This is a genomic window from Bacillus sp. AFS002410, assembly GCF_002556365.1.
GTDB lineage: Bacteria > Bacillota > Bacilli > Bacillales > Bacillaceae_G > Gottfriedia.
This window is the reverse complement of sequence record NZ_NUEU01000007.1, coordinates 173,015-230,685: the sequence shown is the minus strand read 5'-3', so window position 1 is coordinate 230,685 and position 57,671 is coordinate 173,015. Positions and strand designations below refer to the sequence as shown.

At 31.8% G+C, this 57,671-nt stretch carries 63 protein-coding genes, 2 pseudogenes and 1 other annotated feature (2 of these 66 running past the window's edge); of the genes and pseudogenes, 40 read left to right on the top strand and 25 right to left on the bottom strand.

Going from position 1 to position 57,671, the window contains the following annotated elements:
* Window positions 1–439, bottom strand: the 5' portion of a protein-coding gene (locus CN692_RS06845) for a LysE/ArgO family amino acid transporter (RefSeq protein ID WP_098118406.1). It extends 176 nt beyond the left edge of the window; the window shows 439 of its 615 coding nt (coding positions 1–439); the start codon lies at window positions 437–439; its stop codon lies beyond the left edge, outside the window.
* Between the two features lie 113 nt (window positions 440–552).
* Between CN692_RS06845 and CN692_RS06840 the strand changes: the two genes are divergently transcribed.
* Window positions 553–747, top strand: coding sequence for a hypothetical protein (locus tag CN692_RS06840; RefSeq protein ID WP_098118405.1), 195 nt, complete (start codon window positions 553–555; stop codon window positions 745–747).
* Between the two features lie 614 nt (window positions 748–1,361).
* Here CN692_RS06840 and CN692_RS06835 read toward each other — a convergent pair.
* A complete protein-coding gene (locus tag CN692_RS06835) occupies window positions 1,362–1,886 on the bottom strand; it encodes a GNAT family N-acetyltransferase (protein WP_098118404.1) in 525 nt (174 codons plus the stop codon).
* Window positions 1,887–2,356: 470 nt separating this feature from the next.
* Between CN692_RS06835 and CN692_RS06830 the strand changes: the two genes are divergently transcribed.
* Together CN692_RS06830 and CN692_RS06825 are read left to right on the top strand one after the other, a co-directional pair.
* On the top strand, window positions 2,357–3,475 hold the full coding sequence (locus CN692_RS06830) for a tyrosine-protein phosphatase (protein ID WP_098118403.1): 1,119 nt from the start codon (window positions 2,357–2,359) through the stop codon (window positions 3,473–3,475).
* A gap of 237 nt (window positions 3,476–3,712) precedes the next feature.
* The gene (locus CN692_RS06825; protein ID WP_179874384.1) at window positions 3,713–4,171 is read left to right on the top strand and encodes a DUF4279 domain-containing protein; all 459 of its coding nucleotides are present in this window, start codon (window positions 3,713–3,715) and stop codon (window positions 4,169–4,171) included.
* A 489-nt stretch (window positions 4,172–4,660) separates the two neighbouring features.
* Here CN692_RS06825 and CN692_RS06820 read toward each other — a convergent pair whose 3' ends face one another.
* Together CN692_RS06820 and CN692_RS06815 are read right to left on the bottom strand one after the other, a co-directional pair.
* Window positions 4,661–5,182, bottom strand: coding sequence for a GNAT family N-acetyltransferase (locus CN692_RS06820; RefSeq protein WP_098118401.1), 522 nt, complete (start codon window positions 5,180–5,182; stop codon window positions 4,661–4,663).
* Between the two features lie 23 nt (window positions 5,183–5,205).
* Window positions 5,206–6,189, bottom strand: coding sequence for a glutathione S-transferase family protein (locus CN692_RS06815; protein ID WP_098118400.1), 984 nt, complete (start codon window positions 6,187–6,189; stop codon window positions 5,206–5,208).
* A 249-nt stretch (window positions 6,190–6,438) separates the two neighbouring features.
* Between CN692_RS06815 and CN692_RS06810 the strand changes: the two genes are divergently transcribed.
* The 5 genes from CN692_RS06810 (at window position 6,439) to CN692_RS06790 (ending at window position 11,041) form a co-directional block, all read left to right on the top strand.
* A complete protein-coding gene (locus CN692_RS06810) occupies window positions 6,439–7,488 on the top strand; it encodes an LLM class flavin-dependent oxidoreductase (protein WP_098118399.1) in 1,050 nt (349 codons plus the stop codon).
* Between the two features lie 168 nt (window positions 7,489–7,656).
* Window positions 7,657–7,986, top strand: coding sequence for a cupredoxin domain-containing protein (locus CN692_RS06805; RefSeq protein ID WP_373605023.1), 330 nt, complete (start codon window positions 7,657–7,659; stop codon window positions 7,984–7,986).
* 454 nt (window positions 7,987–8,440) lie between these two features.
* Window positions 8,441–8,737 carry a hypothetical protein gene (locus CN692_RS06800; RefSeq protein ID WP_098118397.1) on the top strand — a complete coding sequence of 99 codons (297 nt, stop codon included), beginning with the start codon at window positions 8,441–8,443 and terminating at the stop codon, window positions 8,735–8,737.
* A 200-nt stretch (window positions 8,738–8,937) separates the two neighbouring features.
* Window positions 8,938–10,134 (top strand): MFS transporter, encoded by a 1,197-nt coding sequence (locus tag CN692_RS06795; RefSeq protein ID WP_098118396.1) that lies wholly within the window; start codon window positions 8,938–8,940, stop codon window positions 10,132–10,134.
* A gap of 43 nt (window positions 10,135–10,177) precedes the next feature.
* Window positions 10,178–11,041 (top strand): MerR family transcriptional regulator, encoded by an 864-nt coding sequence (locus CN692_RS06790; RefSeq protein WP_098118395.1) that lies wholly within the window; start codon window positions 10,178–10,180, stop codon window positions 11,039–11,041.
* 112 nt (window positions 11,042–11,153) lie between these two features.
* Here the strand turns inward: CN692_RS06790 and CN692_RS06785 are convergent, their stop codons facing one another.
* Window positions 11,154–12,308 carry a tyrosine-type recombinase/integrase gene (locus tag CN692_RS06785; protein ID WP_179874383.1) on the bottom strand — a complete coding sequence of 385 codons (1,155 nt, stop codon included), beginning with the start codon at window positions 12,306–12,308 and terminating at the stop codon, window positions 11,154–11,156.
* 285 nt (window positions 12,309–12,593) lie between these two features.
* Here CN692_RS06785 and CN692_RS06780 point away from each other — a divergent pair, with 285 nt between their 5' ends.
* Both CN692_RS06780 and ltaE read left to right on the top strand, forming a co-directional pair.
* Entirely contained in the window at window positions 12,594–13,601 is a 1,008-nt protein-coding gene (locus tag CN692_RS06780) for a helix-turn-helix domain-containing protein (protein ID WP_098118393.1), read from the top strand.
* A gap of 113 nt (window positions 13,602–13,714) precedes the next feature.
* Complete coding sequence (gene ltaE / locus CN692_RS06775) at window positions 13,715–14,737, top strand: low-specificity L-threonine aldolase (RefSeq protein WP_098118392.1); 1,023 nt, start codon at window positions 13,715–13,717, stop codon at window positions 14,735–14,737.
* 105 nt (window positions 14,738–14,842) lie between these two features.
* Here ltaE and CN692_RS06770 read toward each other — a convergent pair whose 3' ends face one another.
* Window positions 14,843–15,037: a hypothetical protein gene (locus CN692_RS06770; RefSeq protein ID WP_098118391.1), complete on the bottom strand. Its 195-nt coding sequence runs from the start codon at window positions 15,035–15,037 to the stop codon at window positions 14,843–14,845.
* 235 nt (window positions 15,038–15,272) lie between these two features.
* On the opposite strand from CN692_RS06770, the gene CN692_RS06765 reads away from it, so the two are divergent.
* A complete protein-coding gene (locus tag CN692_RS06765) occupies window positions 15,273–15,659 on the top strand; it encodes a hypothetical protein (RefSeq protein ID WP_098118390.1) in 387 nt (128 codons plus the stop codon).
* Window positions 15,660–15,750: 91 nt separating this feature from the next.
* Here CN692_RS06765 and CN692_RS06760 read toward each other — a convergent pair whose 3' ends face one another.
* Window positions 15,751–16,791, bottom strand: a complete 1,041-nt coding sequence (locus tag CN692_RS06760; RefSeq protein ID WP_098118389.1) for a glycoside hydrolase family 5 protein — start codon at window positions 16,789–16,791, stop codon at window positions 15,751–15,753.
* A 453-nt stretch (window positions 16,792–17,244) separates the two neighbouring features.
* Here CN692_RS06760 and CN692_RS06755 point away from each other — a divergent pair, with 453 nt between their 5' ends.
* The 5 genes from CN692_RS06755 to CN692_RS06735 all read left to right on the top strand — a co-directional run bounded on the left by CN692_RS06755 (window position 17,245) and on the right by CN692_RS06735 (window position 20,649).
* Window positions 17,245–17,808 (top strand): cysteine hydrolase family protein, encoded by a 564-nt coding sequence (locus tag CN692_RS06755; protein WP_098118388.1) that lies wholly within the window; start codon window positions 17,245–17,247, stop codon window positions 17,806–17,808.
* A 166-nt stretch (window positions 17,809–17,974) separates the two neighbouring features.
* A complete protein-coding gene (locus tag CN692_RS06750; RefSeq protein ID WP_179874382.1) occupies window positions 17,975–18,598 on the top strand; it encodes a YrrS family protein in 624 nt (207 codons plus the stop codon).
* A gap of 283 nt (window positions 18,599–18,881) precedes the next feature.
* Window positions 18,882–19,322 carry an NUDIX hydrolase gene (locus CN692_RS06745; protein WP_257143979.1) on the top strand — a complete coding sequence of 147 codons (441 nt, stop codon included), beginning with the start codon at window positions 18,882–18,884 and terminating at the stop codon, window positions 19,320–19,322.
* A gap of 272 nt (window positions 19,323–19,594) precedes the next feature.
* A complete protein-coding gene (locus CN692_RS06740) occupies window positions 19,595–19,969 on the top strand; it encodes a hypothetical protein (RefSeq protein WP_098118386.1) in 375 nt (124 codons plus the stop codon).
* Between the two features lie 86 nt (window positions 19,970–20,055).
* Complete coding sequence (locus tag CN692_RS06735; RefSeq protein WP_098118385.1) at window positions 20,056–20,649, top strand: hypothetical protein; 594 nt, start codon at window positions 20,056–20,058, stop codon at window positions 20,647–20,649.
* A gap of 325 nt (window positions 20,650–20,974) precedes the next feature.
* Here the strand turns inward: CN692_RS06735 and CN692_RS06730 are convergent, their stop codons facing one another.
* Window positions 20,975–21,610 (bottom strand): RNA ligase family protein, encoded by a 636-nt coding sequence (locus CN692_RS06730; protein WP_373605022.1) that lies wholly within the window; start codon window positions 21,608–21,610, stop codon window positions 20,975–20,977.
* An 11-nt stretch (window positions 21,611–21,621) separates the two neighbouring features.
* The gene (locus tag CN692_RS06725) at window positions 21,622–22,581 is read right to left on the bottom strand and encodes an AAA family ATPase (RefSeq protein WP_098118383.1); all 960 of its coding nucleotides are present in this window, start codon (window positions 22,579–22,581) and stop codon (window positions 21,622–21,624) included.
* A 311-nt stretch (window positions 22,582–22,892) separates the two neighbouring features.
* Between CN692_RS06725 and CN692_RS06720 the strand changes: the two genes are divergently transcribed.
* On the top strand, window positions 22,893–23,510 hold the full coding sequence (locus CN692_RS06720; protein WP_098118382.1) for a LysE family translocator: 618 nt from the start codon (window positions 22,893–22,895) through the stop codon (window positions 23,508–23,510).
* 85 nt (window positions 23,511–23,595) lie between these two features.
* A pseudogene (locus CN692_RS06715) lies at window positions 23,596–24,171 on the top strand (GrpB family protein).
* A 69-nt stretch (window positions 24,172–24,240) separates the two neighbouring features.
* On the opposite strand, the gene CN692_RS06710 reads toward CN692_RS06715, so the two are convergent.
* The 4 genes from CN692_RS06710 to CN692_RS06695 are packed head-to-tail and all read right to left on the bottom strand — an operon-like array spanning window position 24,241 to window position 27,781.
* Window positions 24,241–24,549 carry a CHY zinc finger protein gene (locus tag CN692_RS06710; protein ID WP_098118381.1) on the bottom strand — a complete coding sequence of 103 codons (309 nt, stop codon included), beginning with the start codon at window positions 24,547–24,549 and terminating at the stop codon, window positions 24,241–24,243.
* 43 nt (window positions 24,550–24,592) lie between these two features.
* Window positions 24,593–25,693: an acetyl-CoA C-acyltransferase gene (locus CN692_RS06705; protein WP_098118380.1), complete on the bottom strand. Its 1,101-nt coding sequence runs from the start codon at window positions 25,691–25,693 to the stop codon at window positions 24,593–24,595.
* The gene (locus CN692_RS06700) at window positions 25,689–27,152 is read right to left on the bottom strand and encodes an AMP-binding protein (protein ID WP_098118379.1); all 1,464 of its coding nucleotides are present in this window, start codon (window positions 27,150–27,152) and stop codon (window positions 25,689–25,691) included. The genes CN692_RS06705 and CN692_RS06700 overlap by 5 nt, the downstream gene beginning before the upstream one ends.
* A gap of 50 nt (window positions 27,153–27,202) precedes the next feature.
* Window positions 27,203–27,781 (bottom strand): biotin transporter BioY, encoded by a 579-nt coding sequence (locus CN692_RS06695; protein WP_098118378.1) that lies wholly within the window; start codon window positions 27,779–27,781, stop codon window positions 27,203–27,205.
* 219 nt (window positions 27,782–28,000) lie between these two features.
* Here CN692_RS06695 and CN692_RS06690 point away from each other — a divergent pair, with 219 nt between their 5' ends.
* From CN692_RS06690 to CN692_RS06660, 7 genes are all read left to right on the top strand, one after another.
* A complete protein-coding gene (locus tag CN692_RS06690; protein WP_098118377.1) occupies window positions 28,001–28,504 on the top strand; it encodes a DNA topology modulation protein in 504 nt (167 codons plus the stop codon).
* A gap of 66 nt (window positions 28,505–28,570) precedes the next feature.
* On the top strand, window positions 28,571–29,038 hold the full coding sequence (locus tag CN692_RS06685; RefSeq protein ID WP_098118376.1) for an oxidoreductase: 468 nt from the start codon (window positions 28,571–28,573) through the stop codon (window positions 29,036–29,038).
* 470 nt (window positions 29,039–29,508) lie between these two features.
* Window positions 29,509–30,081 carry a VanZ family protein gene (locus CN692_RS06680; protein ID WP_257143982.1) on the top strand — a complete coding sequence of 191 codons (573 nt, stop codon included), beginning with the start codon at window positions 29,509–29,511 and terminating at the stop codon, window positions 30,079–30,081.
* Between the two features lie 315 nt (window positions 30,082–30,396).
* Window positions 30,397–31,842: a DEAD/DEAH box helicase gene (locus CN692_RS06675; RefSeq protein WP_098118375.1), complete on the top strand. Its 1,446-nt coding sequence runs from the start codon at window positions 30,397–30,399 to the stop codon at window positions 31,840–31,842.
* Window positions 31,843–31,969: 127 nt separating this feature from the next.
* A complete protein-coding gene (locus CN692_RS06670) occupies window positions 31,970–32,494 on the top strand; it encodes a CbrC family protein (protein ID WP_098118374.1) in 525 nt (174 codons plus the stop codon).
* Window positions 32,495–32,611: 117 nt separating this feature from the next.
* Entirely contained in the window at window positions 32,612–33,103 is a 492-nt protein-coding gene (locus tag CN692_RS06665; protein ID WP_098118373.1) for a DinB family protein, read from the top strand.
* Window positions 33,104–33,258: 155 nt separating this feature from the next.
* Window positions 33,259–34,533, top strand: a complete 1,275-nt coding sequence (locus CN692_RS06660) for a S41 family peptidase (protein ID WP_098118372.1) — start codon at window positions 33,259–33,261, stop codon at window positions 34,531–34,533.
* Window positions 34,534–34,700: 167 nt separating this feature from the next.
* Here the strand turns inward: CN692_RS06660 and CN692_RS06655 are convergent, their stop codons facing one another.
* Window positions 34,701–35,777, bottom strand: a complete 1,077-nt coding sequence (locus CN692_RS06655) for a DUF3900 domain-containing protein (protein ID WP_098118371.1) — start codon at window positions 35,775–35,777, stop codon at window positions 34,701–34,703.
* 287 nt (window positions 35,778–36,064) lie between these two features.
* On the opposite strand from CN692_RS06655, the gene CN692_RS06650 reads away from it, so the two are divergent.
* The 4 genes from CN692_RS06650 to CN692_RS06635 all read left to right on the top strand — a co-directional run bounded on the left by CN692_RS06650 (window position 36,065) and on the right by CN692_RS06635 (window position 39,665).
* Window positions 36,065–36,976: a DMT family transporter gene (locus CN692_RS06650; protein WP_179865375.1), complete on the top strand. Its 912-nt coding sequence runs from the start codon at window positions 36,065–36,067 to the stop codon at window positions 36,974–36,976.
* Window positions 36,977–37,059: 83 nt separating this feature from the next.
* Window positions 37,060–37,271, top strand: a binding site (T-box leader).
* 144 nt (window positions 37,272–37,415) lie between these two features.
* Complete coding sequence (proS, locus tag CN692_RS06645) at window positions 37,416–38,849, top strand: proline--tRNA ligase (RefSeq protein WP_098118369.1); 1,434 nt, start codon at window positions 37,416–37,418, stop codon at window positions 38,847–38,849.
* A gap of 37 nt (window positions 38,850–38,886) precedes the next feature.
* Window positions 38,887–39,243, top strand: a complete 357-nt coding sequence (locus CN692_RS06640; protein ID WP_098118368.1) for a nuclear transport factor 2 family protein — start codon at window positions 38,887–38,889, stop codon at window positions 39,241–39,243.
* Between the two features lie 191 nt (window positions 39,244–39,434).
* Window positions 39,435–39,665 (top strand): excisionase family DNA-binding protein, encoded by a 231-nt coding sequence (locus CN692_RS06635; protein ID WP_098118367.1) that lies wholly within the window; start codon window positions 39,435–39,437, stop codon window positions 39,663–39,665.
* A 138-nt stretch (window positions 39,666–39,803) separates the two neighbouring features.
* On the opposite strand, the gene CN692_RS26070 is transcribed toward CN692_RS06635, so the two are convergent.
* The 3 genes from CN692_RS26070 to CN692_RS26065 form a co-directional block, all read right to left on the bottom strand.
* Window positions 39,804–39,959 (bottom strand): hypothetical protein, encoded by a 156-nt coding sequence (locus tag CN692_RS26070; RefSeq protein ID WP_179874381.1) that lies wholly within the window; start codon window positions 39,957–39,959, stop codon window positions 39,804–39,806.
* On the bottom strand, window positions 39,931–40,347 hold the full coding sequence (locus CN692_RS06630; protein ID WP_098118366.1) for a hypothetical protein: 417 nt from the start codon (window positions 40,345–40,347) through the stop codon (window positions 39,931–39,933). Before CN692_RS06630 ends, CN692_RS26070 begins: the two co-directional genes overlap by 29 nt.
* A gap of 78 nt (window positions 40,348–40,425) precedes the next feature.
* Entirely contained in the window at window positions 40,426–40,587 is a 162-nt protein-coding gene (locus CN692_RS26065; RefSeq protein WP_179865373.1) for a hypothetical protein, read from the bottom strand.
* Window positions 40,588–40,952: 365 nt separating this feature from the next.
* Here CN692_RS26065 and CN692_RS06625 point away from each other — a divergent pair, with 365 nt between their 5' ends.
* The 5 genes from CN692_RS06625 to CN692_RS06605 are packed head-to-tail and all read left to right on the top strand — an operon-like array spanning window position 40,953 to window position 45,267.
* Window positions 40,953–41,453 (top strand): rhodanese-like domain-containing protein, encoded by a 501-nt coding sequence (locus CN692_RS06625; RefSeq protein ID WP_098118365.1) that lies wholly within the window; start codon window positions 40,953–40,955, stop codon window positions 41,451–41,453.
* A 46-nt stretch (window positions 41,454–41,499) separates the two neighbouring features.
* The gene (locus CN692_RS06620; protein WP_179874380.1) at window positions 41,500–42,888 is read left to right on the top strand and encodes an aminotransferase class V-fold PLP-dependent enzyme; all 1,389 of its coding nucleotides are present in this window, start codon (window positions 41,500–41,502) and stop codon (window positions 42,886–42,888) included.
* Window positions 42,889–42,921: 33 nt separating this feature from the next.
* On the top strand, window positions 42,922–43,593 hold the full coding sequence (locus CN692_RS06615; RefSeq protein WP_098118363.1) for a response regulator transcription factor: 672 nt from the start codon (window positions 42,922–42,924) through the stop codon (window positions 43,591–43,593).
* Window positions 43,590–44,636: a sensor histidine kinase gene (locus CN692_RS06610; RefSeq protein ID WP_098118362.1), complete on the top strand. Its 1,047-nt coding sequence runs from the start codon at window positions 43,590–43,592 to the stop codon at window positions 44,634–44,636. The genes CN692_RS06615 and CN692_RS06610 overlap by 4 nt, the downstream gene beginning before the upstream one ends.
* Before the next feature lie 13 nt (window positions 44,637–44,649).
* Window positions 44,650–45,267 carry a DUF2306 domain-containing protein gene (locus tag CN692_RS06605; protein WP_098118361.1) on the top strand — a complete coding sequence of 206 codons (618 nt, stop codon included), beginning with the start codon at window positions 44,650–44,652 and terminating at the stop codon, window positions 45,265–45,267.
* Between the two features lie 145 nt (window positions 45,268–45,412).
* Here CN692_RS06605 and CN692_RS06600 read toward each other — a convergent pair whose 3' ends face one another.
* Window positions 45,413–46,312 carry an AraC family transcriptional regulator gene (locus CN692_RS06600; protein WP_098118360.1) on the bottom strand — a complete coding sequence of 300 codons (900 nt, stop codon included), beginning with the start codon at window positions 46,310–46,312 and terminating at the stop codon, window positions 45,413–45,415.
* 296 nt (window positions 46,313–46,608) lie between these two features.
* On the opposite strand from CN692_RS06600, the gene CN692_RS06595 reads away from it, so the two are divergent.
* Complete coding sequence (locus CN692_RS06595) at window positions 46,609–47,460, top strand: aldo/keto reductase (RefSeq protein ID WP_098118359.1); 852 nt, start codon at window positions 46,609–46,611, stop codon at window positions 47,458–47,460.
* A gap of 259 nt (window positions 47,461–47,719) precedes the next feature.
* Here CN692_RS06595 and CN692_RS06590 read toward each other — a convergent pair whose 3' ends face one another.
* The gene (locus CN692_RS06590; RefSeq protein ID WP_098118358.1) at window positions 47,720–47,971 is read right to left on the bottom strand and encodes an alpha/beta-type small acid-soluble spore protein; all 252 of its coding nucleotides are present in this window, start codon (window positions 47,969–47,971) and stop codon (window positions 47,720–47,722) included.
* 130 nt (window positions 47,972–48,101) lie between these two features.
* On the opposite strand from CN692_RS06590, the gene CN692_RS06585 reads away from it, so the two are divergent.
* From CN692_RS06585 to CN692_RS06575, 3 genes are all read left to right on the top strand, one after another.
* Window positions 48,102–48,509: a cytosolic protein gene (locus CN692_RS06585; RefSeq protein ID WP_098118357.1), complete on the top strand. Its 408-nt coding sequence runs from the start codon at window positions 48,102–48,104 to the stop codon at window positions 48,507–48,509.
* Window positions 48,510–48,889: 380 nt separating this feature from the next.
* Window positions 48,890–49,756, top strand: coding sequence for a hypothetical protein (locus tag CN692_RS06580; RefSeq protein ID WP_179874379.1), 867 nt, complete (start codon window positions 48,890–48,892; stop codon window positions 49,754–49,756).
* Between the two features lie 88 nt (window positions 49,757–49,844).
* Complete coding sequence (locus CN692_RS06575) at window positions 49,845–50,624, top strand: undecaprenyl-diphosphate phosphatase (RefSeq protein WP_098118355.1); 780 nt, start codon at window positions 49,845–49,847, stop codon at window positions 50,622–50,624.
* 56 nt (window positions 50,625–50,680) lie between these two features.
* On the opposite strand, the gene CN692_RS06570 is transcribed toward CN692_RS06575, so the two are convergent.
* The 3 genes from CN692_RS06570 to sleB form a co-directional block, all read right to left on the bottom strand.
* A complete protein-coding gene (locus tag CN692_RS06570; protein ID WP_098118354.1) occupies window positions 50,681–51,211 on the bottom strand; it encodes a hypothetical protein in 531 nt (176 codons plus the stop codon).
* A gap of 198 nt (window positions 51,212–51,409) precedes the next feature.
* Window positions 51,410–52,729, bottom strand: coding sequence for a germination protein YpeB (ypeB, locus tag CN692_RS06565; RefSeq protein WP_098118353.1), 1,320 nt, complete (start codon window positions 52,727–52,729; stop codon window positions 51,410–51,412).
* 6 nt (window positions 52,730–52,735) lie between these two features.
* Window positions 52,736–53,590, bottom strand: coding sequence for a spore cortex-lytic enzyme (gene sleB / locus CN692_RS06560; RefSeq protein WP_098118352.1), 855 nt, complete (start codon window positions 53,588–53,590; stop codon window positions 52,736–52,738).
* Between the two features lie 161 nt (window positions 53,591–53,751).
* Here sleB and CN692_RS06555 point away from each other — a divergent pair, with 161 nt between their 5' ends.
* Together CN692_RS06555 and CN692_RS06550 are read left to right on the top strand one after the other, a co-directional pair.
* Window positions 53,752–54,093, top strand: coding sequence for a DUF3889 domain-containing protein (locus CN692_RS06555; RefSeq protein WP_098118351.1), 342 nt, complete (start codon window positions 53,752–53,754; stop codon window positions 54,091–54,093).
* Window positions 54,094–55,146: 1,053 nt separating this feature from the next.
* Window positions 55,147–55,803 carry a phosphatase PAP2 family protein gene (locus CN692_RS06550; RefSeq protein ID WP_098118350.1) on the top strand — a complete coding sequence of 219 codons (657 nt, stop codon included), beginning with the start codon at window positions 55,147–55,149 and terminating at the stop codon, window positions 55,801–55,803.
* A gap of 155 nt (window positions 55,804–55,958) precedes the next feature.
* Here the strand turns inward: CN692_RS06550 and CN692_RS26620 are convergent, their stop codons facing one another.
* From CN692_RS26620 to CN692_RS06540, 3 genes and pseudogenes are all read right to left on the bottom strand, one after another.
* Window positions 55,959–56,093: a hypothetical protein gene (locus CN692_RS26620; protein WP_257143978.1), complete on the bottom strand. Its 135-nt coding sequence runs from the start codon at window positions 56,091–56,093 to the stop codon at window positions 55,959–55,961.
* Window positions 56,094–56,141: 48 nt separating this feature from the next.
* Window positions 56,142–56,291 (bottom strand): annotated as a pseudogene (locus tag CN692_RS27120) (ATP-binding cassette domain-containing protein); the annotation flags it as partial.
* A 577-nt stretch (window positions 56,292–56,868) separates the two neighbouring features.
* On the bottom strand, window positions 56,869–57,671 hold the 3' portion of the coding sequence (locus CN692_RS06540) for a PIG-L deacetylase family protein (protein WP_098118348.1). It continues 58 nt past the right edge of the window; the window shows 803 of its 861 coding nt (coding positions 59–861); the start codon falls outside the window, past its right edge — the gene reads right to left on this strand; it ends in the stop codon at window positions 56,869–56,871.

Genomic DNA, 57,671 nt, shown 5'->3' with positions numbered 1-57,671 from the left:
ATGCAATTTTTTCATTACCATCGTATTGAAGCGAGTTCGTTCCAATTACACCGATTGTATCCAAGATTGCATGCGGATTAAGAAGTGAAACAGATGCAGCAAACAATATTTGCTTTTTCACTGAGAAATTGTCTTGATTTGATGTGATCTCAGAAGATTTAGCTTTCCATGTTTGCCAGCCCATATAAGTTAAAAATAAAATTCCGAAACTTAAAAGCGCAGTTTTTAAATATGGTGAAGTTAAAATAAGGACAGACACTCCTGTAACCGATAAAGTAATTAATAACGTATCACAGAGCGATGCAGTTAATACAGCTGGTAAAGCTCTAATAAACTTTTTTTGAGTTGCACCTTGTTGAAAAATAAATACGTTTTGCACCCCTAAAGGTAGAATTAAACCAAATGATAATAAAGTTGCGTGTAAAATAGTTTGAATCATAATACCACCTAACTAATCAATTTTATGTACACATCATTTCTTTTCGACATTCTTGACTAAATTTGTAAATTTTAGGAAAGGATAGTAAGAAACTGCAAAAGGAAGTGATGAGTATGTCTCAACAATTTGAAAATATACCTGATTATGAATTATTAGCAAATAATCCAGCATTATCTTTACATGAACTGTCATATCACTATGATATGAGTTTTAATGATATTGCTGAAATTAGAGGAATTTCAGTAGAAGATTTAATGAACTACTATCAGACAAATACTTCTCACGATTCATTATTTTATTTTGAATAAACTAAAAAATAAAGCTGAGCCAATAATAAATTGAGCTCGGCTTTTTTATGTAACTTTTTAATTATAATGAATAATGATTCAGAATACTAGAATTTTTAAAAACAAAAAGTTAAGCCGATATAAGACTTAACTTTCACCGATTAAGTAAGACTTTTCTATAATTCAATGTAAGGAAAGTTTTATGAGGTTGATTTCCACTACAGGATTCTCGCTTTCCATGGGGCGAGACCTGAGCCTCCTCGGCGCGCCTGCGGGGTCTCAGCCTTCCCGCATTTCCCATAGGAGTCGAGCATCCTTTCGTTCCAATCAACTTCTTCAAAATAAAATAGTGTGCAATAAAGAACCTCACTAATCCCCTTTACTTAGAGAAAAATAGAAATTAATTAGCAAGTTATTTACTAATATCGGTAGAACGTTTAATTATAAATTACTAGTAAAATTTCTTCTTCAAACAAATAATATCTCAATATTTTATATTCTGAAAAAGGTCTTTTACTAATGTTTTTTTGTATTCCAATAACAAATTATCTATTAAATAGGTCGCTTAGCAACATTTTAATTATTGACTAGTTTATTTCAACATAGTGAAAAATTAAGCCCATATAAGACCTAACTTACTTTTTCTTCTTTAATTTTAGTCGCCAGTCATTACATACCATATAATGACCAATCGGGTATTCGAAATTACATTTTTTTATTAATTTGAATTTTAGTTTTTCACATATTTTGTTAGATGGAACATTTTTAATAGAAGGAAATGCGTGAATATAGTTATGTTTTAATTCATCTTGAGCTTTTATAATTGCTTTTTTTACAGCAACTGATGCAATACCTTTTCTTTGGTATTGAGGTAAAATACTCCAGCCTATTTCATAAACCCATTTGTCATTCCATTTCCGATCCCAATAACCAACGCTTCCTATTTTTGTTCGATGGGGAAGTAATATTATCGCATACATTTGACCTGTCCCCATTTTTCTCATTTCTAGATAATGCTTGTGACGATTCATAATTTGGTTATAACTCTCAAGTCCACCAAGATATTGAGTCATTCTATTCGTGTTTAAGGAAATAAGTAAACTAAGATCTGCATCGTTCCATGGTTCGATCAGAATTTTAGATTTGTCTATAGTTGACAATTAATTCACACCAACTTTTTTAAAGAAATTTCTTATTTAAAAGATGCATATTAAGATAGTATTCCAATGCTGTTTTTTATTTCTAATTAATTAACACAAATTAGATTAGTTAGTTATTTATTGAATGATTTTTTATGACAAATGATCATTATATATTGAAGAAAAAGCTTTTTGACTAATAAAATTTAGGTTTAAATCGGTCCATTCAGCCAATACGTACAATCGGGGACGTTTCTTCATTCACTTGGATTTCATATTAAAAAAATGTTTTCTGTTAATTTCGACTTTAAAAAATATTCTTTACACATTCTTTACACCACTTATATAGGAGATTAAAAAAATATTTATATACTTTTTTTGTAAAGCATTATTCATAAGAAAGAAACACAAGTTGCAAAAAAAAGTGAAAGTTTCCGATTTATGAATACAACTTTAAATTTAATAGAATAAAAGAGTGGAGAGAACTGAAAATGAAAAAGTCAAAATTAGCTAGTTACAGTTTAACATTTGCCTTAGCTTCATCAATTTTATCTAATACTGCTCATGCTCAAGTAATGAATACTAATGGAGTAAAATCACAACAAGAACAGACTTCATTACTAAATCAACAAAATCAACTAATTGCTAAAGTGGAACGTACTCAGGAAGGTAAATTAAATTTTTCATGGGACGGATCAAATAAAAAAAACAAAGTAAGTATATTTTGGTCAACATCTCCAGATAAAATTGGGAAATTACTAGTTAAAGTTAATTCTGGTACTTCAATTACGGTGGACGATCCAAGTCCAAAAGCTAGACCATATTTTCATATAATTGGAGAAAATGGATCGAGTACAATTGTTGCAGAGCGTAAAGTTTTTCTGCAAGGAACTTTTAACTTCCGAGATTTAGGTGGATACGAAACTGTTGATGGAAGAACAGTTCAATGGGGAAAATTATATCGTTCAGACGCTTTAGTAGGCTTAACAAAAAATGATATATCTTATTTACAAAATTCTGGATTAAGAACAATTCTCGATTACCGAAGCGCAGATGAGTTAGCAAAAAGTCCAGATCCAGTAATAAAGGGTGTAGCAAATATCAATGATCCAGTTATAAAATCTGGCAGTACAACTTTAGATATCTTTAATTTAGATATGGTAGGACTGGACAAGACTTTCAAACAGATGCAAAGAGAAATGGTTGAAGATCCAGATGTAGAAGCGTACAGAACATTATTTCAGTTGCTTTTAAAATCAAAAAACGATGCTGTTTTACAGCACTGTACAGCGGGTAAAGATCGCACTGGAGTTGGTTCTGCTCTTGTATTACTGTCTCTTGGAGTACCAGAAAATACAGTACTTGATGACTATATGTTAAGTAACAACCCTGTTTATATTCAAAAACAACTAGATGCAATGGCTCCTCTATTAAAAACAGATGAACAAAGACAAGTAGTAACAGCAATTATGGGAGTAAAAAAAGAGTGGCTACAAGCTTCATTGAATCAAATTAAAGAACATTATGGTTCATACGATAATTACTTCAAAAAAGTCATTGGATTAACTGCAAAAGATCGTGAAAAATTAAAAGAAATGTATTTGAATTAGAAACAAAATTAAATCACATAGGTTGTTTAAAGTGTAATAACTTTGGACATACCTTTGTGGTTTTTTACTTATTTGAGGACTAGTTTCGACGTGGATTTTTCAAAATAGTGTCTTAATCTAATCTGGCTATATTCTTACCAGTCCTTTTAATATTTTGCATTAAAAAGACTAATGATTATCTTTTTTATGAACCAATTTAAAAGTATACTAGAGTTAAATAACATAGAGGAGCGAAATATGGATCATACAAGTGTAATGACATATTTTGAAATTAAAGGCGATAACTTTCCAATTGAATATGTAACTAAATTGTTAGAGATTAATCCAACTAATTCTTATATTAAAGGTGAAGAGATTATAACAACAAGAAAACGTAAAATAATCCCAATAAAAAGGCGGTATAGAACATATACAAGTTGGAAATTGAGCACAAATTACATTGAGACACTAGATGCAAATAAACAAGCTAAGGAAATAATTGGGTCTCTTTTAAGCAAAGTAAATGAATTAATTGCGATTAAAAGAATATATGAATGTGAATTTGTTCTGATGCAAGTCCCAATTATTGAAAATGGATGTTGTTCAGGCATTTGGTATGACCAAGATGTCATTAATTTTTGTTCAAAAATCGAAGCATCAATTGAAATAGACTTATTTGCAAATCCATATGAAAGTGATTGGGATTTGGATGATTAAATCCAATTAATAGTTTTATAAGGTAAATATGTAAATGTTTTATACTTTAGTTACATAGAACTATTTCCTTTTATAAATCTTTTATAATAATAAAAAAGTTCTGCAAAACCTACTTAAAATAACACTATGTTTTATTATTACAAAATTACTAAAAAACTCAATATTTCAAGTGTCTGAAATGAAATTGAAATTAAGGATGTAATGGTGCTTTAATTTAATTTTGATAATAGGTTCATGGGTATATATTTGTATATATATTTTAGCACTGTATTTCTATTTCTTTTGAAATAAAACGCTTTGAAAATAACACTAGCCTGGATTTTTGCAGATAAAGCGTTGCAGTGGTGTTATGTTAAAAATAGAAAAAGTACTTCTTAGTATAGATAGAAGTACTTTTTATTACTAATTTGAAATGATTAAATGAACAAAACAATTTGATAGCCAATCTTACCTTAAGGCTAAACGAAAGAAAACCCTATATTATATAATTTAATCCTCTAATCTAAATTTCAACTGGTAAGCTCTAACATTAATACCGTCATCAGCTGGCTGGAAATCAAATTTTGGCAATCTTTTAAAACCAATTCCTTCGTATAAACTAATAGCATTTTTCATAAATTCTCCAGTATGTAAGCCAATCGCTTCGAAACCTTTTTCCTTTGTACGATTTATACATTCAGAAATAAGTGCATTTGCAACTCCTTGACCACGGCAAGTTGAGTCTACAGCAAGCATACGAATTTCAGGATAATCAAGTTCTTCAACATAACCTTCATAGGCATTTGTTTTTGCTGGGAATAAAGCAACACTTCCGACAATTTTTCCTAGAATAGTAGCAACGATTAAATCTACTCCTTCTTGTTCATCAACTTTTGAAGAAATTGAATTTTTTAAAGCGTTCCAATGATCAACCGGAAGAACATTTGCATATTCATTATAAGCGTCAATTCTTTGTTGGCGAATGGATGGGTACATCTCTTTTTTTGCATTTTGAATTTCTATATTTACCATTATTTCATCTCATCTCCTCTGAATTAATGTATAAGGAACTTCTCTTTTTGTCCACTTAAATTTTCTCGATTATGTGGAGTATTCCATAAAGAAGGCTCAGGACCCTTTGGTAAAACTTTTGGTTCTTCCTTATCTGTTGAAATTGTAATAGATAAGTGATAATGTCTTTTAATCGCATCGAAATCAGTCGTGTCACCAAATCCTGGAGTTTGATACAAATCACGTACATATCCCCATAAATTTTTAAATTCCCGAATTAAATTGCGATTTGTATTAAAGGCAGAAAAGTAGGCAGCATCAAATCGGACAAGTGTTGTATAGAGTCTCACATCCGAATCGGTAATTTTATCACCAAATAAGAATCGTTGTTTGGATAATCGTTGCTCTAGCTCATCTAATCTATTGAATAACTTTTCATAAGCTTTTTCATATGATTTTTGTGATTGTGCAAATCCACATTTGTATACACCGTTGTTTACATCAGTAAAAATAATTTCATTAAGTGCGTCGATTTCTTGACGGATCGAAACTGGATATAAGTCTGGTGCGTTTTTCTTATGAAATGGTTTCCAAACCGTTTCAAAATAGTTTGTTAGTTTAAAATAATCGTTATTAACTACTTTACCTGATTTAATATCGACAATTGCTGGGACAGTTGGTCGACCGGAATAGTTTTCATCAGAATTAAAATAAATTTCACTCATATAACGAGTCTTTAAGATTGGATCTACTCCATTTTTATCTAACGAAAATTCCCAATCTACACGATCTAGTCTTGGACGCATAGGGCTTACAGTTCCTAAACTAATAGTAGTTTCTAAACCTAAGACTTTTCGAACAATAACAGAACGATGTGCCCATGGACATGCTGCCGACCAAATGAGTCGATATCGATTAGCTTCTATTGGAAGTTCTTCAGGCATATTCCCAAAAGGTGTTGAAAAACGATTTAGTTGTCTGTTAAATGATCCATCTACTGTTATTTCAGTTAGTTTTGTCTGACTCATCATTTAAACTTCCTTTCTCACTGCTGAAATCGTGATAAATTCTAATACTCTATTATACTCGAAATATTCAGAAAATGTATTTTTTTGGTCCTATAGATTATCAATTCTGTTTTAATTTAGCTATTGGAATCCAATATTAGAATTTATCTCGAATTTGAGGTATATTAAATGTAAAGTAATTTTGGTTGCAAAAGGTAGTAAATAAGACAACTTTTGCATTTATTTTTAAAGCTTTGGAGGAGTAGATTAATGGAAATAGGAATCAGTACATTTGTAGAAACTACACCAGACGTTAAAACTGGTGAAACAATAAGTCATGCAGAACGTTTACGGGAAGTCGTTGAGGAAATCATACTTGCAGATCAAGTGGGATTAGATGTATTTGGTGTTGGAGAACATCATCGTAATGATTATGCTGCATCATCTCCTGCAATTGTTTTAGCTGCGGCTGCATCACAAACAAAACGCATTCGATTAACAAGTGCTGTAACTGTACTTTCTTCGGCAGATCCCGTTCGTGTGTTTCAAGATTTCGCTACACTTGACGGAATATCGAATGGAAGAGCTGAAATAATGGCAGGGCGTGGTTCATTCATCGAATCTTTCCCTTTATTTGGCTATAATTTAAATGATTATGATGAACTTTTTGAAGAAAAGTTAGATCTATTATTAACATTACAAAAGTCCGAATTTGTGACTTGGAGTGGAAAACATCGACCATCGATAAATAATATCGGTGTATATCCCCGTCCAGTACAAGATCCATTGCCTATTTGGATTGGTAGTGGTGGAAATAGCGAATCGGTCGTTCGTGCGGGATTATTGGGACTTCCGCTAGTACTTGCTATTATTGGTGGACGACCTGTTCAATTCGCACCATTAGTGGAATTATACAAAAAGGCTGCAGCTCATGCCGGTCACGATTTAAACAAATTACAGATTGCATCTCATTCGCATGGATTCATCGCTGAGGATAGAATCACTGCAGCTGATAAATTTTTCCCATCAACACAACAAGCAATGAATAAGCTTGGAAAAGAAAGAGGATGGGGGCTTTATGATCGATCAGCCTTCGATGCTGCAAGAAGTTTGGAAGGTGCACTTTATGTTGGAGATCCTGAATTTGTAGCACAAAAGATCATCTACCTTCGAAAAAACGTAGGTATCACACGTTTCATGCTGCATGTACCGGTTGGTTCAATGCCACATGCAGATGTAATGAAAGCAATCGAGCTATTAGGAAATGAAGTTGCACCAATCGTTCGAGAAGAAATAGCGAAGTGGGAAGAAAATCAATAATTTAAGGAACAAACTGTTTTCTAATATGGAGACAGTTTTTTTATTTAATCCTAAATTAATAATAATACAATAATTGGAAAATAATAGTGCATAGGAAAGGAGGGATTGTTTGTGAAAACAAAAAAATGGCTAACTGTATTGCTAATTTCTTTTGCTCCATTTTTATTGATGGCAAAACCAAGTAATATCAAAATTTTTGCAGAATCAGCGGTTACACAAATTGATAATCGAGCACCGGTAATGGTTGTAGAGTTGGACGATAATTACTTTAATCCAAAAAATATCACAATTCCGAATGGAACAAAATCTACTTTATTATTAAGAAATAAAGGAGTTAATCCTCACACATTTACAGTAAAAATGCTTAATATTGATGTAGAAGTTCAACCAGGAAAAGAAACGACTATTTCTGTATTACCAAAACAAGCCACTACATATGACCTAACATGTAAGTACCATTCTAATGTTGGAATGGTAGGAAAAGTAATTGTTAAATAGATTTTTGTCTACAGCTAAGGCAAGGCCATTTGGGCCTTGCCTTAGTGTGTTTAAATCAAACTTATCCAAAATTGAAAAATTAATTTAGGTTCATCATGGAATGTTCACATGATAGTAAAATAACATAGATATAAAAAACAAGCATGAAGCTGTTAATAACATACTCATAAAGGGTTCATGAGTTAAAAACAGAGAGGAATTCTGTAATTTCTTAACTCATAAGGTGCTCATGAGCATGTATATAGACAAATATATGAAATTACCATTTCCATTTCAAGCTGAAGTGGAAACTAACTACATTGATATTGTTGGACATTAATTTTCAAACCCATATATAAGACTTACCATTTATTTTTCTATACTAGATGTTCATCAGAATAATAACATTCTATTTTTCCAACTTCATTTCTTTTTATCAAAATCTCCTCATACACTTAAATGAGGAGGGATATGAATGGAGCATATTGATTTTCATATACTTCAATGGTTTTTCGGAAGTACGCCGATCCTGGGTTTAACATTAATGATGTTTCTTATTTCATCGTTTGGGAAACGAAAGACAATTTCAACAATTATATTAGTCGTAACAACAGTTCTTTGGTTTATATGGAAATCACTACCAAACGATATATGGCATCATATGGGAGCAGCTGATAACGTTGGACTTTACCAGCACTTATCGCTTGCGCTTGTACTTGGTTTTGTTACTTCGAGCATTTTAAATTCGTTTCGAAAAACTCGGAATGCTTGAAAATTTTATTAAAACTAGTTGAATGAAAAATACAATTGTGAGCTTCCCAAAAGGAGCTCTTTTTATATTTCATAAAAAGTTTCTAAAAGAAAACGGATACATAATTAAAACAATAAAATTCGATTAAAATTTGTTTGACTCTCCCCTCAGAGGAGGCTTTACATTATGTTTTGTAGAGTATTTAATAGGAGTTGAACAAAATGAAAAAACAAAACATAATGTTGATTTTAGTTTTAATGAATTTATTCATTATTTTCTTAGGGATAGGATTAGTAGTGCCAGTCACACCTTCGATTATGAATGAGTTAAATATATCCGGTACAATTGTTGGTTATATGGTAGCGGCGTTTGCTGTAACTCAATTGCTTTTTTCACCAATTGCAGGACGCTGGGTAGACCAGTTCGGACGTAAACGAATGATAATCATCGGACTAATAATTTTTAGTTTTTCAGAATTTTTATTTGGTATGGGGAAAACAGTTGAGGTTCTATTTATTTCACGTATGCTAGGAGGCATAAGTGCCGCATTCATTATGCCAGCAGTAACTGCATTTATAGCTGATGTTACAACAGTTGAAACAAGGGCAAAAGCACTAGGCTATATGTCGGCTGCAATTTCTACAGGCTTTATTGTTGGTCCTGGTATTGGAGGATTTTTAGCAGAGTTTGGTACTCGCATACCATTTTTCTTTGCGGCAGGATTAGCAGTATTGGCAGGGGTATTATCTATTACTATACTTCCAGAACCAGAACGTAACCAAGAAAATATCGAGGTGAAAGGACAAAAACCTGGTTTTAAACGAATTTTTGCTCCGATGTATTTTATATCGTTTATGGTTTTATTAATTTCTCAATTCGGCTTATCAGCTTTCGAATCATTATTTTCTTTATTTACTAACCATAAATTTGGATTTACACCTAAGGATATTGCAATCATGATTACAGGCGGAGGCATTATCGGTGCAATTGCACAAATCGCATTATTTGATCGTTTAACAAAATGGATTGGTGAAATTGGCCTAGTACGATATAGTTTAATTCTTTCTACAATACTAGTCTTTTTAATGACAGTTGTGAATTCATACTTTACAATTTTACTTGTTACAATTACCGTATTTTTAGGCTTTGATTTAATGCGTCCTGCTGTAACAACATATTTATCTAAAATAGCAGGAAATGAACAAGGTTTTGTTGGCGGAATGAATTCAATGTTTACTAGTATAGGGAATGTAATAGGACCTATTATAGGTGGAATTCTATTTGATATTGACTTAAACTATCCATTCTATTTTGCAACAGTATTACTAGCAAGCGGTGTTGGGTTAACAATTGCTTGGAAAATGCCGGGTTATCGAACAGCATCAATAAGCAAAGGCGTATTCTTTGAGAACGAATAAAGAATACGCTTCTTTTAAAAAATAATACATAAGGAGTGATCAAGTGAAAGAAACACTTTATACAATAGGTGAAGTCTCAAAATTAGTAAATATTTCAATAAAAGCACTTCGTTATTATGACAAAATAAACTTGTTTAAACCGGCCTATGTCGATCCAGATACTAATTATCGATATTATAAAGACTCACAAATCCATCTACTTGACTTAATCAAATCACTTAAATATATTGGCACTCCTTTAGAAGATATGAAAAAAGTGCAAGGATTAGAGAGAGATGAGTTTTATGCTTTTTTAACGGAGCAAGAAAACATTGTAAAAGATAAAATAGATTCTTTAACAGAAATTGAAAAAATCATAGCAAATGCTAAAAGAGGAATACAGAGGCAGAAGCAATATCCCCAATTTGGAGAAGTATTTTTTTCGTATGAAGAAGAAATACAAATCATTCAAACGAAAGCAGATGGAATCGATCCTAAAAATATCTTAAATGCTTCTTATAGTAAATTGAAAAAATTTGCTGCATCGACAGAAGGATTTAGAAACAATGGTTATGGTGCGATTTACCCTTATAAATCGTATAAACATGTTAATGAAGTATCTTATCAATATTTATTCACACCTGTTTTAACGAAAAAACAAACTACATTACTATTACCAGATACCGAGGTTTCAAAAATTCCAGAAGGTAATTATATATGCATTACGTATAAAAGTTTAACGCCAAATGATTATTTTACTAATTTACAAAAACTAATTACTTACATTGAGTATCATAAAATAACCGTTAGCAGTGACATTTATGAGTCATTAATACATAATAACTATTCTCCGCATCAAAAGGAAGAATTTATAATCGAAATGAGAGTATTAATTAAAGATGACTCACAAAATAATTTAGACCAGTAAACAGACTCGACCAAGGGTCTGTTTTTCTATTTAGCTCAATTTTTGTTTGATATAATTTTATTATGTTAACTAATTATTTAAAAATAACCCCATTAAAAAAATGGGGACATTATTAATACTCTTCATCATCCCAAACATTACTAGCATGCTGAGATCGATTCATCATTTTAGCTAAATAAATTTCCGTAGTTTGAATACTTTCATGACCTAAGCTTCGACTTACTTGGTAGATGCTCGCCCCTTTTTCAATTGAACGACATGCATAATGATGTCGAAAGAAGTGGGGACTAATATTATTCGTTCGATTATGATCTAAAACAAAAGGTAGTTCTGAAGCTTTTATAATATCGATTACATACTTAGATAAATATTTGAAGGAATAATGCTTATTTAGCTTGTTCGGAAAAAATGGGTTTGTATCAGTTTTTGAAATGCTATTTGAAAAACCACGTCGACTCCTTAGTTTACATAAATCGATAAATACATGATTTAGTAGTTTAACTTCACGTTTTTTATTTCCTTTACCGACAATTTCGAGCCAGTATCCATTTGCATCCTTTGAAACATTTCCCCATTTCGCCTCAGCTAACTCACGAATTCGCATACCAGTAGTAGCCAGTAATTTAATTAAAGTAGTGATTAAAATATTTCCTCTATAAAAATTCAGTAATGATTTTACTTCACTTTCTTCTAAATCTCGATTTGGTAAGTCATCTTTTGTTATTTTTGCGTTCAAAATTCTTGTAAATAGAGGAACTTGAACATAATTGGAATCAAATAAAAATTTAAAGAAACTTTTTAATATAACAAGTTTTTTTGAGAGAGTAGTGACTCGATACTGTTGCATCTTTGAACCATATTGATAATTCGATAACCATTGCTGATATGATTCGATATGTCTCTGTTTTAAATTTTTCAATAATGATTCTTCTATATATGAATCAACGTCTTTACGTAAAAATTCTTCACTTTTTAATAAGTAACGATAAAACTGTAATAATTCTCTTATGTACTCTATTTTTGTACTTTCTTTTCGCTGCTTTGATTTTTGAATATCTTTTATTTGATGAACAAAATAGTAAATCATTTCTAAATCAGAGAAAGCGTCATAAATCATACGATGATTTTTTTCATTTTCAAACTTCCTTTGTAGTAGCGCAGGAAAGTATGTTTCATCTATTAAATACTCTATTACTCTAAAATCGGTCTGATTTACATCTAATAAATCAGTTGAGTTTGAAATAAGTAGATTTGATTTTACTAACATAGGAATCACCTCATTATCAATTATACAAAATTTATTGTATATATAGTATAAATTCATTTATTTTTTCTTCTTAAGTAAATAAAATATCTTTGTTATATATTACTAAATGTAAGATAGGTTAATAGTAGAAAAATACACTATTATTCAACTTAAAGAAAACTTTGTATAATTAATTATTTATAAATAAATGGATTTAGTTGTATTGCATTAACTATAATTTAACGTTTTGTTAGAAATAATTATGGTATAATTAAACAAAAACATGATAAAAAGGGACGATTTCAAATGTTAGAACAAGATCAAAAAGCGAAAGAGATTGTTACAACAAATGAGGCTGTACATATTTTAGGAATATCAAAGCAAACGATCTATAATTATGTAAAAGCTGGAAAGCTGAAACTTGTGTATGAAGATTGGCAAATAGACGGAACGATGAGATTTTATTTAGACGATATAAATCAGTTTAAGTCGCAAACAGTTAAACCAGTTGGACTTACAGTACTTGAAACAGCCAATCTCTTAGGAGTATCAAAGGCAACGATTCACCAATATATAAAAACTGGAAAAATTTCAGCAAGTAAGATCAATTTTAAAGGTAGACAAACTGTTTTTATTAAAGAGGAAGAAGTGGAAAAACTAAAATCCACTCAAATTAATGGATCAAAGAGAAAGACGTTTTTTACAAAGGACTTAGATTTCTACTTGTTTGGTTTATACGAAATTCCAAATTCGAATGAAAAGGCGCGTATTATTGAACTTAATGAGAATGGTGAGATTGTAGCAAAGACCAATATGGGGGAATTGTTAAATAAAGAAGAATTACTAAATCGTAGTTTTAAAAAGTCGTATGAGTTTAAGCAAGCAACACATAGTACAAAAAGAGGTAGTATCAAATTTCAATTTCCATTTCCACAATCAATAAGTGCCCCAATTTTTAGTATTATCGATTCTTTTTATAGAAATATTGGTCACCAAAATATGAATCTTTATTTAGAAGGTAATTCTATTAAGGTGGAAATAAAGCCAATTAAACTACCTTATAATCCTGAACAAATTGAACAAGATTTAGAGATTTTACAAAATTGTTTAATTGATGGTAAGCTTTCTACAAGACCAGGTTTTATTTTGTTTACTAGTAAACAAGAACAACTCACAATTTTTGTACAGGATATCGTAAAAGAGAAGATTAAACATATTGCAGTAGATCACCACTCTGGAATTGAGGATATTACAGAGAAACTTTTATTAATGGGATTGAAAGAATTTGAAAAAAGCAACAAATTTAATGCATAATTTCATACGCAATTTCCGACATTGAGTTGTATCATTGTATTAGAATCCAATTCTCGATACGTCTATTAAACTAGTTTTGATAATTCTGAAAACAAGAAAAGAGGCTTATAAAAATGAAATTTATTGATTTAAGAAGTGACACGGTAACTATTCCTACAGAAGAAATGAGACAAGCTATGTTTTCAGCTGAAGTGGGAGATGATGTATACGGAGATGACCCTACTGTTCAGAAACTTGAAAAATTAGCTGCATCAATGATTGGGAAAGAAGCTGCCTTATTCGTTCCAAGTGGAACATTTGGAAACCAACTAGCTTTATTTACTCATTGTGCTCGTGGGACTGAAGTAATCCTTGGTGAAGATTGTCACATTTTTGAGCATGAAGTTGGAGCTGCTTCAATAATTGCTGGTGTTCATACAAGGACATTACAAACGACTAACGGTAAGATGGAAATTAAGCGAATTCAACAATCTATTAGACCTGATGACTTACATTTTCCTGAAACTTCATTAATATGCTTAGAAAATGCATATTCTAATGGAGCAGTAGTTGATCTTGAATATATGAAAGAAGTTTTTAGCATTGCAAAAAATGCAAACATACCTGTTCACTTAGATGGAGCAAGAATTTTTAATGCTGCTACTTATTTAAAAACAGATGCGAAAGAATTATCTCGATATAGTGATTCTGTAATGTTTTGCTTATCAAAAGGACTGTGTGCGCCAGTAGGTTCCATACTAGCAGGAAGTAAAGAATTTATTGAGAAGGCAAAAAAGAAGCGTAAATTATTAGGTGGTGGCTGGAGACAATCCGGATTTTTAGCAGCCGCTGGTATCATTGCATTAGAAAAAATGACAAAACGTTTACACGAAGATCACGAAAATGCACTATATTTAGCTGAACGATTAAGTGAAATCCCTACAATTAAAGTGGACTTATCTCAAATTAATATTAATTTAGTATTCTTCCAAATGACAAATATGAAACATAGCCCAGAGGAAATCGAACAAATCTTTAAAGAGAACGGAATCATTATATTTGCACCTGAGGAAGATGGAATGATGCGCTTTGCTACACATTATTGGATTACAAAAAATGATATTGATAAAATAATTGAAGTTATGAAATTGTTGTAATTTTTTTCTATACAAAAAGGATCTTCTATGAAGATCCTTTTTATATTTTCTATAAATTGAGCCTTATTTTAATAAGGTAGTTGAAAATTACTGCTTACCGTGTCATTAAACTTCTTCGCTCTCACGCTTTTGGATTTGTAATAGCGTATTTGAGATTGTTTTTAATTCTTCTTTAAGACGGATTGTTTCATTCGCTAATTGTTCAGAAGTAGTTTCTTTAATTCGCTTGTTTAGTACGTCAACTACTTTTCGTAGCTTTCCAATAGATTGTTCAAGTTGAACAGTTGATGTTGTTTTCATGATTTACACTCCTAAATTGGTATTTCCTTTAGCATACCACATATTATTTTTACGACAATAATCTACAAAGAAGATATTCCTTTTATTATAGATTTTAAATACAAAAGAACGTATTTTTCAATTCAAATCAGTCTGAGGACGTATTAAAAAAGTTTTACATGTCAGTATAATAAAGTTAACGAAAATTGTTTTACATAGAAAAATATGATTTATGGAGTAAAAGGAGCGCAGTGGAATGAAGAGGTTAGACAGAAGTTTTCTGATCGGAGCGTTATTATTAATTATTGGAGTCATTTGGGGCTTTATGATGAGTGGTGTGAAAGGGATTGAATGGCTGTTATTACTATCAGGAATAGTATTGGGAATTTTAGCGGGGATTGTTCAAGGGTGGGCAATTGCAAAAAGTAAACTTGGAAAAATTGGACGCGGAAAGAAAACACTGTGGGTGATTGGAACGATCCTTATTTTAGTTGTTTTAAAAGTAGCGATCAACGTATTGATACCTTCTTATTTAGCGACGAGCCAATTAGGGATCTGGCTATCGATTGTATTTGCCGTTTCCGGACTTTTACTCGGTCGTTCGTTTTATCCCTCACCTAGCTTAAAAAATTCTAAATCATGAACTGCGTCTAACTAATCTTAAGTTTGATAATTCAAAAATGCCCTCTTGATCAATAGTGATCGAGAGGGCATTTTTATTTATAATTCCAAATTTAGTTTGTATCCTTGCCCCAAGATTCTTGTAATTTTTCAAGTCCGGATTGATTTGTAACTGAGAGGGTGATTTGCTTCTTTTTAACCTTTTTTTCCATTAGACTATAAGAATCCCCATCTCGTAATCCTGGCCAGTAAACGCTTCCAATACCGAGATGATTAATTTTTTCGCTCATTGCTCGAACATAATGTATATCATTATTGCTCTTTTTTACAGAATAATCTAGGCCAGTTTTCATTGGTGCGCCCCATTCTGTTACAATCGCACGGTCGGAATACTTACCGATCTCGACTGATAAGACATTTGACCAACCAGTTTCTGTTAGAGATTTTATATGAACATATCCTGCATAAAATGCGTAGCAGTGAACGGCAAGCATTGTGCCATCTAGACGTTTATCATTACCTAGTGGATTAATATATAAAGCTGCCAGACCAATTCCATCAAGAATGACATTTTTCCTTGAAACATGATATTTAGTTAACCAATTGTTGTAGAAATCACGTAAATCTTTCGAATTATAGCCATATGGCTCATTAATAGGTTCAAAATAGCAGTTTGGGTTATTTCCATATTTGTTGATAACAGTACTCCACATTTTATAAAAACGATCGAGCTCTTCTGGTTTCCCATTTTTTGGAGCCCAATAGCTGAAAATTACTTTTCCTTTTTCTAACGCAGCATCGATTGCTCCAGTGTATGTACTCCAATAATTTTCGACTGTTGCTTCATTAATGGGAAGTCTGACAGTGTTAGCTCCTGTTTGATCAAACATTTGTCCAATAACTTGTCGTCCAACAGCTTTAGCAGAGTCATACGTATCATTCTTCGTCAGACCACTTACATAAATTACACCATCAACAAAATTATCACGTTCATCTGCCCAGTTTACACCCCTTATACCAGCCGATAACGGTGAAGATGGATTATGAACGTTAACTTTAATATAATTTAAAAATGCAAAAGAAGAGGCAAATAGTAAAATAATGATCGCTATCAAACAAACTCCAATAAAAATTCCTTTTTTTACTATTTTCAAAGATTAACCCCCTAATAAAACCTTTTTTTAAATCCAACCTGTCTTACACAATCCTATTAATTTATATATGAAAGTTTTCGCTGAAAATATCTGAAAAAACCTTGAGTGAACAATTTAATTTTTAGAAGATTTTTTGTAAGAATACGGTTCAGCTTCCAATGTTCTATATTGTGTTTCGGCAAAAGATAACATCGACGGAATTTTAACTAAATCCATTAAGATTTCAAGTACAGTTAGTGTAAAATAAAAAGGAAGCTACACTTATAGTGCAAAACACAAAAACTTAATTTGCAAAAACCTAAAATCTCGAACTGTTACATAGAGATGCTGATAGGTCTATTAAAAAGACCGATAGTTTAAGTCGATTTTTTTATTTATTTTGGCGGATTATTGAAACATTTGATAAAATTACACTCAGAAAAGACTTTATATATCCAAAAAGGAGTAACATTTATGCATAATCAAAAAACAGCACTGTTAGTAATGGATTTACAAAATGGTATTGTTTCGCGTTTCGCTGACAAACAAGAAATTCTTAAACCGTTTCAACAAGCCATTCAAGCCGCTCGCCAAAATAATATTCAAGTTATTTTTGTACGAGTCGGTTTTAGTGAAGGATACCCTGAGGTTAGTAAAAATAATAAGATTTTCTCAGCAATTGCTAAAAATGGTGGAATGACATTTACTGATTTATCAACACAAATTCACGAATCTGTTGAACCAATACAAGGTGAACCAGTTATTACAAAATATCGAGTTAGTGCGTTCACTGGTAGTAATCTAGAAGTTATATTGCGTTCACAAGAAATTGATTCAATTGTTTTAAGTGGTATTTCGACAAGTGGCGTTGTACTATCGACTCTAAGAGAAGCGGCAGATAAGGACTATTCAATTACTGTGCTTTCCGATGCGTGTATTGATTCTGATCCTGAAGTTCATAGAGTACTCATTGAAAAAATATTCCCACGCCAAGCAGAAGTTCAAACTGTTGATCGTTGGATTGATCATTTAAAATAAATTGACAACTTCGTGCGTTACAAATTACATTAATTAAAATGTTACTGCAAATTAAGATGATCCTTATCAAATTTATTACGAAATGGTTAATTTTTTAAGAAAACACTTCAAGTTTTAACCCACTCGTGATAGAATGTTAACATTCTCAGATTTGGAGAGTGGTAGATTGAAAAAATTACAAAGCAATTCTAGAACAACGTCTAGAGCAAAAAAAAGAAAAACCAAATTATTTATTTTAAGTGGATCAATTGCAGTTGTCATTATTGTAATTGTATTTGTTTCAAATTCGATTTTATCGTCTGGAGATAAAAAGCCATCACCTCTAATAGACGATTATGCTTCAGCTGGAAAACAATCGGATAACAACATAAAGAACGATAAACAAGAAGCGGATACGAGTTCAGATGATAATTCTTCACAAGACCAAACTCAAACGGATGAGTCTAATGATAATACATCATCTACAGAAGATAGCTCGGAAACAATCGCACCAGAAACGCCTGAACAAACAGGTGTTACACCGGAAACTCCTGAGCAAACAGGAGGACAGCATGTTACAAGTTACGATTCAAGTTCACAAGATTGGCAGAACATGCTTCAAACAATCGCTACTGCTACTGGACTAGATCGAAGTAATATGACAGTATGGTTTCTAGGAAGCGACAAAAGCAATAAAGGTGGCTCTGTTGGGACTGTATCTTCAAAAGAAAAAGGCTCTCAAAAATATCGTGTGTATCTGCAATGGAACGGCTCAGGTTACATAGCAACAAAAGTTGAACCTGCATCGTAACAAAAGTTAATAGAAATTTCATATTTAATTATTAGACTGTCGAGAATCACTCGGCAGTTTTTTTATTTAGGAAATTGTACATTTTTAGTATGAACAACAAGAATTACTTTGTTATATTATCTCCATTAAGTAGACGGGCACAAAAGAGGGCTGTACCTTTACTTAAGGTGGATTTTCTATTCGAAAAAATGGCAAAACAGTTTAATAAGAAGGAGCCTTATATGTATTAATAGAATAGATAAAAAGTATTATTTAAGAGTTAGAAGTAGAAAGGGGAATTCTTTTGATATCTAAGGAAAAAAGTACAGAAAATATTTCTTTGCCACCAAAACATATTATTTCAGCTGCGACAATAGTAGTTAACGAACATAATGAAATTTTATTAATTAAGGGCCCACTTAGAGGTTGGGAAATGCCAGGTGGGCAAGTTGAAGAGGGAGAATCATTGAAAGCTGCTGCAATTAGGGAAACAAAAGAAGAAAGTGGAATTGATATTGAAGTTGTGAAATTTTGTGGTGTATTTCAAAATGTTAGTAGTTCAATTTGTAATACTTTGTTTTTAGCTAAACCAATCGGAGGAAAGTTAACAACTTCTTCAGAAAGTTTGGAAGTTGGATATTTTCCTATTGAGGAAGCTTTAGCGATGGTAACTTGGAAAAATTTCAAACAAAGAATTGAATATTGTTTGAATGAAAACAGCCATCCATTTTATATAGAGTTTTAATTTCCTTTTTTAGTTACATAAGTATTTCTAAAGGTTGTCTATTTAGATAGCCTTTTTTTAGTTCGAAAAATTAATAATTAAATATAACAGATCTATATTTAACTAAAATTGGAAGTCGACTATGTGTAAACATATATAATTTATAAAATTTATTATAATAGTTCCTTTTCTTTAAAAAATATCTACCAAAAGATTCATTTTTATTCGAATGGGAGGATGTCGCTTAACTTTAATGGAATTATGTTAGAGAATAATTAAAATAAGGAGGGACTATGAAGAAAATTTTAATGATATTATGTTTTATATTTGTATTATTTGGTTGTTCATTGAACACAAATACAGAAAGTAAGGATCCTAAAACAGTTGCAATAGTCGCAGTTTCTGATGTCAATACGATCATTTATAGCTCAGATAAAAACCGTGATCAAATTCGAGAAATTGTAAAAGGATTCGCCTCAAAAAAAGCTCAACCGGAACAAAACGAAACACCAAAAGCAGATTTAAATTTATGGTTTATCAATGAAAGCGGTAAAAAAGAAGAGTTTGCTATAAACTACAACCAAAATTTAGTATTAGGAAAAGGTGGAAAGGTTTATAAAATCAATTCAAAGACAACTGAACTATTACAAGAGCTATTTATGAATTAAAACAAAATTATCGAGAAACATGTTTATGAAGGACGTTTAATTTAGATGAAATTAAATCTTTTTACAGTAAATCTTTTGGAGGAAAAATGAATAATTTTAATTTAATAAATACATTAATTGTATTAGCTATTATAATTTTAATAATGTTTGTCTTAAAGTCTGTTTTAAAAGAAAAGCAACGCACTCAAAGATTATTTATTTATATAGCAGTTTTATTGATAACATATATAGGTTTTAATCTATTTAATACATTTTGTATTTCAGATTTATCAACTAAAGAAGCTAAGGAGTACGCTGTTAAACATAATTTACATTCACCAGAAATTGAACATATTAAAAATAAAACAGTCATTTTTTATGAAAATGACAAGGAATATGGATACTATGAATTATCAAAAATATTTGGGAAAATTCACAAGAGTGGTTCGTCTATTACCGCACTAAATTCGGATAACACAGTTACATCATTTAGTGAAACGGACGAACAACATAATTTTGCAGGAGTAGTTGTTGATAAACCATCTTTATTAAAGCAGGGGTATAAATTAGTTATTATAGATAATAAAGGCAAAAAAATTGTTAGAAATATTGAAGAAAATAAAAAAGTTTATTTCCTAAAGAAAGTGAAAGAAGTGGAAAAAGTTACTATTCAAGACAACAATAACAAAGTAATCTTTTAAGAGTGTGTACTTACATTAAAATTAAATGACTGCTTCGGCGGTCTTTTTTTGCATTAAAGGAATAAATAGTTTCGTATTATTTTATCATGAGTTTTTATAGAAATCTTGGAGAGGAATGGTTAATTAGTGAGATAGACGATAAGGTCTTGTTCGGAGTAGGTAAATATTGATTAAGGAGACGAATTTTATTGGTTAAGCTATGTGACATTTCAATAAATGAATTAAAAGTATATCTAGTTTTCTTTAAATCCATAGAATAAATTACATTGTTCTCATTCCCTTTGTTTTAAATTATATAGCGCGTAATTAAAAAAGTTAACCGTCCTTATTCATGCTTTAGATGATTTGGTTTAATCGGTTTAACCATCCAATGTTCATCAGTCTGCACATGATTTTCTCGAACAAATTTAGCCACTGAGTGTTTAAAATCTTTGTAATCAAATCCATCAGTTAATCGTATAACATATCCTTCTTGTTCTCCACCTAAAATAGACTTTTTTGAATAACAAGCTTTAATCGCTTCTTCATTAAATTCACCTTTATATAAGACCGGTGCAGTCTTTAGTCCTAATAGTTCGGTCCAGGTGACAGTATCATCCCACGAAAGACACTTATTATGTTCATCCCAAATCGAGAAGACATAAAAATAACTTTCTAGTTCATTGTAATGGATTGAATGCATTGCAAAAATGTTTTCTCCGCAAACTCGCCAATGTTCGGGGATTTGATAACCAATCGTTGCTTGTAGCATTTTTACCCAATGCCTAGATGGATGATCCAAACTATCAATTGACCTTGCGTGAATTGCATCTTTATAAATCGAGCAATTTTCACCATCAATTTTTTCTGTTACAACAACTTCTTTACCAATGAAATGTTCAATATTTTTAAGTGTTTTATCATCCGTTGTTTTGGATTCGGACCAAGGTAAATGAAATGTCTTTGGATATTTTATCTTCATCATTTATCACCTCACTTCGCAAATGTATCTGCTTCACGAAAGAAATAAAGTTTTGCGAGTAAATCATCACCTAATAAATGATAAATTTCAGTTGCTCCTTCATTTCCACCGTAGTTAATTAACATGTGCATTTCAATAATCCCTACAACAGCTTGAATGAACTCTTCTTCAAAACCAAGTTCGCTAAGAAAATGGAAAGCAATTTGTGAAGATACTTTTTCGTGCCCAAAGTATGAAAAATATCCTCTAGTAACTTTAAATGTTTTACAAAATAACTTCCCTACATCATGGAACAGAGCTGCCATTTGGAGAATTAGTTTATCCTTCTCTACATACATTTCATTAATGTACTCGATTACTCCATATGTGTGTTGACATAATGGCATAGAATGATACGGGTTTTCTTGATCGAAGCCTTTCATTTTACGAAAAAATGGAACAGACTTGAGTTCATCAAATAGTTTTTCATAAGACACTTCACTAACCAATAATTCGGTTATCTTTTCTTTCGTAATTTCATAAGAAGATGATTCATGTATGATGTGAATCATATCCCATCCTTCATTTTTTAAAGGAAAATCAAAATTCTTCCTCATCTTAACGATTATGCGCTCTTCTACTACTCTCTTTCTCTTTCTATTTCGTTCGACACATAATTCATACGGTACATCCATGTAATAACATTCTTTCTGAAAACTTGCGAATTTTGATAATGCTTTCATCCGTCTTTCACGTTCAATATTTGTAGCATCGATGAGTACACTTTTCCCATCAGCTAGATAACGATTAGCACGTTTGTATAATTCCATATACAAAAGATTCGTTTTCTTTTGCTTATTCACATTAAAGAAAAGTGTTTGGCGCAGCTCATCCGTGGAAAGAATGACAGCATTTTCCTTTTTTGCAATTTGTTTTGCCTTTTCGCTCTTACCACTACCGGGTAAGCCAATCATATAAATCACTTTTTGCATAAAACTTCCTCCTTACAAATAGGCGGATAAGTAAGGAACGACAACTTGATGGAGCAGAGGTTGGGAATTGAACCCATAGTATCATATGAACAATACAATAATAATCCTCCGCATATTAAAATAAGGAAAAATAAACCACTTATAAAGTATTTTATCATATACTGGAGAAATATTATTGAAAATAATCCCTTCGGAAAAATGATTTTACAATAGGGACATAAATACTTAATAATTTATGCTAGTTTTGGTTTTTACTAGAAAATAATGTTATATAATAAGTTTAAAAATAATAGCGAAAGGGGATTATCATGATGATTTCATTCATTTTAGTTGTTTTAACATTATTTTTAATACCAGGTCCAGCTGTTTTGTTGACATTATCACAAACGATGAAAGGCGGGAAATGGAATGGCATTTTAACAGGGTTAGGTATTGCTGTTGGTGATTTAATACATACTTGTGCATCAGTCTTTGGACTTTCTGCAATATTAATGACATCTGCCTTTGCTTTTGAGGTAGTTAAATATTTAGGAGCGGCCTATTTATTTTATTTGGGGATCACGGCATTAATTAGAAAAACTAAAAAAAGTGAGAAAACTAAAGTTCAAAAAGAAGTAAATACCAAACTATCTTTTCGACAAGCTGTGCTTATAGAAGTTTTAAATCCTAAAACTGCATTGTTTTTCTTAGCTCTATTACCTCAATTTGTACAACATAATGGTCATTCAGTATTTATTCAACTATTAACCCTTGGGATAACATTTGTGATACTAAGTATTTTATACACAACTTCACTAGTGCTTTTATCAAGTTTAATTGGGAATAAATTTTTTAATAAAAATAGCAATAGCTCAAAATGGATGGGAAAAACCATTGGTCTAGTCTATATTGGGTTAGGAGTTAGAGTAGCACTTCAAACTCAAGAATAAATTGAGCGGGAACAAAATTAGGAGGCCGGGGTGGCTTCCTTTTTTTTATGATAATAGAATAATTTTATTTGAATGAGGTGGAAACATGGATTCTGATCATCCAAAAATCAATAACTCTAGAATTGAAATACAAGAATATAATGAGCAATGGCCAAAAAAATTTTCAGCTTTGAAGCAAGTCTTAAATAATAGCCTAAAACCACTAATTATTGAAATTGAACATGTTGGTAGTACGTCAGTTAAGGGGCTTGCAGCGAAACCGATATTGGATATAGATGTTGTCATAGCAGACTATAGTAATTTCTCTGAAGTGATAAAAAAACTTGAAGGAATAGGCTATATACACCAAGAAAATTGGAGCTATAAAGGTAGAGAAGCCTTCGGTAGAATAAACTGTTCTGTACCTTGGGATGGGAAAAATACGAATTGGATGGAACATCATCTATATGTTTGTCATAAAGACAGCGAGGAATTAAAAAAACATATTTCATTTCGAAATTACCTTAGATGTAACGCAGGGGCTATTATTGAGTATGAACAGTTAAAGAAATAGCTAGCAAATAATACAAAAGACCGATCAGAATATTCAGTAGGTAAAAGTAATTTTATCAATAAAATTTTAACTAAATACAACGAATCATCAAAGTCACACGAGAAATAAATAAAAAAAAGGAGCTGAATAAAACAGCTCTTCCTCAAAATTGATAGTACGATCTATTAAAAATAAATCTCATTCAAAATACAAATGATAATGATTTTTACAGCCTGGATTAAAATCAGCATGACATTTAGGACATTTGTAGTTACAATCTTGATACTCTTGAATTGTTAATTCCTCATGGCAATCACCACAAAAGATTGCTTTTGTTTCCCATTCGTTTTTATGCCAGACTGTATGTTGATGGTTTACATTTTCCTCATGGCAAAAATAACATCCGTAATATGTGTCACAACATTTGAATTTGATGGCAATAATATCTTTTTCAGTGTGGTAATGTTTGCATCGTGTATGATTGTCAATTGAACCAATTACTTTCATTTACTTTACCTCTCAATTTTAAAATCTAGTATGTATGATCAAATTAATTTACTACTTCGAATAAAACAGCGATTCCGATTCCACCGCCACTTCCAATGGCTGCCAATACATAGTTAGTTTCTAAATTCTTTCTACGTTGTACTTCATAGAAAAGTCTAGTGATCATGATACTGCCCGAAGCTCCGTAAGGGTGTCCGATTGATAAGGCACCGCCACAAACATTTAACTTGTCAAATGGTATGGATAGTTCATTAGAGCAAGCAATAATTTTTGAAGCAAAAGCTTCATTTATTTCAATTAAATCAATATCTGCAATTGTTAAATTATTTCTATTTAATAACTCTTGAATAGCTGGAATAGGGGCAGAACCAGGATAATTAGGATGAATTCCAGCGACTTCACTATCTTTAAAGCGTAAAATAGGTTTTAATCCACAGTTAATTGCTTCATTTTCTTCCATTATTAAAACTGTTGCCGCACCATCATGTATTCCGCAACTGTTAGCAGCTGTAACGGTACCGTTCTTTTTAAACACAGGTTTTGCTCTATGAAGTAACTTTTTCATTTTTCTTTCTTTGAAAAATACTTCATCATGGGTGTGTTCACCAATTGGAAGAATCTCGTCCGTATATAATCCGGTTTTGTAAGATTCCCAGCTTCGTGTATAACTTAATAGTGCATATTGATCTTGAGTTTCCTTTGAAATACAGAATTTTTCAGCTACATTTTCCGCTGCTAAACCCATATCGGGATCGCCAATTTTATCTGGAGCAAATCTTGCCTTGGAAGGGAAAGGGGAGGTGGTAGTGCTTTCAACACCTCCAGCAATATAGCATTTTCCAGCTCCACCTTGAATTAAGTAACAAGCCATCCGAATTGCTTCTAACCCGGCACTACATTGACGATCAATTGTCATACCTGGAACAGAAAGAGGGAGATCAGCTTCTAATGCAGAAACTCTAGCGACATTTCCACCTGGACCGACTACATTGCCTAAAATAATGTCATTAATCTTCTCTTCCAATCCTTTTGCCAAATGCTTAAGTAATGGAGCGGCAAGCTCGTGAGGTTGATATTCCTGTAATATACCACCAATTTTTCCTATAGGTGTCCGCTTTGCATTGACGATTACTGCTCTATTAATTTTTAGTCACCTGCATTTCTATTTGTTTAATTAATTCAGCACGTGCAATTTTCCCGCTAGTTGTATAAGGCATTTCATCTTTAAAAAACCATTTTCGTGGGATTTTATAAGAAGATAAATAGGTCTTACAAAACTTTTTCAACTCAAAAGAATTACATTTCCCTTTAATGACAGCAGCCACAATTTGACCCCAGTATGGATCTGAAAGTCCAATAACGGCAATTTCTTCAACATCAGGATGAAGAGAAATGACTTTTTCAATCTCTTCTGGAAAAATATTAATACCACCGTATAGAATCATATTTTTTTCTCGTCCGTTAATTGTTAAAAAACCATCTTCATCAATAAAGCCCATATCATGGACAGTAGCCCAACCATCTTCGTCCTGAATTGAATGAACTATATTTTCATTTTCTTCAAAATACCCATTGATTAAATATTTACTTCTCACATATATTTTTCCGGTTTCATTTGTTTTTGCGAGCTCTTGATTTGGTCGACGTATTTCTATTTCTACACCATAGCAAGGTTTACCAACCGTTTTTGCTTTCAAAACTCCATCAAGATCAGATAAAACAGTTATGAAGCTTAATTCACTAGCGCCAAAAAATTCAAATATCGACATCTCAGGAAACAATTGACAGAACTCTATTTTAGATTTTTCAGTCCATTTTGCACCTGATGAAAGAATTTTCATTGCTTTATTAACTTGAATTCCTTCTCTAACTAATGCTTCAATCATTGTCGGAACAACGTATATAGTGGAAATAGGTAAATCATTCATCATTGAGAGTATATTATTTGCTGAAAAATTTTCTAATAGTAAAACTGTGCCACCCAAATATAAACTACTAACAGCACCATAAAGAAAGTGTGAATGTATTAATGCTCCAGGTATAAGCGTTACATCAGATTCATCAAGTCCAAAGTCAAAGCGATTACAATCAAAACTAGCAACCCATGAATCTTGTGAGCGCATAAACGCTTTTGGACTCCCAGTCGTTCCAGAAGTAAATCCCACATAGAAAGGTAAATCCTCTTCTAGCTCAATAGAAGAAAAAGTATTAAAATTTGCGATTTCTTGTAAGCAATCATCCAATACCTTCATATTAGGAATGATTGAATGAAATTTAGCATAAATCTCTTTAGTTGTAACAATGATTGAAGGTTTAGAAAGCTTTACTCTTTTTTCTAAATCTGCTAAATTCCATTTCATATCAAAAGGAACAGCAATCCATCCTGCTTTACAAGCACCTGCAAACATTTGTAAGAAGGGAATCCCATTTGGTAAAAGGATTCCAATCGTTTTCGTATTTAATTGACCATGTAGCCAATTAGCAGTTTGGTTGATTAATTGATTCCATTCTTTATAACTGATTTGTTGATTACTAGTATGTATCGCAATTTTCTCAGGAGATAATGTAGCGAATTTCTTATAGGTTTCTGTAATATTTGCCATTATTAATTCACCTCTATAAAAAAGAGACACAGAAGTGTGTCCCGAATAATTTAAATATTTTTTGATGATTGGTTTGAATAATTTGTTGTCAATGAACGTGAAAATACTGGGTGTTGTCTTAGTTTGAATACTAAAATTGAAGCAAGGATCGCTTTTAAAACATCTCCAGGTATGTAAACTAAACTTAGTTTAACAGCAGTAGCTACAGGAATACCCATAATGACAGCTTGTATCGGAATACCGATTAAATAGATTAATAGAATTCCAACCGTTAAATTAATTAATAGAACATGTTTTAATTTTAAAGTTTTAAAACGAGATAATAAATAACCAAGAACAAAAGCTGTAATTGGCCATGAAATCAAATAGCCAACACTTGGTCCTGCAAATACACTTAATCCACCGCGACCACCTGATAAAAGTGGCATACCAACGGCTACAAGTAATAAAAATACTGTTTGGCTAAGTGCACCTAATCTTGCTCCTAACACTCCACCAGTAAGTATAACACCTAATGTTTGTAAAGTAATAGGAACTGGTGTAAAGGATAACATAATTGGAGGCACTTGTCCAAGGACTCCCATAACTGCTGCAAACATTGCTACAAATGTAATTTCTTTAATCTTCATTGTTAGTTCTCCTATTATTAATTTTCTGATAACAACTATCATATTAATGAAACTTGAATTATATGTCAACCTATTTTATTTTTAAGTTAACATATAATATCTTGAAATAGGAAACTAGTACATAGCTAGATAATGCCAATAATAGAAATGATAAAATTTAAATATCTTAGGAACCTAGATTAGATTAATCAACTCTATATTTAAACAGGGAGGACATTCATGAAGAAAATCGTCATCATTGGTTCAGGCGGAGAGGGAAAATCTACTTTTGCTAGACAATTAGGAAAAAAATTAAACATAAACGTTTTTCACTTAGACTCTTTATTATGGAAGCCAAATTGGGAAATAGTACCGAAAGTAGAGCAGATTAAAATACAAAGTGAACTAGTTAAAAAAGAAGAATGGATCATAGACGGTAATTATGGAGGTACGATGGACTTAAGAATAAATGCAGCTGATACAATTATTTTTCTAGATATCCCAAGATTAGTTTGCATTTATCGGGCATTGAAAAGATTCATTCAATATAAAAACATAACAAGACCGGATATGAGAGAAGGTTGCGAAGAGAAATTTGATTTACAATTTTTCAAATGGATCTGGTCTTATCCGAAGACAAAGAAACCATTAATATTGAATAGACTTCAACGAGTATCAGATGGTAAAGATGTAGTTATACTAAAATCTTCAAAAGAGGTTAAGCGATTTTTAGAAGAAAGTTGATAGTTAACGCGCGTATTCTACTTCCATTAAAAAGAAAATTTAAGTAATTAATGTGAGGATGATTAAATGCCGAAAATATCTAAGTTGAGTATCGAAAAACAAACACGGGAAGGCTTTCCTGGTAAAATAGTTTTTGCTAATTTTTTAATTGATGGGATTCCATTAAATAATTTTAATCAAATTAAAGATGAGGATTATGTTTCTTGCTTAGGATGGGGTCCAAAAGTTTTTCAGCAAAAACAAATGGATAGATTATTATTAAAAGTAAAATCAGATTTTGATGATCGAAATTCAATTTATATTTGTCCTTGTTCTGACTTGGGATGCGGTGCAATTTCGTTAAAGATTAAACGGAGTTCAAAAGATGAGAATATTATTATTTGGTATAAATTCGGATATGAAAATAATCTAGAAAATCAGAGTAATAAATTAGTAAATTATTACGGAATCGGCCCTTTTTATTTTGATTGGGAGGAGTATAAAGAAACAATTGAAAGTTCATTACTTTTTGGTGAGCCAGAATATTGGCATTGAAAAATTAAATTTTAAAATGCATGCATTAACTAATTGTCATGAGCTACTTTTGTGGCTCATTTTTTATTGTAGTAAGGATTTCCATTATTATTTAACCAACTTATCACAATAGAAATTTTTACAAATTTTCGACAATTGATTCAATAATATTCCAATCTTGTAATAAAATGCTAAAATTAAATTGTTATATTAATATAAACAAATTAAAACTTTTTAAATGGGAATTTAAGTACATTTAAAAATAATGCTTCTTTTCCGCGTTAGCTCACAATTTAAAAATAATAGGGATTTAAATCCCTTTTCTCCTCTTTTTAACAATTCTTTAAAAGATCATCCGCTGTTTCATGTTATGACTGTATAGTTGTAAAAGAAAAAATACAAAAAAAGACTGTATGTTGTATAATGATAATCAGTATTGGAATAAATTACCAAATTAATTTAAGGAAGAGAGGAGCTCTAAAGTGGAAAAGATGATAGATTTCAGAGGATGGATATTATATGGATCCATTATTATACTCTTAATGATATTAATTGTCTTAAAAATAAAATTTAAAAAAGATATTGTTTATTTATTCTTTTTTTCAATTATGTTTATCTATTTATGCTTTGTTTTAAAATATACTCAATTTCCAATCTATATTTCTCAAACTTATAGGGATATGTTTGGGCTACATACAGGGAGAAATCTGAATTTAGTTCCTCTAATAAACCTTACAAAAGAGGAGTTTGAGACTTCTTCACTTAATGTTTTGATGACAATACCATTTGGTTTTGGTCTTCCATTTATTACAAAAAGTACATTTAAAAAAATAGCCATATCAGGACTGTTAATTGGAGTCATAATTGAGTCATTACAAGGAATCATTGCACTGCTGAATGGTTTCACATTTAGAATTGTGGATATTAATGATGTCATTTTTAATTGTACAGGAACGTTAGTTGGATATATTATTTTTAAAATGTTTTCTTATGTATATAAGTTATTGATAAACAAAGCTAATTTAAAATTAAACCAGTTATTAAAACATATATATGATGCATAAGAAATAAATAATTTGATGAACGCCTAAAATGTTTATTCTAACATTTTAAGGCGTTTTTATTTTAAATCCAAAAATCTATCTTTTTACATATATAAGGTCCTCTTTATTCATAATGTCATTGAACTTTTTATTATGATTTAATCTTTTTAAGAGGCATTTTATATATGCATAGTTAACAAAAGAAATAATTTCAAAATAAAATAGTCGATTTGTATTGCACTTTTCATTTTATGAACTATATTTAGATAATGCATATGATTTTTTTTCCAGAGAATTCTATACATAGATCGAAATAATAAAAAAAGAGGTTAAGAAATGAATAAAACAAGTTTTGAGGATTATCATGTAAGCGAGGAAATTAAAAGAGCACTTGCTGTTTTAAAATACAAAACGCCAACTGAAGTACAGAGTAAGGTTATTCCGTTAGCATTGGAAAAACAAGATCTTATCGTAAAATCTCAAACAGGTAGCGGAAAAACAGCTGCTTTTAGTATTCCTGTTTGTGAAATGTTAGAGTGGGAGGAAAAGAGACCACAGGCCTTAATTCTTACTCCAACAAGGGAGCTTGCGGCACAAGTACGTGAAGATATTACGAATATTGGGAGATTTAAACGTATTAAAGCTGTAGCAGTTTATGGTAAAGAGCCTTTTACGAAACAAAAAGTTGAATTGGAGCAAAAAACCCATGTAGTAGTTGGTACACCTGGACGGGTCCTGGATCATCTTGATCGAGAAACACTTGTAACAGATCAAATAAAGTATCTGATCATTGATGAAGCAGATGAGATGCTTAATAGAGGTTTTATCGATGAAGTCGAAGCAATCATTAGCCAACTACCACAAAATCGTGTAACGATGGTTTTTTCAGCTACATTACCAAAAGATGTTGAAAATCTCTGCCATACATATATGAAAGATCCGATTCAAATTGAGATTGAATCAACTGGAGTAACGGCAGATGCAATTGATCATTATTTAATCGAAGTAAAAGAAGCTGAAAAAATGTCACTTCTTAAAGACGTTACAGTTGTAGAAAATCCAGACAGTTGCCTTATTTTCTGCAGAACTAAAGAAAATGTAGATGCTGTTTTTAGTGAATTAGAACAAGCTAACTATTCATGTGAAAGACTCCATGGAGGACTGGAACAAGAAGACCGTTTTGCTGTTATGGAAGGTTTTAAAACGGGGAATTTCCGCTATCTTGTAGCAACTGATGTAGCTGCTAGAGGTATTGATATTGATAACGTTACATTAGTTATAAACTATGATGTTCCTATGGAAAAAGAGAGCTATGTACACAGAACTGGAAGAACTGGTCGTGCAGGTAATAAAGGAAAAGCAATTACATTTTCAACACCTTTCGAAGGGAAATTCGTTAAAGGAATTGAAAACTATATCGGCTTTGAAATACCTACTACAGAAGCTCCAACTCAACAGGAAGTACTTAGTGGAAAAGCTAAATTTGAAGAAAAGCTTAACAGCCGACGAGTTGTAAGAAATAATAAAACAGCCCGTATCAATCAAGATATTTTGAAACTCCACTTCAGTGGCGGGAAAAAGAAGAAAATTCGTGCTGTTGATTTTGTTGGAACAATCGCAAAAATCCCTGGAGTCACAGTTGAAGATATTGGCATTATCACAATCATGGATAATATGTCATATGTTGATATTCTAAATGGTAAGGGCTCATTAGTTTTACAAGCGATGGAGAATGCGACTGTCAAAGGGAAAAAATTAAAAGTAAGTAAAGCAATTAAATAGACTGTATGAAATAATATGCCTTACGAGAATAAAAGAATATTTTCGTAAGGCTATTTACTATTTTTAAAAGATTTGGATACCATGTTAAAATTAGGAGATAAACTACTTAGAATAGGCGGATACATGAATGGAACTACCAATTTTCAAATATAATCCTAATCCACTTAAGTTAGGAGTAATAATAGAAGAAGAAACAATTTGTCCTGTTTGCAAAAAGAAACAGAATTTTGTTTATGAAGGACCATTTTTCTCAGAAGAAGAAGTTGAAGGAATCTGTCCGTGGTGTATAGCAGATGGTTCAGCAGCAGAAAAATACGATGGAGAATTTCAAGATATCGAATCATGTGATGAAGTTGATGATGAAGAAAATATAGATGAGTTGATTTATCGAAACCCTGGCTACATAGGGTGGCAACAAGAATATTGGCTAAGTCATTGTGGAGATTTCTGTTCAATTATTGATTATGTTGGTTGGGAAGAAATTAAGCATTTAGAAAATGAATTAGAGCATGATATAAACCGTCTCAGTAAGAAACACGGTTTATCTATTCTAGAATTTAAAAACACTCTAGAAATTGATGGTGATTTACAAGGCTATTTATTTCAGTGTACTAGTTGTAAAAAACACCGTCTCCATGCTGATCTGGCATAAACAAACGATACTACTTAGAGGAAATTATCATATGTCATGAAATTGTTCTCCATATTTAATACCATATAAATTTTCACCTTTTTGAAATTTTGGAGATGAAAAAAAGGAGGCAATACAATGAGTAAAAAAGAACTTTTGCAAAACGGAGTCAATCAAGTTTTTTATGATGAAGAATGGTACCCACCAATATCAGATGCTTTAAAAAACCTTACCGCTGCACAAGCATGTTGGCAAGCAGAAGGAATGGCAAGTAATACGATTTGGGAAAATGTACATCATTTACTATTCTTTAAAGAGCGTTTACTTTCACGCGTACATAAAGAAAACTCATATGTTGCACCGCTAAATAATGATGATACATTTGTTCAAGGTGGACCGAATGATGAAGACGCTTGGCAACAAACGGTGAAGCGAACACTGCAAGTTCATGATGCTTTGCAATCTTCTTTATCTTCCATACAAGAAGAAGAACTAGATCAACTAAGCCCTTCTCTACCAATTTGGCAACAATATCTAAATATCCTTTTGCACGATGCATATCACACAGGTCAAATAATCCAACTTCGTAAACTCCAAGGCTCATGGCCATCTAACCGTCCCAATTTATAAATGAAAATTAATAGAGAGGCTGCTTCGGCAGTCTTTTTTCGTGCTAATAGAAAGGTTTTTTTATTTAAAAAAGGTGATTTTGCTTTAAAATAGAATTTCATCAAGTAGAGTTTTTTCATCGTAATCAAAAGAAAACTAACACTGAGGTGATTTTGGTGGAATCAATTTTTAAAGAAATCGTACAAATTATGCATCATGATTATTCTGGTTTTAAAGACAAAGAAGGCTGGGATCAACCTGATTATTTTCTTCATAAAATAAGAGATTTAAAAATACATAATCAGCTTACAAATGAATTATTTACTGAAATTGTGAAAGATTATTTATTGGATTTCAAAGATCAGCATATTTATTTTGAGCAATTAAATAAAGAAAATAATGCTTTAAAAGAACGAGGATTTCGAGTACGCCGATATGAAGATAAATTATATATAACTGAGGTTAGTTCTGAAAATAAATTAACACGAGGAATGTATTTCAAATCTTTAGAAGGATTTACAATCACTGAATTAGCAAAACAGCATAGAAGATTGTTATTTGAATCAGTCACTGAACGTGAAAACTGGACTCCGATTCTTGCAATGTATGATTTTGGAGAAGTAGTAGATTTACAGGGGAATGAAAGCTTATTTTCATTCAACTTTTATGAAAACTCAACTTATAGCTCCGTTTATGCAGTTAAGTCATTAACAGAGAATATTTTACTAATGACAATGACAGACTTTATGGATCCCCAAGAGATTATTAAGCTGATGAACAAAAATCATCAATTACTTGAATCAACTGAACAGTGGATTATCGATGTTCGTAAAAATAATGGTGGGAGTGATGCAAGTTTTTACCCATTGCTTCCATACATACTGCCAGTAGAAGGTATTAATCTAGCGGATTCTGAAGAAAAGATGCTTTTCAATTGTACTCATGCAAACACAAAGCGTCAGCTTGCTGAACTTGATCAAGATATTGAAAGTGCTCAAGATGAACAAACATTAAAATTTCTAAACATCTTTAGAAATGAATGGGAAAGAAATAGCGGAAAAGGATTTGTAGAATTTAATTTTGGGGAGTTATTTGCATCTACGGTTATCAACGGAAAAATAAAACCTAATAAAATCGTTGTTTTAACTGATTGTATGTGTGGAAGTTCAGGAGACTCCTTCGTAGAAATTTGTAAGAATTCTAGTAAGGTAACGGTGATCGGGAGACCTACAAAAGGATTAAATGATTATACAAACTTAGCAACTATGAAATGGAATAATGAATTTGAGCTAATGTATCCAACCTCGCGTCTTTCACGTATTGATAAAGGGCAAGGGATGTCTGGAGAAGGGATTGAACCACATGTATATATTCCTTGGAGCCCAAATCATTTAGAAGAAGATATTGATTTACATTACGCGATGTCAATTTTGGCTTCATTAAGTGTATAAAACTGTAATCATGTTTCATCTAACTAAGTGCAGTCAATAATAGTTAAACAAAGACGACATATTGGTTTAGCACATGGATATTCGAAATATTGTTGCAATCGAAAAGACAGCAGGCTAATAATAGTCCGCTGTCTTTTTCATTCAATATTTTTTTGAGTTCTTATTGTTTAATAACCTGTAATATTCACTTTCTGCCCAATTCTTTCAATTACATCTTCTAACTCATCTGGTTTCAAAAATTCAATCGGAGAAAATCCCTTCTCAAATTGTAACGTATCTGCTTCTAAAATAACGACGTACCGACCATTAACTTTTGCAATATGTAGATTTTCACCAAAATCAGCTAGCATTCCTTTTACAGAAAAGTGATCTGCTTTAAAGGACAATTCAATCTCGGGTGTATGTTCTACAATTTGTGCCGCTGCTTCAATTACTTCATCTGGGGTAAAATGCTCTTGAATTTCACGTTTAGGACTTGCTGCCCAGACTTCCATTGCTGCTTCGAATTGTTGTCTTTCCACGCTTTCTTCTTCAAATACATCTTCAATTTTATCGTAAACCATTTCCATAACTTGTGATTTCACGATTTCTGGCATCGATTCAGAATACGAAACGAATTTTAAGAAGTCCTCAAAATACCTTGCATGAGAAGCTTGATGTATTTTCAATTCTCTCTCTGAAATCATCCCCAATTCTTCCATATAAGGATATTGAATTGATTTCATGTTTTTAGTTGTAATAGCCATTTCTACTGTTTTAATGAGTGTAGATTCATCTGAAATGGATGCAACTTTTGGCTCAAAATCACATTTTAGTACAAATAAGAACGGATCATCAAAATATTTTCGTAGTTTCGCTTGAATGACTAAAAATGCCCCACCACGAACTGCACTCGTTTCAATGTAATTAATTACTAATGTTTCATTTTCTGCCTTAAATTCATCAATAGATTTAGCACCACGTATACGCTGGAATAAATTATAATTTGGATTTGAGTCTAAAGCGTAGCCTTCTTCAACAATAAAGTGACCTAGCTTTGTAGGTACAGAATCAGATTTTGGATGTTTTTCAACTTTTCGATTAACAATTCGCTCAAGTTCACCTTCTAAAAAGCCTTTCAATGCACTCTCTTCAAACGTTGATTCGTCTATTGTTTGAAAATGTTTATATCGTTTATCTGTTTGTTCACCTTTACCCTCAACCGTTACAACGTAAAACGATAAATATGTAATTTCAAAATCCAATCCAATCACCTTTTTCTATTTTCTGTACTTAAGTATATGGATGAGACCAATTAGAGTCAATGATATTGAAAGGAAGTTTTTGTAAAAAAAAATTTGAAATTATTATAAGATAGAATATTTTCAAGTGATAAGACAAATTACTTACACACTATGATAAAATAAGGATATAATTTAATGTGGAGCCAAATAAAATAATAAGTACTTGGATGTGTGAATTTCACATCTTTTTTTTTCGTTTTACTTACAATTTTAGGCGGTCAATCTTATGGAGGGGGGATGAGAGAACCTTGAGAATAGATAGAATAGCTACTATCTCGTTAATTATCGTAACATTACTTTGGGGCACAACTTTTGTAGTAGTCCAAAATGCGATTGCATACGTAGAACCGTTTGCATTTAACGCATTTCGATTTATCCTCGCAACTTTAGTCCTTTTACCATTTTTAGTTAAAAGAAAACAAAAAACTAAAATAACGATCAAACAAGTCGTTAGAACTAGTGGTATTGGATTCATTCTGTTTTTAGGCTATTTACTACAAACATTTGGATTGAAGTACACAACAACATCAAAATCAGGTTTTATTACAGGGCTTTGTGTTGTATTAGTACCAGTTCTCTTATATTTAGTTTATAAGGAGCGGTCAACCTGGTCTACAGTGATCGGATGCTTAATTGCATTACTAGGATTAAGCTTTTTAACATTAGGTGATTCATTTTCAATCAATATTGGAGATGTACTAACGCTTATTGGTGCTTTTGCATTTGCATTTCATATTATTTTATCAGGAAAATATACTAAGCAAATGGACCCACTTACCTTTACAACGATTCAACTAGGAACTGTCGGCATTAGCAGTACAATTTTCTCTCTAATCTTTGAAAATACTTCTGTTTCATTTTCAAAGGAGCTTTGGATCAATCCGACATTCATTTTTGCTGTTATTGTTACAGCAGTATTCTGTACGAGTATCGCATTTTGGGTTCAAATGTTTGCTCAACAACATATTTCTTCAACGAAAGCAGCATTAATTTTTATATTTGAACCTGTTTTTGCAGCATTTACAGCCGTACTTTTTGCGAATGAAACATTATCAATTCAAACACTTATCGGTGGGACTTTTATTGTAGGCGGTATGCTATTATCAGAAGTTCCTTTACCTAAAAGACGAACAAAAGAAGTAAAAAATGAAGCAATATAGTAAGAAATGTATGAAATTTTAAAAAATGGTTAGAATACACATTGACATAAACAATTTGTTCACGTATTATAACTTTAAATTAATAAATGACTTAGAAAAGGAAAAGTAAGTTTATAAGCTTTTTAGAGAGGGAATGGTTGGTGCAAATTCCTAAGTGAGTAAACTGAAACCAGCCTTGGAGTCTCTGTACCGAACTAATAGTAGGCTACAGCGGTTTTCCCGTTAAAGATGTTAAGAGATTATGTAGAGTTTTTACATAATAAGTAGGGTGGTAACGCCATGAATGGTCCCTTTTGATCATTCATGGCGTTTTTTGTTTATCATCCGCTTATTTTCGTATAGATCTATATAGTAATTAGGGTGGTAACGCCGAGAATGGTCCCTTTTGATATTCTTGGCGTTTTTTTGTTTTCTAAAAATTGATGAGGAGTAAAAAAAAATGAGTACAAAAAAATTTGTTGAAGCGATTACAGATATGGATGTTGATTTTGCACAATGGTATACAGATATTGTAAAAAAAGCAGAATTAGTTGATTACTCAAGTGTTAAAGGATGCATGATTTTAAGACCTTATGGTTATGCATTATGGGAAAATATTCAAAAAGAATTAGATTATCAATTTAAACAAACAGATCATGAAAATGTATATATGCCAATGTTTATCCCTAAGTCATTATTACAAAAAGAAGCTGACCACGTAGAAGGATTTGCTCCAGAAGTCGCTTGGGTAACACATGGTGGCCATGATGAATTAGCTGAACCTTTAGCAGTTCGTCCAACTTCAGAAACACTATTTTGTGAGCATTTTTCAAAAATAGTTGAAAGCTACAATGACTTACCAAAACTATATAACCAATGGTGTTCAGTAGTACGTTGGGAAAAAACAACTAGACCATTTTTAAGAACAACTGAATTCTTATGGCAAGAAGGTCACACAGCACACGCAACTGCTGAAGAAGCACAAGCAGAAACAATTCAAATGCTAAATGTTTACGCTAATTTCTTAGAAAACTTCTTAGCAATCCCTGTTATTAAAGGTCAAAAAACAGAAAAAGAAAAATTTGCAGGTGCAAAAGCTACTTACACAATCGAAAGTTTAATGCATGATGGTAAAGCATTACAAAGTGGTACTTCACATAACTTTGGAGATGGCTTTGCAAAAGCATTTGATATTCAATACACTGATAAAAACTCAAAAAGACAATATGTACACCAAACTTCTTGGGGAATGACAACAAGAGTAATCGGAGCATTAATTATGGTACATGGAGATAACAGCGGATTAGTTTTACCTCCAAAAGTAGCACCAACTCAAGTAATGGTTATTCCAATTGCTCAGCATAAAGAAGGTGTAATCGAAAAGGCTACTGAACTAAAAAATCGTATTTCAAAAGTTGCTCGCGTGAAAATCGATACTTCTGATAAAATGCCAGGTTGGAAGTTTAACGAATATGAAATGAAAGGTATTCCAGTTCGTGTAGAAATCGGTCCAAAGGATATCGAAAAGAATCAAGCCGTTTTAGTTAGACGTGATACAAGAGAAAAAACGATTGTTTCTTTAGAAGAATTAGAAGAAAACATTACAAAATTACTTGAAGAGATCCAATCAGCTCTATATGAAAAAGCATTAAACAATCGTACAGAAAAAACATATGAAGCTACTTCAATGGAAGAGCTAAAACAAATCAGTGAAGAAAAACAAGGGTTTTATAAAGCAATGTGGTGTCAAGATTTAGCTTGTGAAGAACAAATTAAAGAAGAAGTTGGATTAACATCAAGATGTATTCCATTTGAACAAGAACAAATTGCTGATACATGTGTCTGCTGTGGAAAGAAAACAGATGTAATGGTTTATTGGGGTAAAGCATACTAATTTAAATTACTATATAAAACAAGGAGATGAATGAACAATGGAAAGTTTAAATTCTTTAAAAGATCATCTACGTATTTTGGAAGAAAATTTACTTAAACCTGAAATTCGTACATCTCACATTGAACTTAAAAAACTACTAGCCGATGAGTTTTTCGAATTCGGAAGTTCGGGAAAAGTTTTATATAAAGATGATCAATTAGAGAATGGCATTGGAATCGTTAAAATGAAGATGAGCGATTTTGAAATTCATCCATTATCAGACGAAATTACATTAGTTACTTACCGAATATTTAATGAACTAAAAAAACAGTATTCCTTACGTAGTTCCATTTGGAAATTTAAAGATGGTAGTTGGAAAATGTATTTCCATCAAGGTACACCAACAGATTTTTAAGATTACATGAAAAGGATAGATGAACAGGGAATATACCACCTTTCATCTATCCTTTTTATAATAATCATTTTTGTATTTAAACAGACAGATAGTTGTAGAATTATAGAGGCTTTAGCATATTCCATTAAGTTCTTATCTATCTCAAAATTTATGGTATGATAAATTCACTATGATTAGTTAAGGAGAACAAAATGTATTTAACAATTAAAGAAACAGCGGAATACTTAAATCTTGATGAATCGTATATTAAGCAATTAATTCAAGAACAAAAAATTAGAGTAGTCCACGATGGTGAACAATATTTAGTTTATAAAGAGCAATTTAACAACCACTTAGAACAAATGGAAAAAGCGAAGAAAATGATTGCAGATTATTATAACGAACCGATTCCCGAGGATCCAGATGTAAAGGATGAAGATTAATACAAAAACAGATTGTAAATTGAAAAAAAGGTGCAAGTTACTGAAATAAAGCTACTTGTTAACTTAGTAGATCATACTCCGTTAGTTAATCACTAATTTAAATATAAAAATGAAAAAGTTTCGGTATAAACCGAAACTTTAGTTTTTATTTATCAATTTCATAATCTTTTGGAAAACAGCGTCTGCTTCTCTACGAGTTCTAGCGTTATCTAAATCTCGTCGTAACTTATGATAAGTTAAAGCATCATTTCTGCCTAACTGTACTTTATTTTTGTTGATTGTCGGCGTCGCCATCGTTTTCTCCTCCAAATGATAATTTAGTTTGTTCTATTATATCTAACTGTTTATTGTAGTCTTGCTTTACTGCATTCAAATTTCGTTCTACCATCTTTTCTAGGTAGGTACTACCGCTGATACCAGCTAAAAACGAATACAAGATCGTTGTCCAAATTGAAGGTACGTTTGTTGTACTAGCAATGAGTCCAGATATCATCCCAGCAGCTCCACCTAAAATAATTTCTCGCCACGAACCAAATGAATATCTACTTCTATCGTCCTTATCTTTAAATGTATAAGGTCGTAAAAATCCTTCATCTCCCATAAGAGAGTTGATAAATCCACCCATCATTCCAATTATGATAGAAATGACGGTCCAAATAGTGTATTTTCCCAATTCTTCCATAAACTGTTACCTTTCATTTTTTTTATTTTAACATGCAATTAGAAAAATTAGGAATAAAAAAAACAGTAAATATTTAAATTACTGTTTTTTTTCATTTATTTTTTCTAGTAACGATTTTGCTTTTAAAAAGTGAACTTCGGCTTCTTTTTTGTTCCTAGCAGAATTTATTTTATTTCTATGTTTTGTATATTCTCTCGCTTCTTCTAAAGACATTAAATCAGTGATTTTTTTTGCGCTCATATTGACCTCCAACTTTACTTAACTACTATAAATTAAGTTGAACATGATAGTTATCTTTACAAAAGATATATGTATGTACAAATTGAATAGACTAAAAATTTCTATATTTACTATTATGCTTACGAAATAGCGATTATAAACAATTGACGATTCTAATCATCCACTTCTTGTTTTACAAGGTCTATGGATTTAAATGAGATGGTAAGAATTATCAATATGTTTTCTATATCTCAAATCCTAAAAAATCTTAATTTTGTTTAAACTGAGTTTAAAAAAGTCGACTATTATAATTTCTATACGAAGAACAGTGTTTATTTAAAATAGCGCTGATTCATCTACTTTAGTGATTATAAAGGGGCTAAATAATGTTTATAAATTTAACATTTGATGAGTTACAAACAAAGCTAAATAAAAATGAAAGCTTAAAGATTATCGATATTCGATCACCTAAAAGCTTTGAGCGTGGTCACATAAAAGGTGCAATTAATTTCCCTTATCCAATGTGGTCGACATTACCAAAAGTCTCGCCGGAAGAAGAAGTAGTGATTATTTGTTATGTTGGCATCGCTGGGGGAAAATCTGCAGAGCGTTTATCACTATCACATGAAAAAGTATATAACTTTAAAGGTGGAATGGCGCAGTGGAAAGGTGAAATTGAATCTGAGCAGTTTGGTAGCAAGTGGGATTCTGAGAGAATATATCATTTAATTTTAGGCTGTTTACTGTTGTTGTCATTACCATTTTCATTGCTAAATACTTGGGTTGGTATAGGTTACTCATTGTTTATTGCATTAGTAGTAATTATTTTTGGAATCACGAATGTTAATCTGATTAAAAGATTGATCCGCTCCTATGGTTTTAAGTAATACACACATTAATCTAACTAAGAAATGTGATGAAAAGAGGAGCGTAATGAGAAATTTAGGAGAAAATCCAACCTTATTAAAACAGCAAAAAAAACTGAGGAACTTAATTATCGGAGTTGATGAAAAGATTCCTTTAGAAAATGGTCGATCTATTAAGGGAATTTATTTTGATAACGCCGCTACTACAGCACCATTTAAAAGCGTTTTAAAAGCAATTCAAGAATTTGCACCATGGTATTCATCTGTTGGACGTGGAAAAGGCTATAAATCAGTACGTTCAACGGAAATAATCGAACGCACGCGTCTAAATGTATTAAATTTTGTCGGTGGAAAAGCAGATCAACATACAGTTATCTTCACGAAAAATAGCACAGAGTCAATGAATCTACTTTCTCATATATTGCATCAATCAACTATTAAACGTTATATTTTACTATCAGAGATGGAACATATTTCGAATGACTTACCTTGGCGTGAATACTTTGAGGTTGAATACATTACTGTTAATCATGATGGTCAAATCAGTTTAGAAGATTTAAAAGTTAAACTTAAGGCATTAAAAGGTCAAGTCGCACTAGTCTCAATCACAGGGGCATCAAATGTCACTGGTTGTATTAATCCGATTTACGAAGCGGCTGAACTAACGCATCGATTCGGTGCGAAAATACATATCGATGCTGCTCAATTCATTCCACATGAATCGATTCAAATGGTGCGACTGAACGAAATGGAGAATATTGACTTTCTTTCATTTACAGGACATAAACTATATGCTCCGTTTGGAACTGCTGTATTAATTGGTGCAATTGAAGAATTTAAGGATGCAAAGCCCCTACAAAAAGGAGGAGGCACAACTCAAGTTGCTATAAAATCATTTGTTCAATGGAATAAGGCACCTGAAAGATTTGAAGGTGGTACACCTAATGTAATGGGAATTGTCGCTTTAAATGCAGCTATTCGAACATTGCAACAAAATAATATGGAAATGATAATTGAATATGAGAAGCACTTAATCAATTATGCCATCGTTCAACTTCGAACAATTGACGGTTTAAAATTATTCTGTGCTTTAAACAATAATCTTCCACAAGTGAGTGTATTTTCGTTTACAATTGATGGGTTACATCACCAAGATATTGCACACATCTTAGCTAGAGAGTTTGGTATTTCAGTCAGAAGTGGTTTTTTCTGTGCCTATTCCTATGTACAAAAACTCTTACAAATTAGTGATGAAATGATTGATGAAGTAAGAAAAGATACTAGTATTCCTTCCCCTGGTTTAGTTCGAATTAGTTTGAGTTTTTACAATACATTTGCTGAGGTTAATCAATTAGTAGAAGCCATACAACTGATCACATGTAATAAGGAGTACTATACGAAGAAATATGAGAATGAACCAAAAGGTATTTGTGGAATACAGTCATATAAACTATGAACTAAAACATTTATAAAGTGAGGTGAATTCGTAATGGCGACAATATTAGTAGTAGATGATGATGCTTCAATTCGAGAATTTGTTTCCCTCTTTTTACAGCAAGAATTCTTTTTAGTAAAAGAAGCCTCCGATGGACAAGAAGCATTGGAAATTGCTGAAGAACATGAGATTGATCTGGCAATTATTGATATTATGCTCCCGAAAGTTGACGGCTGGGAGCTTTGTAAGGAGTTCCGAAAGTTATATGATTTCCCCATTTTAATGCTAACAGCAAAAGGAGAAACAGTTCAAAAGATAAAAGGATTTAATCTTGGTGCAGATGACTATATGGTTAAGCCATTTGAACCTCTTGAACTATTAGTCCGATTAAAAGCATTACTTAGAAGATATCAAATTAACCAATCTCAAACTGTACAAATAGGTGAGTTTTGGATGGATAAAAACACCTTTAAAGTGGCGTTAGAAAAGAATTCTTATGATTTGCCGCTAAAAGAATTTAATTTACTTTATAAATTAGCAGAAGCACCAGGTCGAACGTTTACGAGAGAACAATTAATTGATTCTATTTGGGGTATTCACTTTTCTGGTAATGATCGCACATTAGATGTTCATATTAATCGACTTCGAGAACGGTTTAAAGAACAAACTTACTTTCAAATTAAAACAATTCGCGGCCTTGGGTATCGATTAGAGGTATTAAAATGAGAAAAAAATTATGGAAGCATATAATTTTAGGGTTGATTTCATTTCTATTAGTCGGTATTTTAGTTGGCTATGTACCTTATACATTGACGTCTTATTTATTCGAATTATGGGGTTTTAAGTTATCAGATTGGGTTGTATCAACAATAAACGGAATTCTTGGTTTTTTAATTGCTATTATCGTAATGAGTTTACTATTTATTTTTCTGCGACCAAAGCGAGATCGATATCTAAAGCCAATTGTTGAAAGTATGAAACTAATTGGCAATGGTGAATTTGATCAAGCACATCTAAATGAGAAGACCATTAAAGGATATTCCATGCAATTTTTATCAAGAAATGTTAATCAAATGGCAGAGGAGCTTACATTAAGAGAAAAATTGAATCAAGAGTTCATATCGAATGTTTCGCATGAAATACAGTCTCCACTCACTGCCATAAAGGGATTTACACATATGCTAAGAAATCCTCAACTAACAACAACAGAGCGGAATCATTATATCGATATTATCGAAAAAGAAAGCAATCGCCTTTCTAATTTAAGCAAAAATATGCAAAAGCTGTCTTGGTTAGAAGAAATGAATACAGGTATAAAGAAGCAGAATTTCCGCTTAGATCAGCAAATTAGAGAAGTTGTACTAACGATGGAATACCAATGGAGTCAAAAAGACATTGAATTATCAGTTCAACTCGAAGAAGTTCAATACATCGGGAACGAAGAATTGTTAAGTCAAGTTTGGATGAATTTACTCGACAATGCAATTAAATTTACACAAAAAAATGGACAATTCCATCTTGAATTAAAAAAAACACAAAGAGAAATCGTTGTGAAAATAACAGACAACGGAATCGGTATGGCTGAAGAAGAACAACTACGCATTTTTGAACGATTTTATAAAAGCGACCGCTCACGAAATCGCCAGAAAAAAGGGAGCGGACTAGGATTATCAATCGTCCAAAAAATCGTCGAATTACATAACGGAAAAATAGTTGTCTCAAGTATACCTAGTGAAGGAACGACTTTTACGGTCACTCTTTCAATTTGAGGAGAAGTAACAAATGAAAAATAGAAGATGGATCGTCATTAGTTTATCGGTTCTTGCTGTGATGTGGATGATGCATACAGTTACTAAAAATTTTATAGTCGATCCAAATTTCACATCAATCCTTAAGTTTAAGGAAGTAAAGTTCCCGAGTCTAAACTTATGGATCATTATGATTCGATTGCATATTATCTTATCAATTATTGCTTTAATTACCGGTCCAATAGGGCTTTCAAAAAGGATTAGAATGAAGCAACCAGTAATACATCGGTGGAATGGCCGAATATACGTAGGAGTGATTCTATTCAATATCATCCCAGGCTATTACGTATCGTTTTATGCTAATGGCGGCGTATGGAGTATTACTGGATTCATACTCTTAAATACACTTTGGATATTGACGACAATCACTAGTTACCGTTTTATTCGAAAAGGTCGAGTTTCACAACATCGAAAGTGGATATTAAGAAGCTTTTTTTTAACATTTGCGAATTTAACAATTCATTTAGTATTAGCGACTTTTTACTACGTAGTCGGTCTTCAATACGCTTTATCATATACAATTGCGGTTTGGATGTCTTTTATTTTTAATTTACTAATGGCTGAACTCATTATTAGGAAATCGAACGTTTAAGTCAACTAAGTTCATTAATTACTATTTCAACATAATGGCAGTTTAGTTTAAGTGCGATTTTTCACAAACTTAATTTTTACTACTGTCTATTTTTTTTTTGATTAAAAACGAAGTGCATTATTCCTTATAGGAGTAATGCACTTTTTTACAAATATGTGGCTTTTAAGCGGTTAATATCTTCTTTTGGTGGTAATCCAAACAACCTAGAATACTCACGACTAAATTGAGAAGGACTCTCGTAGCCTACACGGATGGCTGCATCAATTGCATCTGTTGACTCAGATAATAATATGCGACGAGCTTCCTGTAATCTTAGTTGTTTTTGGAATTGAATTGGGCTCATTGCTGTTACTTCCTTAAAGTGTCTATGAAGCGAAGAAACGCTCATATTTGCAATTTCTGCAAGGTCTTCAATACGAAAAGACTGGTTATAATAATTCATGATACGGTCAACAACGTCACTGATTTGATTTGTTGAACTACCTTCTATAGCTATTTGTCCGAGAGTTAATCCATGCTGACCCTGTAAAAGTCTATAAATGATTTCCTTCGTAATAAGAGGCGCGAGTACAGGTATATCTTTTGGAGTATTAAGCAAGCGCGTTAATCTAGTTACAGCGTCCAATAAAGATAACTCTATTCGGCTAACATACATGCCTCTTTTAGTATTATCTTTATGAAAAGTAAGTTCCGTATCCTTTAATACCTCCAAGATTTGATTCGGGGTAAACTCGAGTTTAATTGCCAAATATGGATTTTCTAAAGAAGCTTCTGTGACTATCCCAGTAATTGGCAAGTTAACAGAGGCAATTAGGTAATCTGCAGGACTGTATACATAATGCTCTTGTGCCAATACAACTTCTTTTTTACCTTGAACGATAATACATAAGGATGGTTTGTAGATCCCATAATTCGGTCCAGTAACATTAGAATATCTAGAGAAAACTAAAGTAGGAATAGAAGTCGGGTGAGATCCATCCTGTTCTAATTGACTCTCTATAAGTTGAATAAGTTCAGCTTGATGTTTATAGATTTGATCAGACATAAAAACCTCCTAGATTCCTATCATTTTTAGTTCCATTTTAATATAAATTGCTCTGAAATATAAGTGACTTGAGAGGAATATGCAATCATTTGATATGAATTGGATAACGGTATCGTATTCATTTATTGCATAATAAGAGTACAAAAACAAAATGCATAACAATAAATTCTTAAGCGGTTATTTGTTTTTTAGCTCCTAAATCATCTGGAAGTAATAAACTTTAATTTATATATAATCGCAATAATTTAAAAAGTAAGTAGTATGTTCCAATTTATTAAAAATCAGGAGGAATTTATATGCAAAAAGTAAAATTAAACAATGGTGTTGAAATGCCTATTTTAGGTTTTGGTGTTTTTCAAATTCAAGATGAAAACGAGTGTGAACAAGCCGTTTATGATGCAATTATGGCAGGTTACCGACTGATTGATACCGCTGCCTCCTATTTAAATGAAGAAGCAGTAGGAAGAGCAATAAAGCGCAGTGGTGTATCAAGAGAAGAATTATTTATTACTACAAAACTTTGGGTCCAAGATACAGGGTATGAACGAACTAAGCAAGCATTTGAAAAATCACTGGAAAGATTGCAACTTGATTATTTAGATTTATATTTAATCCATCAACCATTTGGTGATGTATATGGTTCTTGGCGCGCCATGGAAGAACTGTACCGTGAAGGTAAAATTAGGGCGATTGGAGTTAGTAACTTTTATCCAGACCGTCTGACTGATTTTATTATTCATAATGAAGTTGTTCCTGCTGTAAACCAAGTTGAAACGCATCCTTTCTGTCAGCAAATTGATAGTCATAACCTTATGAAAGAAAACAATGTTCAGATAGAATCATGGGGACCTTTTGCTGAAGGGAAAAATAATATGTTTCAAAATGAAGTATTAGCATCAATTGCTAAAATGCACAATAAATCAGTAGCACAGGTTATCTTGCGATGGTTAACACAAAGAGGAGTTGTTGCAATACCTAAGTCAGTACGTAAGGACAGAATCATTGAAAACTTTAATATCTTCGACTTCGAGTTAAGCCAAAATGAAATGGAGAAAATTTCTGCACTAGATACAAATGAAAGTTTATTCTTTTCTCACAGAGATCCTGAAATGGTAAAATGGATCGGCACACGTAAACTAAGTATTTAAAGCTTTCTAAAATATGAATTTTTTTCTGAACTTTAATATTTTGCTTTCAAAAACTGCTTAAAAGGATACCATTTTTATTTTGGTATCCTTTTTTATTTTGATTAGTATCTTTAAGACTAATTAATGTTCTAAATAATTTGATGCACGTTTACCATTTGGAAAAGTCTAATGGTGCAACTAATGGTTGAATTTAGGAAAGTTAAACAATATTCTATGGGGGAAGTACAAAATATAAATACTAGTAATAACCCCCGTTACATCAACTTTTATTCAAATTCTCCTGAGCCATCCTTACTAATTCTTTCACCATATTCCCACCAATACGTCCACCAACTTTACCATTTTGATGGGAAGTCAAATTTCCATTGTATCCTTTTGTTAACGGAACACCAACTTCCTCAGCTGCTTCGAATTTTGCATCTTCAGGGTTAGAAGTATTCATTACTTTTGCTTTTAGTGCGTCCATTGCTTTTCTAGATTCAGGAACTAAGATTTTATTTTTTCTACTCATCAAACTCACTCCTTTTATTGTAGATTTTCCTTTTATTCATTTTTTTAATTATGGAAATAATTGCTATAAAATAGGGAATGTTACATAATGAAGTCATGCGTTTATTAATACATATAAAAGGAGTTTTAAAATGAAATCATTTAATGTTACGTTTCACAAAGAAGATAATGTCGATAATATGTTAATCCAAAAGCTGAATGATGAAGAGTACCATAAATCTACAGAAGGAGGAACTAGACATTTATTTGAAATTGATACAAATATCGGATTTTTCGTATTTTTAGATTCTGAAGATAATGATGGAAATGTATCGCATTTAGTTCTGCAATATAATGAGGAAGATGAAGATCCAGTTGCTTGCTATTCATTTGCAATGAAGGATTACTATGAGTTTATGGCTTTATACTTAAATGATTTAGAATTTATTGATGAAACAGCTGAAGAAGATGAAGTTGAATTAGATGCATCAAGTTCAATTCATCATTTAGTACATCTATTATTCCATGTAATTGAAGAAGGGGAAGACTTAGAGGTATAATTTTCCATTTTTATGTATATTCTTCCAAAAATACCCGGGTTTATAAAATCTAAATTGCATTTTTATGCAAAAACTGGTAATTTTACTTTTTTAAAAAAATCCATTTACTAATGAAAAACTCTTGATATTTTTATCAAGAGTTTTTTTATACATTAAGAAAGAGCGGAGAAGAAACCATCAATGTAGTTTCCATTTTTAGGAATTAAGAATAAGTGCAACTATCCTTCTGACTTCTCCTAAAGCTCGCCAATCGGCGAGTTTTTTTATTTATAGATTCTATGTTATCTATCATAAATAGATTTCGATTCAATAAAATGTTACAAGGGCAATTATGAGAGCTAGATTTGTAAAAATCTAAAGTAGAATAGGAGTCGAACATATTGAACATACCTCAGTCTGTATTTATTCATGAAATTGGACCTCGTATTAATTTTCAATATGGATCACGATTATCGATTGAGCAAAAATTGCAATGGATTAGCCGTCTAATTGATAGTGGATTAAATCACATTGAAGTAACTACGTTAATGCATTCTGCAAATAAACAACAATTTAATGAAGCTACTGAGTTAGCTTTGAAGTTAAAAAGAGAAAATAACTTAAAATACGGCGTCTTAATTCCAAATAAGCGAAGTCTAACAAGAGCATTTGTAGTAGATGCAGATGAAATCAATTTTTTTATAGCTTTAAATGAAACCGTTAATTTAAACGTAAATAAATGTTCTATTAAACAATCACTAAATGATATAAAAAAGATGACATCAGTAACGAAAGATTATGAAAAAAAGACTCGTGTTTATCTATCGACGACATTTAGTTCTCCATATGAAAGTGTTAGTCATCAAAAAGCAATTGAATTAGCATCACAATTAGTAGATGATGGAGTGGATGAAGTAGCATTTGTTGATTCAGGTGGCATGGCAACACCGTATAAAGTTAAGTTGTTTTTAGAAGATTTACTAGTGAAAATACCTAAAGAGCGTTGTTCAATGCAATTTTATAATACTACTGGATGTGCCATTTCGAATATTTTCACGACTCTCTCTTATGGTGTTCAGCGGTTTGTGACAGCAAATGGTGGGTTCGGTGGATGTATTCCATCTGAAGACTTAATTTCATTTTTACATAAGCTTGAGATTGGGACTGGTGTAAATGAATTAAAACTACTTGCCGCTACAAATTATATTTCTGCTCAGCAAATAGAAGAAGTATCAAGTAATTTATTACAAACTAAAAAGCATCTATAATGAGATGCTTTTTTATTTTTATAATTTGGACAAGAATTGAATTATTTTTGCATATAATTTACTAATTTGAATGAAAGGAGTATTGATTATGACTGGTTTTGAAGCAATTATTTTAGGCATCATTCAAGGGCTAACTGAATTTCTACCGATTAGTAGTACAGGCCACTTATATCTTGGTAGACATTTATTTGGATTAGATGAAGCAGGTCTATTATTAGATACTTTAATGCATATTGGGACTTTATTAGCTGTGTTTGTATTTTACAGTAAAGAATGGAAAAGTTTAATAAAAAAACCATTTTCAAAATTAACTTTATTATTATTTGTAGGAACTTTACCCGCTGTTTTTGTAGGATTATTATTTAAAGATTTTTTCGATAAAATTTCCGTTTCAGGGAAAACAATTGGCTGGGAGTTTATCTTTACAGGAATAGTTTTATTTATTGCAGATAAAAGACAAAAAGGGAAGAAGACGATGGAGGAGCTAACTTGGGTTGATGCGCTATTTATTGGCTCATTTCAAGCACTTGCTATTTTCCCAGCGGTGTCTCGTTCAGGGTTAACGATCGCAGCAGCCTTATTCAAAGGCATGGAACGAAAAAGCGCTGCTTATTTTTCCTTCTTACTATCAACTCCTGCAATTTTAGGTGGAATTGTCTTTCAGGGGAAAGATTTATTAGGTGGAAATGCCGAACAAATCGCGTTTTTTCCTTTATTCCTCGGAACATTAGCTTCAGCATTATTCGGTTATTTAGCTATTAGTTGGATGATTAACTTATTAAAAAAGCAATCGCTTAATATATTTGGTTATTATGTAGTTTTTTTAGGGGTTAGTATCGTCGTACTTCAATATTTAAAGATATTTTAATTTGATAAATCGATACATAAAAGAGCAGATAATTCTGCTCCTTTATGTATTAACCGTTAAAAGTGCGTACCTCTATATATGTGCTTTTTATCGTCATCTAAATAGTGACTAATGTACTCAAGATTTGATTTGTTTAAAACTCGATGGCCTTCTTTTGTAATAGCAATCGCACCAACTTCATTTACTAAACAACCGCTGTTACGTATACGCTGTATTTCTTCGCCAATTTCATTAATCATGACCTTAGCAAATTCCTTCCTTAATTCATGATCCGTATTAACGATGATATTTGCTAAATACAGATAGACAGATTTATTTTTTTCATATGGAAGAATAAAGTGACATAAATTTAATTCATCCAATTTACTGTCAAGAAGCTGTTCAAATTCATTTTTATGTATAGGAAAAAAAGCTAAAAACCCTTGGATTTCTTGATTGTGTTCCAATACTCTATAGATTTGCGAGTTCTTGCTCCAAGCTTTTTCTACGAATGGTTTCGTTACTTGCCATTCTTCAGGATATATTGAATCCATTTCTAATAATCGATCAAAATCTTCCGGTGTTGCAAAACGTACTTTAATTGACATTCTTACACCACTTCTCCTTTAATTAATTGTTAGTAACAAATGACTCTCCTTAATAGTAAGTCCTCAAGCTAATTCTCGTCGAGAGTGTTTTTTGTAGAAGCGTGTAATATCCAAAAAATATTTGCTACTCTATTACTACATAAATTTAGAAATAGAAAAAAGCACAGAAGGGGAATCCTGTGCTTTTTTTGACTGTTCTTATAGTTTTTTAACTTTTTCTTCATTACCATTCATTGCATTAATATAAATATCATACGTATCGTGATTATACGTACCTAAAAATTCATAAGTAAGAATTTCTTTATTAAAATCACTTAGTATGATTGCTAAACGTTCTTCTTCAACTTTTACATTTTTATTAAGCTTTGCTCTTGCTTGCTCTAAAGTGAGCTTTGGCGTTGGAATCTTACGTACATGGTTAGATGTTATATAGTTTTTTGCATTAAATCCGATAATTTGCCCGTTATCTAATGCAACTTTTAATTGTAATGCTTCTGGATAAATACGCACATTATCTACAGATTTTACGTATTGAAGTACTCCAACTGCATCATATTGGGTACTATCGTATAATTCCATGTTTTTATAGTTTTTGGAATTCAAATATGTTAAGCCTTTTTTCACTGCATCATCCAAACTGATTTGCTGTTTACTAATTGGTCGATTTGTCATGAAAAAGATCGGTAAACCAGCAGTTTGAGTTATTTGCATATAAGTATCAGCGGTTGGGTTAGAATGATTCATCGTTACCGCATAAAAAGGTTCAAATTTATTACCATTACTTCTAGTGACTTGAATTTTACTAACATTTTTAAGCGGAACAAAATCTTGTGCGATTTTTTCTGCTTCATTTTTATCAATTTTTTTCCCTGTAAGTTTCCTTAAGCCTTTAGATGCTTCTTGACCATTCGTAAAAGTAGGACCAAAATCTTGATCAGTTGTTGCTTTTACTTGTTCAATATGTTTAAATCCATCCACGATACTATTATCGCGAGGACCTTTTCTTTCTTCAGACATTTGACCAACATCAATCCAACTTAAGTTTTTATTCATGATATTTGTTTGCACATTACGTAATCCATCTTGAACTTTTTCTGCAGTTGAATACATATTTTTTAATGAAGTAAATTCTTTATCCGTCAAAGGTTCCTTATTTAAGTCGCGAACCGCTGTTTTATAGCTAAAATTTCCAACCCCAGTTAAAAAGGCTTGCGTTTTGTCAAAAGGCACAAATTTTAAAGGAAGCTGTGCAATATCTGACTTTGATTGAATCGAAATTCTCCACACATCTGCTAATGCAGGGGAGAGGGAAGACCTAGAATTCATTGCTAATGTTGTACCGATTTTATCATGTAATAAATCCATGTCGAATGTTAATTCGTTGAAAGCTCTTTGGTAATTATTTTCTGCTTTTAAATTCATTTCATTCAATTGCTGATGTTGCGTATATCCATAATACCCAGAACCGATTAGAGCGGCTCCTAACACACCAGCAACGATCCAACTACCTTTCATAATTACACCTCATTTACAGAATATATGTTGGCCAATTGTAATGATAATAGGGCGACCACGAATCCATTGATTTGTTGCTGTTTTAGGATTGTAATAGTAAATACATCCAGTTGTCGGATCCCAACCGTTTATCGCATCAATTACTGCTTTTTTAGCTTGAGCGTTTGGCGTTAAATTGATTTGACCGTCTGCTACTGCAGTAAACGCACCTGGTTGATAAATAACACCAGATATTGAGTTAGGAAAAGAAGCGTTCGTTAAACGGTTTAAAATAACTGCTGCCACAGCAACTTGACCAATATATGGCTCACCACGAGATTCACCATACACAGCATTTGCAATTAATTTTATATCGTTATCTGTATACCCATTTGGAGCATTTGCAATCGGTTTATCATTTGGTTTTGAATTCGAATTATTTGGTTTATTTGTATTAGGTTTATTATTATTTGAGTTATTATTATTTGAATTATTGTTGTTTGAATTGTTGTTATTTGAGTTATTATTATTTGCTGTGTTATTTGAAGTAGTACCTTTATAATTTTTTGTTGCTTTTGTTAGCATTTCTTTTAATTTTGTACCCGCGATTCCATCAACCTTCATACCAAATTCCTTTTGAAAATTACGTAAAGCCCAATATGTGTTCCAACCAAAAACTCCATCAGCTTTATCGTCTAGAAATCCAATAAAGATAAGCCGTTCTTGAAGTTCCTTAACGTCCTGACCTGTCGATCCACGACTTAGAACTTGACTACTAAATGCATCAACTTGCTTTTTTGGCAAATACGAATTTACCATAAGCAGTGAAAGGCATATTACACAAAAAATAATTAGTGCAGTTTTAAAGTAAAATTTTCTTTGCAAAATAAATCCTCCTTAATTCATTTACCATTAGGTTTACTATTTGTAAAAAATTTCTTTTTATTAACAAAAAGCGTAAAAACTGATATAAATTGCACAAACAATACACGGATAGACAGAGTGGAGTGGTCAAATAGTAAGGTTAGAAGCAAAAAGGAGGGCATATGAAAAAAATTTATAAAGTCATTTTCATTTTCTCATTCTTACTTTGTATTTTTAGCAATCTAGACATCGCTACTGCACAACAACATGTATATGAACCTCCATATGCAAAATGGGGGAAAATCGCAGTAGAAAAAACAATACAAAAATACCCACAAGCGGATGTAATAGACTATTTGCACATAGGTAGAGAACAAAAATCACTAACCAACTCAATCGAAAAGTTCAAACTTTGGTTACGATTAAAAAATGGAAGCAGAGAATTTGGCGTTTTTGTTAATGTTGAATTCGAAACGAGGACTGAGAAATTTATTGGCATCAGCTATACTGAAACAGATCGATAAACAATGAAAAAACATCACTAAACAATAAGTGATGTTTTTTTAATGTGTAGAGATACATGTGATTAAATTCACAAATAAAAAAATAAATATTTGAGAGGAAGATCAAATTAGTGTAAGAAATCGAAAAATTAATTTGAATTATGAATAATTAATGAAATGAATTTGTATGTAGAAAAAACTAATGAATGAATGAAATTAGAACTGAATTAATTTAATTTGTTAAAGATTTTTATAAACTCAATTACTGTAAATTTTCATATGAAATTATTAATAATTAGATAATGGAATTTTTTTATGATTTAACTAAAAATAAATAAGAAATTTTAGTGATTATAAATTGAAATCAATAATTTAATTTAATTTAATGATGTATTTTATCTCAATTTTTTCATTTCATCTCAAAACTATAAGAATACTTGTGAATTGAGATGAAGTTTAGTGTTTTTACCTCAACTTCCTATAATATATATTATGTAAACTAGAATTAAATTTGAAATTAAGAACTACATTTTACCGTTGCTACTCCTCTATCGCTGTTGAACCAATAAATGTGCCAACACAAATCTGTTTACTAGATGAGACTTTGCGACATAACTCTGTTTACTTAATGATCAGTTTTTACACAAATCCATTTACTTACGGCTTTTTTGCGACACAAATCCGTTAACTCGCTTGTTTGACATTTTATATAAAAAAAGCAAGTAGTTTACTTGCTTTAAATAATGACCAACTATATCACACGACAATTTCGATTTATTAAATTTACCTATGCAGTTTATATATGAAATTTGTTTGTTTTGAAGTTTGTTAAGATCTACATATACGTTCTGAAGTAGCTTTAACGGATTAAATGGTATATTGTTAAAGTAAGTAATTTCATTGTTTTAAGCATTAATATCACTAAAACTTCCTTTCAATGTAAGATTGCGAATACAATGTCTATGCTGTTTCAATTGAATTTTTCGCAACTTACCAGCAATACTTTTATAAATGGCTTTTTGCTCTTTATAGATTTCATTAATTTCAACTTTGATAATTTTGAGGTATTTTTAAATGAATTTAAAGTATTTTTTGTCGATTGCTTTTTTAATTAGTCTTTTATCACTTTTAGGTTTTGGATTCATGGCATTACTAGTGAGCAATCATAGTATATATCATTTTGACAGTACAGTTATTAACTTTATACAAGGACTTGAATCACCTGTAATGACATCTTTTATGAAAGTATTCACTTTTTTAGGTTCAAGTATATTTATTATTGTACTTTCTATTGGTATCCTATATTTTTTTTATAAAGTCTTAGATCACCGTTCTGAACTAATATTATTTATTGCTGCTCTTATTGGCTCAAATATTCTTTGTACTTTATTAAAACTCTTCTTTCATAGGGCGAGACCTGATTTACACCGTTTAATTGAAATAAGTGGATATAGTTTTCCAAGTGGGCATGCAACTAACGCTATGACAGTTTATGGAATCTTAGCATTTATATTGTGGAGAAATATTCGTACAAAATTTGGGCGTTCTCTATTGATAATAATAAGTTTAATAATGATTCTTTTAATTGTCATAAGCAGAATTTATTTAGGCGTTCATTTTCCAAGCGATGTAATTGCTGGTTACTTTACTGGGGGATTTTGGATTAGTACTGCAATCTGGTTTTATCAGCGTTATAAAGAAAAGCAATTTGAACAAAAACAATGCGCTTGATGGTTTTATTACTTATTGTAAAAAAGGTGTTCGGCTTGATGATGGAATCCTTTCATACTCCAAATGAAAAAGAGGATAATCATTTAATGATCATCCTCTTTTTATTGTTCAACAAAAGATCTTTATAAAGACCAATTTAAATTTAAAATTTCTTGTCATTTATTCTCACGCTTGGATTCAATTTTTCCGTCTCGCATGATAATCATATGGTCTGCGATATTTGCGATGATTGGAATGTGTGTCACAATTACCGTTGTTGTCTGCAACTTTCCATTCAGGTCGATCATCAATTTTAAGATCTCCTTACTTGTATGCTCATCGAGTGCACTCGTCGGCTCGTCACAAAACAGGACGTCTGGCTTCTTTGCTAGGGCACGGGCAATAGCTACACGCTGCTGCTGACCACGTGATAGTTCCAAAACGGAACTATCACGATTATCTTCTAACCCAACAAGACGAATCATTTCAAGGACATGTGTCTCTTGTATGGAATTTTTAACATCGCTCCCACTTTCACATTTTGTGTGACATTCAAATTTTCCAATAAATTATATGATTGAAAATAAATCCAAAATGTGCTTTACGTAGTTCAGCTAGTTGATTTGTATCTATACCGTTTACGGAAGTGGCATTGAAAACATATTCACCATGATCCAGGGAATCCAGACCTGCTAATTCATTTAGTAGAGTCGTTTTACCACTTCCTGAAGCAACCTAAATCACGATAATTTCTCCGCGTTTCACTTTGAGACTCACTTCATCAAAGGCACGGACTGTCTCAGTACCTTGCTGATAGTACTTTACTCCACCTACCAAATTCAATAAAGTCATTATCTCACCACCAATGCTTCATTGATACGTAACTCTTGATTGACGTTCTTTAACTCTAGAATTGTCATCAACAGGTCAATTCCCATTTGTTTTTTCTACTTTCCAATATTGTCTTTTCAAATTGCCTCATATCAAATAAGTCTAACCATGAAAAAAGCTCCCGAAATCAACTTTGGGAGCTTTACTAAACAACAATTTTTCATGTCAATTTTACAAACAACAAAACCTAATGCATTAATTCTTTTCAGCCAAATAAAAATACTCTCGATCTAGCACCTTAAAATAAATCCAATAAGGAATCTGCCGATGCCCTGGAAGCAATGCATCTACAGCCTGCTGCTGCGTTTTGTAGCCCTTTGCTAACTCATCTATCTGCTTACCATAGGCTTTAACAATCACAGCATTAGTTGGTGTCGGTGGCCTTTGATTCTCACTAAGCGGATATTTTTCTCGAAGTTTCTTTCCAAACTTCGAAAGACTATCCCAGACTTTCGAGGGCAATGTCACCATGTATAATCTTTTAGCAGAAAAAGAAGAATCGTCCTTATATTCACGAAACACTTCTCGAACCATTTTTGCCGCAAAAATATGATCTGGGTGCCCATAATATCCCACAACATCATCGTAAGTGAGAATCGTCGTAGGTTTATATTTTTTTATTTGTTGATAAATATAATTTTTCAACTCGATTGGATTGACTTCAGAAAGCTTGGAATCTGGGAATTTTGCTTGAACAAGTGTTACGCCTAACGTTTTTGCTGCAAGCTCTCCTTCTTTCTCGCGTGCTTTTCCGAGCTCATCTTTCGAGACTACACCACCTGTTTTTCCTGCTTCTCCTTCCGTCAAAACAACCAACGTTACCTTAGCGTTTTCTTCGTGAATCTCCCGAAAAACTTCTCCAGAAACGGTAATCTCGTCATCTGGATGCGGAAAAATTAGCATCATTCGTTTTGGTGAATCTTTCGGAAGCAGAGAATTTGTAACAACTGCTTTTTTATCTAAAATTAGGTTATGTACGAATCCGAGTCCGATAGTCA

Excerpts from the sequence above, each read along its gene's own strand:
- CN692_RS06695 (WP_098118378.1), bottom strand. The coding sequence starts at position 27,781 with ATGAAGATTAAAGAAATTACATTTGTAGCAATGTTTGCAGCAGTTATG.
- CN692_RS06830 (WP_098118403.1), top strand. The coding sequence starts at position 2,357 with ATGAAAAAGTCAAAATTAGCTAGTTACAGTTTAACATTTGCCTTAGCT.
- CN692_RS06710 (WP_098118381.1), bottom strand. The coding sequence starts at position 24,549 with ATGAAAGTAATTGGTTCAATTGACAATCATACACGATGCAAACATTAC.
- CN692_RS06635 (WP_098118367.1), top strand. The coding sequence starts at position 39,435 with ATGTATTTAACAATTAAAGAAACAGCGGAATACTTAAATCTTGATGAA.
- CN692_RS06675 (WP_098118375.1), top strand. The coding sequence starts at position 30,397 with ATGAATAAAACAAGTTTTGAGGATTATCATGTAAGCGAGGAAATTAAA.
- CN692_RS06620 (WP_179874380.1), top strand. The coding sequence starts at position 41,500 with ATGAGAAATTTAGGAGAAAATCCAACCTTATTAAAACAGCAAAAAAAA.
- CN692_RS06740 (WP_098118386.1), top strand. The coding sequence starts at position 19,595 with ATGAAGAAAATTTTAATGATATTATGTTTTATATTTGTATTATTTGGT.
- CN692_RS06765 (WP_098118390.1), top strand. The coding sequence starts at position 15,273 with ATGAAGAGGTTAGACAGAAGTTTTCTGATCGGAGCGTTATTATTAATT.
- CN692_RS06615 (WP_098118363.1), top strand. The coding sequence starts at position 42,922 with ATGGCGACAATATTAGTAGTAGATGATGATGCTTCAATTCGAGAATTT.
- CN692_RS06815 (WP_098118400.1), bottom strand. The coding sequence starts at position 6,189 with ATGAGTCAGACAAAACTAACTGAAATAACAGTAGATGGATCATTTAAC.
- CN692_RS06570 (WP_098118354.1), bottom strand. The coding sequence starts at position 51,211 with ATGTCAATTAAAGTACGTTTTGCAACACCGGAAGATTTTGATCGATTA.
- CN692_RS06640 (WP_098118368.1), top strand. The coding sequence starts at position 38,887 with ATGGAAAGTTTAAATTCTTTAAAAGATCATCTACGTATTTTGGAAGAA.
- CN692_RS06700 (WP_098118379.1), bottom strand. The coding sequence starts at position 27,152 with ATGGCAAATATTACAGAAACCTATAAGAAATTCGCTACATTATCTCCT.
- CN692_RS06840 (WP_098118405.1), top strand. The coding sequence starts at position 553 with ATGTCTCAACAATTTGAAAATATACCTGATTATGAATTATTAGCAAAT.
- CN692_RS06665 (WP_098118373.1), top strand. The coding sequence starts at position 32,612 with ATGAGTAAAAAAGAACTTTTGCAAAACGGAGTCAATCAAGTTTTTTAT.
- CN692_RS06795 (WP_098118396.1), top strand. The coding sequence starts at position 8,938 with ATGAAAAAACAAAACATAATGTTGATTTTAGTTTTAATGAATTTATTC.
- CN692_RS06555 (WP_098118351.1), top strand. The coding sequence starts at position 53,752 with ATGAAAAAAATTTATAAAGTCATTTTCATTTTCTCATTCTTACTTTGT.
- CN692_RS06685 (WP_098118376.1), top strand. The coding sequence starts at position 28,571 with ATGCCGAAAATATCTAAGTTGAGTATCGAAAAACAAACACGGGAAGGC.
- CN692_RS06735 (WP_098118385.1), top strand. The coding sequence starts at position 20,056 with ATGAATAATTTTAATTTAATAAATACATTAATTGTATTAGCTATTATA.
- CN692_RS06725 (WP_098118383.1), bottom strand. The coding sequence starts at position 22,581 with ATGCAAAAAGTGATTTATATGATTGGCTTACCCGGTAGTGGTAAGAGC.
- CN692_RS06590 (WP_098118358.1), bottom strand. The coding sequence starts at position 47,971 with ATGAGTAGAAAAAATAAAATCTTAGTTCCTGAATCTAGAAAAGCAATG.
- CN692_RS06730 (WP_373605022.1), bottom strand. The coding sequence starts at position 21,610 with ATGAAGATAAAATATCCAAAGACATTTCATTTACCTTGGTCCGAATCC.
- CN692_RS06595 (WP_098118359.1), top strand. The coding sequence starts at position 46,609 with ATGCAAAAAGTAAAATTAAACAATGGTGTTGAAATGCCTATTTTAGGT.
- CN692_RS06600 (WP_098118360.1), bottom strand. The coding sequence starts at position 46,312 with ATGTCTGATCAAATCTATAAACATCAAGCTGAACTTATTCAACTTATA.
- CN692_RS06820 (WP_098118401.1), bottom strand. The coding sequence starts at position 5,182 with ATGGTAAATATAGAAATTCAAAATGCAAAAAAAGAGATGTACCCATCC.
- CN692_RS06680 (WP_257143982.1), top strand. The coding sequence starts at position 29,509 with ATGATAGATTTCAGAGGATGGATATTATATGGATCCATTATTATACTC.
- CN692_RS06625 (WP_098118365.1), top strand. The coding sequence starts at position 40,953 with ATGTTTATAAATTTAACATTTGATGAGTTACAAACAAAGCTAAATAAA.
- ltaE (WP_098118392.1), top strand. The coding sequence starts at position 13,715 with ATGAAATTTATTGATTTAAGAAGTGACACGGTAACTATTCCTACAGAA.
- CN692_RS06605 (WP_098118361.1), top strand. The coding sequence starts at position 44,650 with ATGAAAAATAGAAGATGGATCGTCATTAGTTTATCGGTTCTTGCTGTG.
- CN692_RS06630 (WP_098118366.1), bottom strand. The coding sequence starts at position 40,347 with ATGGAAGAATTGGGAAAATACACTATTTGGACCGTCATTTCTATCATA.
- CN692_RS06755 (WP_098118388.1), top strand. The coding sequence starts at position 17,245 with ATGCATAATCAAAAAACAGCACTGTTAGTAATGGATTTACAAAATGGT.
- CN692_RS26065 (WP_179865373.1), bottom strand. The coding sequence starts at position 40,587 with ATGAGCGCAAAAAAAATCACTGATTTAATGTCTTTAGAAGAAGCGAGA.
- CN692_RS06690 (WP_098118377.1), top strand. The coding sequence starts at position 28,001 with ATGAAGAAAATCGTCATCATTGGTTCAGGCGGAGAGGGAAAATCTACT.
- CN692_RS06610 (WP_098118362.1), top strand. The coding sequence starts at position 43,590 with ATGAGAAAAAAATTATGGAAGCATATAATTTTAGGGTTGATTTCATTT.
- CN692_RS06770 (WP_098118391.1), bottom strand. The coding sequence starts at position 15,037 with ATGAAAACAACATCAACTGTTCAACTTGAACAATCTATTGGAAAGCTA.
- CN692_RS06800 (WP_098118397.1), top strand. The coding sequence starts at position 8,441 with ATGGAGCATATTGATTTTCATATACTTCAATGGTTTTTCGGAAGTACG.
- CN692_RS06720 (WP_098118382.1), top strand. The coding sequence starts at position 22,893 with ATGATTTCATTCATTTTAGTTGTTTTAACATTATTTTTAATACCAGGT.
- proS (WP_098118369.1), top strand. The coding sequence starts at position 37,416 with ATGAGTACAAAAAAATTTGTTGAAGCGATTACAGATATGGATGTTGAT.
- CN692_RS06805 (WP_373605023.1), top strand. The coding sequence starts at position 7,657 with ATGGCAAAACCAAGTAATATCAAAATTTTTGCAGAATCAGCGGTTACA.
- CN692_RS06670 (WP_098118374.1), top strand. The coding sequence starts at position 31,970 with ATGGAACTACCAATTTTCAAATATAATCCTAATCCACTTAAGTTAGGA.
- CN692_RS26070 (WP_179874381.1), bottom strand. The coding sequence starts at position 39,959 with ATGGCGACGCCGACAATCAACAAAAATAAAGTACAGTTAGGCAGAAAT.
- CN692_RS06575 (WP_098118355.1), top strand. The coding sequence starts at position 49,845 with ATGACTGGTTTTGAAGCAATTATTTTAGGCATCATTCAAGGGCTAACT.
- CN692_RS06785 (WP_179874383.1), bottom strand. The coding sequence starts at position 12,308 with ATGTTAGTAAAATCAAATCTACTTATTTCAAACTCAACTGATTTATTA.
- CN692_RS06810 (WP_098118399.1), top strand. The coding sequence starts at position 6,439 with ATGGAAATAGGAATCAGTACATTTGTAGAAACTACACCAGACGTTAAA.
- CN692_RS06780 (WP_098118393.1), top strand. The coding sequence starts at position 12,594 with ATGTTAGAACAAGATCAAAAAGCGAAAGAGATTGTTACAACAAATGAG.
- CN692_RS06825 (WP_179874384.1), top strand. The coding sequence starts at position 3,713 with ATGGATCATACAAGTGTAATGACATATTTTGAAATTAAAGGCGATAAC.
- CN692_RS06550 (WP_098118350.1), top strand. The coding sequence starts at position 55,147 with ATGAATTTAAAGTATTTTTTGTCGATTGCTTTTTTAATTAGTCTTTTA.
- CN692_RS06585 (WP_098118357.1), top strand. The coding sequence starts at position 48,102 with ATGAAATCATTTAATGTTACGTTTCACAAAGAAGATAATGTCGATAAT.